Raw genomic sequence first — 51,818 nt, forward strand, 5'->3', positions numbered from 1 at the left:
GCACCGGTGAGAAAAAGCAAGCCGAAAACCGATAGTTTATCGGCGAGCACGACCGGCTCGGACCGATGCTCGATCAGGCGGCAAACGGCGCTGCGCGTCCGCCATTCGTCCACTTTTTTTAAGCTTCGTTCGACTGTATACCGTTTCGCTCCTGCCGCATTTTCCAGCTCAAACGTAAACGAGACAAACAACTCTTGCTCCGCGTGGTTGATGATCGCCTGCGTGCGGTTGGCCGCCCGCTCGACGCTGCCGAACAAGGCGAGCGTCATGGCGTCTAAAATCGTTGATTTGCCGCTTCCAGTCGGCCCGAAAATGCCGAACACACCGCCCTCACACAGTGCGGTGAAATCAATCGTCTGCTTTTCACGAAAGCTATGAAGCCCGGCGATCGTCAGCGAGATCGGCTTCATTCTCCCTCCCCTTCCTTCTCTTCTTCCGCCGCCAGCTCCAAAAAGAGGCGGACAAGCTCTTCATCCGGCGTTTGTCCCCCAGTCTGACGTTCGTAAAAGCGGTGAAACATTTCTTCAAGTGAAAGCGGCTCGCGGCTCATTTCCATCATCTCTTCCACCCGATTGGGAAACACCGGGCGAATGTGGACAAATCCGGGATGAAGCTTACGCAGCCGATCAATTTCTTCCATTGTCAACGACTCGGTCACATGGATCTCCAAATCGATCCAGCTTGATCGGTCTCTTCCTTCCTCACACCAGCGGTATACTTGAGCGAGCCCCTCTGTCGCCTTCCAACGGATGAGCGGTTTGCCAGCAGCGAGCGGTATCTCCGCCACCTTGGCCGCCCCGCCTGGATGCACGTCAACGACCGTGACCGATTTGGCTTGACCGGCTTCGGAAAAGCTGTACGCCAACGGCGAGCCGGAATAGCGCGCGGCCGTCTTTGCCTGCTTGACATCCTGCGGCCGGTGCAGATGGCCAAGCGCCACATATTGCGCGGCTTTCGGCAGGCTCTCAGCCGCCACCGTATAAGCGCCGCCGACTTCAATCGGCCGCTCGGAATCGGACGTACGTCCGCCAGCAACGTAAAGATGGCTCATCGCGATATTGACGGTCTCCGCCGTGAACGAGGCGGCCATCGCCGCTAATAGGGCGCGGATGCGGTCATCGTACCGATCGCGCATCGTCGTCTCCTTACAGTCGGATGACAACAGCTCGGCGAGGCGCGATTCGGACGGATAGGCCAACGGAGCAAGCATCATCGTTTCGCCGCACGATGGAACGTCAATCCGGCAAACAGCCGCTTGCGGGCGGCCGAAAAGAAAAATGTTGTGCGCACACATCAACGTCCGGGCAGCGCTGATCCGGTCGGGGTGGTCGTGGTTGCCGCTGATGACTGCCACCGGGCGGCGTCCTTTGTCGGACAGGCGGGCGAGGCTTTCATAAAACAGTTGTTCCGCAGCCGCCGGCGGATTGACGGAGTCGAATACGTCGCCGGCCACAAGGATGATGTCGATTTGTTCTTTCTTGACAATCTCCACAAGCTCATCAACAAATGCCTCTTGCTCGGCCATCCGACTCCGCCCCTCGAGCGTTCTCCCAAAATGCCAGTCCGCGGTATGCAAAATCCGCATTCTCTCTTTCCCCCCTTGCATCACTCAACAGCCACAACAAACCCGCCGTCAAACGAATACAAATAGCATTCCGCCACCGGCGCACGCCAAATTTGCTCGATGGCCCGCCGGTACAAGCGCATTTGCGTCCCGTAGCGGCCGAGCAGAAAACGAGCCGCTTCTTCCTTTTGCCCAGCAAAACGGTGGACGACTTCATCCGTTTTATAGTCAATCATCACATAGCCGCATTCGTCGACAAACACGCAGTCGATCACCCCTTGCACGAGGACGCGCCGGCCGCTTTCCGTCCCTTCGCCGCCGTACAGTTCAGCCGCTTTAAGCCCCAAGCTGAACGGCACTTCACGGTGCACTTCGCGGGCGGCGCAAAGGCGGCGGCCAAGATCTGCAGTGAAAAAGGCAGCGATGGCCGCTGGATCGACCACCTCTGCTTGTTCTGCCGACAGCAGCTCTTTTTCGACAAGGCGGACGATCTGACTGCGGATCGACGATTCATCAAGCGGCGCCTGCAAATCAAGATGGCGCATGACGATATGGAGCGCCGTCCCTTTTTCGGCCGGCGTCAATGTTTTCTCCTGCATGAAACGCGGTCGAGAAAACACCGGAGCCGTCCCTTGTCGCGGCCGCCATTCGTCCGCTTGCTCGCCAAAGAGCACGCGATGTTCTTTCAGTTCTGACACCGATTGCTTGGCGCGCACGGCCGTTTCTTTCTCATACGAATACCGCCACAACAAGCGGCGTTTGACCTCCTTCCGCCACCCTCCTTCTACGGGAACGGGTCGTCCTTGTTCGAGGGCAAGAAGCACGCCGCCATCCATCTCCTCCCTCGCAGCCTCTGCGCCGCGCAAATCGGCGGCCGGCACGATGGAGACACGCCATACAGACGGGTGGGAGGCGACCTCTTCAGGCGCCTTCATTCCCGCAAGCGCCCCCCCATCACGATGACGGATGAGCGCCCGGCCGATCCAATCCAAGTAGGAGCGGGCCGAAGCCCGCACATCGTCGGGGAGAAGCCAGCCGCGTTCCGAAGCAGCGCTTTTCCATTTTTCAATCTCCTTGGCCGCATCGTTGACCGACGCCAACAAATACAGCTTCTCTTTTGCCCTTGTGAGCGCGACATACAAAATGCGCATCTCCTCAGCGAGCAGTTCAAGCCGCTTTTTCGTTTGGATGGCCAACAGCGGCAGCGTGGGATAACTGATGCGCAGCCGCGGGTGGACAAAGCGGGCGGCAAAACCCAGCTCTTTATCAAGCAAATACGGGTGATGCAAATCGCGCGTATGAAACGAACGCGCAAGCCCGGCGAGAAACACGATCGGAAATTCCAATCCTTTGCTGCTGTGAATCGTCATGATGCGCACGACGTCTTCCTGCTCGCCGAGCGGCCGGGCCGCCCCTAAATCGTCGCCGCGCTCTTGCAGCCGCTCGATGAAGCGAAGAAAGCGAAACAAGCCGCGAAANCGGTACATGATAAAAATCGAGCCGAAAAAAGCGCGCAAGTTCGCCTGCCGTTGCCTGCCGCCCGGCAGTGCGCCGACAAAATCGTAAAATTGCGTATCGCGGTACAGCAGCCAAATGAGATCAGCTAATGAGCGGCGGCGCGCCATCGTACGCCAGCCCTCGAGCCGCTCTAAGAAAGCCGCCGCTTTCCTTTGGGCGTTGGCCTCCTCTTCCGTTTCCGCCGGCTTTTGCCGAAACGAACAGAGCGCTTCATAAAACGTGCCTTTTGGATCGGCGAGGCGAATCATGGCGAGCTCATTCTCGTCAAAACGAAAGAGCGGCGACCGGAGCACCGCGGCGAGCGGAATGTCTTGGTACGGGTTGTCGATCACTTTTAACAGTGAGAGCATGATCGAAATTTCCGTCGCCTGAAAATAGCCGGATGACAAATCCGCGGCCGCCGGGATGCCTTGCGCCTGCAGCTGCTCGATCATCTGCGGCGCATGCGTCATCGAGCGGACAAGGATGACGATGTCACGGTACATGGCGCGCCGCGGCTGCCCGCTCGGACGATCGTATACATAAAACGGAGCGGAAACGATCTCTTTGATTTTTTTCGCCATCAGCCGCGCCTCGAGCTCCGCCGCTTCCCATTCAGCCGCTTCCTCTTCGTCCTCTTCCGCCGCACGCTGCCGGTTGATGATCATAACTTCCGGCGCCGCATCCTCCCCTTCCGGGTAATCAGCGCCGTATTTCAACTGCGCCGCTTCGTCGTAAACCATTTCGCCGACGGTTTCCCCCATGAGTTGCGCAAACAGAAAATTCGTCCCGTCAAGCACTTCGCGGCGGCTGCGGAAGTTGCTCGCAAGATCGATTTTCATCCCCCCTTCTTCTCCGTCTGCGGTGAATCGTTTGTATTTGTCCAGAAACAGCATCGGCTCGGCAAGGCGGAATCGGTAAATCGACTGTTTCACGTCGCCGACCATAAACAAATTGCCTGTTCGTTCGCTCCCTTTTTTCACCAGCTGCAAAATCGCTTCTTGAACGAGGTTCGTATCTTGATACTCGTCAACAAGCACTTCATCAAACTGCGCCTGGTATTCCAAGGCGGCGGGGGAAGGCTGCCATTCGCCCGTTTCCGGATCGCGCCGCCGCAAAATATGCAAACAATAATGTTCCAAGTCAGAAAAATCAACGATTCCTTTTTCCCGTTTCGCCGCTTGGAACATGACGGCAAAACGGCGGACAAGGTTAGCGATCGTTTCAACGATCGGCTTCATTTCCCGCATATGGCGGAGCCAAACGGATGGATCGAGCGAAAACACATTGTCGCGCAGCGCCTCCACTTTCTTTTTCGCCTGATCACGCAACGATTTGGCTTCGTCGATCAGCCGCTCGTCATAGTCCTTGCCGCGGCAGGCCGGCAGCCGCCCAAACGACAGCGCCTTTAGCGCGCGATGCAGCTCGGCCCACGGTCCAGAAAGACGCGTTTCCAAATCAGTGATCATATCTCGATCTTCGCGCAGCCGCTCCGCGTACGGACGCGGTCCGCCCGGCTCTTCAGCAAGCTCAAGCGCCCTTCGGATCAGCCGTCTGGCCGCCGCCAGCTCCATCGCAGCATGTTGCGCGATATAGCGGGCTGCTGGCAGCGTCTTTATATCTGTTCGTTCATCGACATCATACATCGAGGTCAAACCGGCCAACCATTCATCTGGTTCCGGATGGGAGCGGGAAAATTCATAAAGGGCGACAATCATCTCCTGCAGCTCCGCATCGCTCCGGTCGCCCGTATAGGCATCCACGACAGCGAAAAACCGCTCGTTGTCCGGCTTTCCATATTCCTCCTCAAGCAGCTCTTCAAGGACATCCTCTTTCAACAGCTCGATTTCCGTTTCATCCGCGATGCGAAACGACGGATCCAAATCAAGCAAATAGTAATATTTGCGAATGACATCCAAGCAAAAGGAATGGAGCGTCGAGATCGCGGCGCGGGGAAGCAGGCTGAGTTGACGTCGCAAATGGAGCGAATGCGGACGCTTGGCCAATTCCCGCTCGAGCGCCTCGCCGATTCTTGCTTTCATCTCCGCGGCTGCCGCATTGGTAAAGGTAACGACAAGCAGCCGATCGATATCGACCGCTCCTTCTTCCGCCGTCACTTTTTGAATGATCCGCTCGACAAGAACGGCCGTTTTCCCGGATCCGGCCGCCGCGGCGACAAGAATGTCTCGGCCGCCCGCGGCGATCGCCTTCCATTGTTCATCCGTCCATCGGCTCCCAGCCGGCTTCGGGCGAATCGTGGCGTTCATTTATCCTTCCTTCCCTTCCGCTAGTTTTTCGATGACCGCTTCCTTCGTTTGCGGGGCAAGCTTCCGGTATTCGTTGCCGGAGAGTGCCTCATCAAATTGGCAGACCGGTTTGAAAACGCAAAACTCGCACGCTGTTTTATCTTTCAACTTGTACGGGGCGATCGACACGACGCCGTCGGCGATTTGCCCGCCGATGTCGATGAACAAACGGCGGACATGCTGGCGGAGCGCGGCAAAGTCGGATGGACTCGCCACCGACGAACGCGAATGGATCGACCCGCTTTTCGTAAGCTGAGCGGGCACAATCAGCGACCATTGTCCGTCTTCCGTTCGGCCGTCCATCAACCGGATCGCCTCGACGTCAGCGAGCAACAGCCCGCGCATCCGAAACGGTTCAAGCAACTTTTTCGCCATTTCCACCTCATCATCCACCCATTGCTTCGCTTGAACGATCGGATTGTGGATGTGAAAATAAAGCACCCCGGCTGGCAAGGCCGGCTGTCCGACGAGCTGTTCGGCATACGTCAGCACGATGTCCAGGTAGGTGAGCATTTGCAGCGCCAAGCCGTAATATACTTCCGTCAAATCGAGCGTTTTCGCGCTCGATTTGTAATCGATAATGCGAAGAAGCACTCCTTGGCTGCTTTCCGCCTTATCGACGCGGTCGATCCGCCCAACAAGCTCCATCACTGTTCCGTCGGGCAGTCGAAACCGAAGCGGCGGCAGGTCGCCATTGGGGCCGAATGACAGCTCAAGTCCGATCGGAACGAAACCGCTCGCCCGCGCATGCTCACTTAACACATGGGTTGTACGGGCAACGACGTGTTTCAATTTTCGTTTCATATATTCATAGCGATGAGAGCTTGAGAGCACTTGCTGCTGGATGAGCGGGGCGATTCGCTCGACCGCTTCGGCCGACAGCCGTTCACAGTCTGGTCTTGACAGTTCGCGCCAATCAAGATGCTGTTCGCGCAGCCGGTCGGCGATTTGCTTGATGGCGGCATGGAACAATTGCCCAACATCCGGCGCCTCAAGTCGGAAAACGTTGCGCTCTTTCAACCGCAGCCCGTGCGATGCGAAATGGGCGTACGGGCATTTTTGAAACTGCTCCATGCGCGAGACGCTCGCCTGAATTTTTTTGCCGTACAGCCGCTGGCTCCACTGTTTTTTGAGCGGCGTCGCTCCGTTTGTATAAAAGAGCGCGGAGACGGCATGCCGCACCTGCTCCTTCCAGTCCCGATGGCCGATGAACGTGTTATACACATCCCACCAAAGCGGATCGATGCCGTAGTTGCGCTTCCACGCTCGGAGCTGGCTGATCAAATACGTTTGCGTCGCCCGCGGCGCGGTCACGAACGCCTCTGCTTTTTCTGCCGGGGCGTCGAACGGGTCGTTGCCGCACAGATGCACCGGCGCATGCGGAAACAGTTCCGTAAGCTGCTTGATGAGCGGCGACGGCATCAACGCTTTCCCTTCCCCATCAGCAAGCGGATATGTAACATACAGCCGCCGGCTCGGACAAACAAGTGCCAAGTAGACAAAAAACGGGTCATAAAACAGCTGCTCCCGCCCCCCTGGGGCGAGCGCCACTCCCAACTCACGCAGCTGCTCGCGCTCCACTTCCGCCATCAGCCCGTCTTCCTTCACTTTTGCTGGAATAACGCCATCGTTGGCGCCGATGACGAACGCATACTTGATGTCAATTAAACGAGAGCGATCAAGCTGAGCGACGATCACCTGGTCCATCGCCGGCGGCACAAGGGAGAACTCCAACCGATCGAGCCCAGCCTCGATAATCTTGACAAACTCAGCGAGCGGCAGTGATTCTGTCCCGAGCATTTCTACATATTGGTCAAGCAAATCGACGACGGCGTTCCACGCCTGTTCATGCTGGCGCGCTTCAACGAGGCGGCCGTCCGCTTCCGCTTGTGCGCTCATTTTCTCTAGTTTTTTTGGAATCTGCAATTCTTCCAAAAACAGATATAATGCCATACAAAACCCGCGTCCGTCCTCCGCCCGGCGCAGACGGCGCTCCAACCGGCGAAGCGGAGCGGCCAACGCCTCGCGCCATTCATTGAGCATGTCCTCAAACTGCCGCTCCTCGTCCGTTTGTGGTACGTTCAAACCGTCAAGCGCCTGATAGCGCCGATACGCCCAGCGCTCATTGTTTGTCCACTTATCCCCTTTGATTCCGTAAGCAAGCACATAGTTTTCGAGCTTGTCGGCCGCCTCGCGCCACATGTGCAGATCGCCGTCCGTTGGAAAAAGCAAATCCGTTTTCACCGCCCGAAACACCGCTTCATATCGCCAACGCGTCACGACCGTCTCTAAGGCAGCGCGCACGAGTTCAATGAGCGGGTGGTGGTGCATCGGTTCTTTTTCATCCATAAAATACGGGATCCCAAAATCAAAAAACACCGTTTTCACCAGATCGCGGTACGCCTCCGTCTGGCGGATGATCAGCGCAATGTCGCGATAGCGCGCCCCTTCATCGCGGACAAGGCGGATGATTTCGCGTGCGACCGCTTCGATTTCCGCTCGGCGATTGGACGCCTCATAAAGATGGACGGCATCGGTCTTTGCACCATATGGAAGCAACGGGCGTCGGTGAAATTGCGCCTCAAGATGAACGAGCGCCCTGTCTTCATGGCGTCGGTTGGCCGAAAGCACGATCGGCTCTTCGATCGCAATGTCATTGCTTAGCGCCAACTCCCTCAGCTGGCGGTACGTTTGCGCCGGCAAATAAAAGAGATGAAGTTCGTCCGGCATTCCGTCGTCATACGGGCGGTCGATCGTCAAACAAACGGTGACGCGCCGGCAATGGCGAAGAAGCTGTTCGATGATCATATATTCTTGCGGCGCAAAATGATGAAAGCCGTCGATGTAAATATCGGCATCCCGCAAATAACTTGAGCGCGGAATATGCTCAGCGAGCAAGCGCAAATAATCTTCCGAATCAAGATAGTGGCCGATAAGACTCCGCTCAAGTTCCTCATACACAAGCGCGACATCGCTCAACTTGTCAGCGAGCAAGCGGCGGCCCGGCTGGCTTGGCCCATCCTCGAACGCCTTGGCATGTCGGCGGAGTTCGCCCGGCGTCAGGCAATACCGTTTGCATTCGGTGATCATTTCGTTCAGCTGCTCGATAAACCCATGTTTGTCCGCCGCGCGGCCAAACAGTTTCAGCTCTTGTTTGCGTTGCTCAATAATTTTGCGGATCATCATCTGCACACCAACATCATGAATATGGTACCGGGTCATGCCGCCTGTTTCCTGCAACACGCGCCAAGCGAGACGGGTGAAGCTGAACACTTGGGCGCGAATCATCCCGCCCACTCCCTCGGTATGTATCAACGCGTATTCGCATTGAAATGTCATTTGCTCCGGAACGAGATAGACGATCGCCCTTCCTTTTGGATCCTCTTGCAACTGGCGGCGAATTTCTTCGAGGCAGACAGCCGTTTTCCCACTTCCTGACCGTCCGAGCAAAAACCGCAGCGACATTGTATCCACCACCATTCGTTTCCTTTATTTGTTTTATTTTAGCACGTATGTTCGCTTTTGGGAAGAAAAAACGCCCTTCGGCTGCGGGTTATATAGAGGCAATCTGAAACGTTAACGTTTGTTTCTTTTTGTAGAGCCAGCCGACATGTCAGCGACTGTCGGACGACTGAACAACCTCGCTTCACTTCGTTATAGAAGCGGAAGACTCCTTTCGAGATTAAGGTTAAAACTGAAAGGCGAACTGTTTAAACGGCCAGTAGCGAAAGTCCACCTTGCCGACAATTTGGTTGATTTTGACAAATCCAAAATGGCGGCTGTCCCAGCTGCTAAGCCGGTTGTCGCCAAGAACGAAAATGCAGCCGGGAGGCACCCGTGTTTTCCCGGTCACCTCCTCAAGCGTAAAATCCCCGGTCAGCCTGCCGTCAAGCAGCTTTTGTTTATACGGGCGCAAATACGGTTCGTCAACTTTTTTTCCGTTGACATACAAGATGTCATTTTTGTACGCGATCCGATCGCCAGGCAGGCCGATAACCCGCTTGACGTAATCTTCCTTTTTGTTGGCGTGAAAAACGATAATGTCGAACCGGCGAATAGGCCCGATGTCGTAGGAAAGCTTATTGACGATCAACAAATTGCCGCTCTCTAGCGTCGGCATCATCGATTTTCCTTCCACCACGTAATTGCTGAACACGAACAACCGAAGCGTGGCGACAACGCAAACGGCAACAAACCATGGCCATCGGCGGCCTCGTTTTTCTTTTTGCTTCGTCACTCCCCGCCCTCCTCGCCGCCTTGTTCTTCCGTCAACGAAAATCGCGCTTCCACCCGTTTTCCGGCGTACCAAAGCAACAGAACGACTGCGGCGATCATCGCCGTGCGCAGCGGCTGACGGATGAGCGCCTTCAAGTCATAGCCGATAAAACTGATGGTAAACACCATGATCATCTTTCCTAGCAGCACCGCCAATACAAACTGCTGGCGGCTGATGCGCGACAGTCCGGCAACAATATTGACAAGCGCCGATGGGGTGAACGGAAAGCAATACAACAAAAACAGCGGACCAAATCCGTGTCGCTCAATCCAATGCATAAACTGCCGCACTTTCGGGTGGCGGCGGACAAAGTGAAAAAAACGCTTCTGCCCCACTTTCCGCGTCAGCCAAAACACGATGAGCGAGCCAAGTGAAGCGCCTAGCCAAGAGATCAGAAACCCTTTCCATAGTCCAAACGCCGCTGCGTTCGCCATCACGAAGACGAACATGGGCAAAATGGGAAAAAACGACTCAAGCAACGTCGCTGCGATGCCGGGAAGCACGCCGAAAGAGCGGTATTGTTCGAGCAGGGAAAGGATGCTGTCGAGCGTGAACCATTGTTTGATTGTTTCCATATCCATGTCTATTCCCCATTCAAATGCCGTTTATATCTTTATTTTACACGTCCAGGCGCCTAATTTGAACTCATCTTTAGGAAAAACCATTTTTATCAATTTGTTCAGCTAACTCTGTTTTTCTTGCTGCATGCGAAATATGTATTGGAGTTTGCGCTCCCTCGCTTCCATCCGCTCGGATAATTTCGTTCGAAGTTGAGCCGTTCGGTATAACTGGTTGATGAACGATTTGCAGGAAACATCGAGGGATATGCTTTTTCCGTTGCGGAAATAAACGATGGTCCGCTCATATTTGGCAGGCTCATACCGATAGACGTGCATGTGCGAGAGCCAAACGCAGCGGGAGTCACGCGGAGAGGCGGTTGGAAATACGTAAATTTCATTGGACGGTTCAATGGCGATCGGCGCTTTATGAGTGATGCCAATGACGGCTTTCGTTCCTTCTTTCCTTCCTTGAAAGCTGCTTCCGTAGTAATCGCAACTATGTTTAATAATGTCAATCGGCGTTTGTTTGATGATATATTCGCCGTCCTCTTCAATGACTTTCGCATACACATCGCTGTTTAAAAAGTATGGGAGAACCGCCATCGTATAACGGCTTACGATGAATTGTTCCAATACAATGAATTCATTGACTTTCATCCGTTCGTCTCCTCCCTTAATCAACTCGCTCACTACTCCTATCATACCATCAGTAGTTATTTTTTTCTATATTTTGCAAAAAATCTAATAAAAAAACCCATGACAATCGTCATGGGTGTTCTAGGAGTTTTCGAACGTTTGGCCGATTTCTTTGGACGCTAAATATTCATTCGCCTGTTCCAACGCGGTATGCTCGCCGACCGAGTCGCCAGCATACGTCTCTTCATTCATCGACCATTGCTCAACATGAAGATCCGTACTGACGCGAAACTCGGCAGGCATCAGCTCCGGCAGATCGCCTTGATTCTTTTCCATTACATCGCCTCCTTGTACTCCATAGGATGCGTCATTTTTTTCCTTATTATGCGATGGAAGCAAGGAGGCTCTTCGTCTCAAACAAAAAACGCCCGGCCAAGCCGGGCGTCTCTTTGCTGGTGATCGGCATTAGATGGCTGTAAACTGTTCTTCTTCGGTCGATCCTTTCAAAGCGACTGTTGACGATTGGCCGCCGGAGATCACTTGGGCGACTTCGTCGAAATAGCCCGTGCCGACTTCGCGCTGATGGCGCGTCGCCGTGTATCCGTACTTCTCGGCGGCAAATTCCGCTTGCTGCAGCTCGGCGTACGCCGCCATGCCGCGTTCTTTGTAGCCGCGCGCCAGTTCGAACATGCTGTAATTGAGCGCATGGAAGCCAGCCAAAGTGACAAATTGGAACTTGTATCCCATTTTGCCGAGCTCTTGCTGGAATTTGGCGATCGTTTCATCGTCCAATTTTTTCTTCCAGTTGAACGACGGCGAGCAGTTGTACGCCAGCAGCTTGCCGGGGAATTTCTCATGGATCGCTTCGGCAAACCGGCGCGCCTCATCCAAATTCGGCTCGCTCGTCTCACACCAAATGAGGTCGGCATACGGCGCATAGGCAAGCCCGCGGGCGATCGCTTGATCCAAACCGGCTCTTGTGCGATAGAAGCCTTCCGGTGTCCGTTCTCCAGTGATAAACGCTTGATCGCGCGGGTCGATGTCGCTTGTGATCAAGTCAGCAGCGTTCGCGTCGGTGCGTGCGATGAGCACCGTCGGAACCCCCATGACATCGGCGGCCAACCGCGCCGCAATCAAGTTGCGAATCGCCGTTTGCGTCGGCAAAAGCACTTTGCCGCCTAAATGGCCGCATTTTTTCTCCGATGACAGCTGGTCTTCAAAATGGACGCCAGCCGCTCCGGCTTCAATCATTGCCTTCATGAGCTCAAAGACGTTCAGTTGGCCTCCGAACCCCGCCTCAGCGTCAGCGACGATCGGCACAAAGTAGTCCACGTCCCCGCTGCCTTCTAAGTATTGAATTTGATCCGCGCGCTGCAACGCTTGATTGATTCGCTTGACGACATGCGGAACGCTGTTGGACGGATACAGGCTTTGGTCCGGATACATCTGTCCGGCGAGGTTGGCGTCGGCCGCCACTTGCCAGCCGCTTAAATAAATCGCCTTCAAGCCTGCTTTCACTTGCTGCACCGCCTGATTTCCGGTCAGCGCGCCAAGGGCCGCGACGTAATCCTCTGTATGAAGCAGCTTCCATAATTTTTCCGCCCCGCGTCGAGCGAGCGTATACTCGATGTCAAGCGAGCCGCGCAGTTTAATGACATCCTCAGCGCTGTACGGACGAACGATCCCTTTCCAGCGCTCCTCATTTTTCCAACTTTCTTCTAATTGCCGGACACGTTCAGCAAATGACGCCATTTTTCCTTCCCCCATCTCTCTTTGTTATATTACATTGTTTTTATTTACGTTTTTATTATATAACAGAAAAACGAAAGTGCAAGCCTTTTTTTGAAACTTTTTTTAATTAGGAAAATAGTCGCATATTGTTCATAAACATCGCGATTTTTTCGCTAATTTTTTTGATATGATCATATTGAGGAGTGATGAATGGTGAAAAAATGGTATACGTTAGCTGCCTCTCTTGTCATCATCGGCATCAGCGTCGGCATCCTGTACTTTGCTGTCTACCAGCCATCAACGATGCGGCTTCCAAATGACGTGACGATGGAAACAGCATGGGGAAAATCATACGAGTTTGGCGACCTTCCGCCGAAAGTGAGGCTTGTCGAGTTTATTTATACAAACTGTCCGGATGTTTGTCCGAATACGACAGCGCAAATGGCAAAACTGCGCGATCGCCTAAAACAAGCCGGGGTATTTGGAAGCAAGGTGGAATTCATCACGATCACGATCGACCCGGCGCGCGATACGAATGAAAAGCTGCAGACATATGCCAATGCGTTTGGAGTCATGAGCGACGGACAAGGTTGGGTGTTTTTGCGCGGCAGTGAAGCGGACACGAAAAAAGTAGCGGACGCCTTCCACTTTCAATACCGCGACCCGGGCAACGGCATGATCGTACACACGACGCTCGCCTACTTGCTTGGCCGCAACGGTCGTGTCGTCAAACAAATCGGCATGGGGACATCTCGATTTCATGTCGATGAGGTATACGAGGCGATTATGGAGGAATTGTCATAACCATGCAGCAAGTTTGCATACCTGTCGCAAAAGGAAAAGAGGAAGCGATGTCCGCTTCCCTTTTTAAACAAATAACGAATACAGGCTGAGCGCTGCAACCGCCGCAAGCACGACGATCATGACGTTGGCCCCAAGCCAAGCTGTGATGACGGCCGCCGCAAAACCGATGACACCGAACCAAAAATCATCTTGGATGAAAAAAACGTCAGGAATAATGAGCGCCCCGAGCACCGCATACGGCACATTTTTCAGCACTCCTTGCCAAAACGACGGCAGCTCGACGCCGCCGAGCAACACAAACGGCAACAGGCGCGGCAAATACGTCACGACCCCCATGCCGATGATCATCCATACGATTGTGCTATTCACCGCCGTTTCCCCCTTCCTTCGTCAGCCATTGAACGATGATGGCCGACAACAATGTAGCCAAAACGATCGACCAGCCTTTCGACAAGTGAAGAGCAAACGTGCCGATCGAGTTGAATAAAGCCGACAGCCCCGCCAGCCAGACGATTTTCCGCTGCTTTTTCAACGCTGGAACGAGCAGGCCGATAAACATGGCATACAAGGCAATGGACATACTTTCTTGCAAACTTTCCGGCAAACCGGCCCCAGCGGCATAACCAATGCCCGAGTTGACGACCCAACTGCCATACGCCATGGCAATGAGCCCAAACATATACGAGGCGTTGATCGTTCCTTCTTTCATCGCCGCCACCGAAAACGTTTCATCTGTAATGCCAAAGGCGTACAACGCTTTTTTCCAAAGCGCGTCCGGCTCAGCCTTTTCATTAAGGGACGCCGACATTAAAAAATGGCGAATGTTTAATATGAATGTCGTCAACACGATTTCAAACACCCCAGTGCCAGCGGTAAGCAGACTTAACGCGATATATTGCGAGGCGCCGGCGAAGACGACGATGCTCATGAGCACAGTCTCGGCGAACGTCAGTCCGGTTGTTTTGGCGAGCAGCCCAAACGCCAGCGCGATCGGCATATAGCCGATGGCGATCGCTACTCCTGCTTGCAGCCCTTGGCGAAACGGCGCCATCTTGCCGGCTGCCCATGTCGTTTCCATCCATTCATCCCCTCCATTTGACTAGATTGATAACTTTATTATCTAAAAATTCCTTTCGTTTCGCAACCCGAACGTCCATCCATTGTTTCTGCTCACGCCAAACACGAGACAAACGCAGAGAGAGGCCAATCTATGATATAATCAAACTGATTCATGATTGATGGCAACAGAAAAGGAGTGCACGTCCATGTCAGTGAAACCGTATGTATTAACCGACCGCGGCATTTTCCGTTATGAACAAGTCACGTACCCGATGGAAGAGCGCGGCTTGCAATTCGGTGATGGCGTCTACGAAGTCGTCCGCTTATATAACGGGATATACGTTTGGCTTCGCGAGCATCTTGACCGGCTGTACCGTTCAGCGGCCGCCATTCGCCTATCCGTTCCGTTTGGCTGCGAAGAGCTCATCGAACAGCTTGAGGAGCTTCGCCGCCTCAACGATGTGCAGGAAGATGCGATTTTGTATTTGCAAATGACGCGCGGCAGCTTCCCGCGCAACCATGCGTTTCCGGCGGAAAACCGGCCGAACTTGTACGCCTACATCCAGCCGATGGCGCGGAAAACCGAGGAAATGACACATGGGGTGCGCACGATTTTGACGAAAGATGTCCGCTGGGAATACTGTTACATTAAAAGCTTGAACTTATTGCCCAACGTATTGGCTAAACAAGAAGCGGTTGAGCGCGGAGCGTTTGAAGCGATTTTGCATCGCGACGGCGTCGTAACCGAAGGCAGCTCGTCAAACATTTTCCTTGTCAAAAATGAAACGGTGTACACCCATCCGGCCACGGCACGGATTTTAAACGGCATCGTCCGCACGAAAGTGAAGCAGTTTTGCGCTGAGCTTGGCATTCCATTTGTCGAAGAAGCGTTTTCCACCAACGACCTTGCGGAGGCGGACGAACTGTTTTTAACGAGCACGACGTCAGCGATTATCCCGATTATTCAAGTCGACGAAACGGTGATCCGAAGCGGCGCGCCAGGGGCGGTGACGAAGGCGCTGCAAGCCGCCTACCGACAAGCGACGCAGCGAGAAACCCAAAATATCTGACCGGCCGGCCGAACAGAAGAGGTGTCCCCTAGCCAAAGAAGGACACCTCATTTCGTTTATGAGCTGAGCACGGCGCGGTCGCTCGCAAACTGGCTGCCGCGGATGCGTTGGAATGCCTCAAGCAGCCGCTCGACCGTCAGCTCCTCTTTCTCCTTTCCTTCTGCGGCAAAAATGATTTGCCCGCCATCCANAACCAAGTAAAAAAAACAGCCGAAAAACACCTCATTTCGTTTATGAGCTGAGCACGGCGCGGTCGCTCGCAAACTGGCTGCCGCGGATGCGTTGGAATGCCTCAAGCAGCCGCTCGACCGTCAGCTCCTCTTTCTCCTTTCCTTCTGCGGCAAAAATGATTTGCCCGCCATCCATCATGATCAACCGGTTGCCAAGGCGAATCGCCTGCTCCATGTTGTGCGTCACCATGAGCGTCGTCAGGCGGTGCTGCTCAACAATTTGCTTCGTCAACTCCGTGACCAACTCCGCCCGCGCCGGATCAAGGGCGGCGGTATGTTCATCGAGCAACAGCACATCCGGTTTTGTAAACGTCGCCATCAACAAGGAAAGCGCCTGCCGCTCCCCGCCGGAAAGAAGTCCGACTTTGGCGGCGAGCCGGTCTTCAAGCCCTAAATGAAGCGTTCGCAACGTTTCCCGAAACCACTCGCGCTTTTGCTTCGTGACGCCAAGACTTAACGTGCGCCGCTTCGTCCGGTTGTAGGCGAGCGCCAAATTTTCCTCAATCGTCATATGCGGGGCGGTGCCGGCCATCGGGTCTTGAAAGACGCGGCCGATGTAGCGGGCGCGCGCATGCTCCTTGAGCGCGGTTACATCGCAGCCGTTGATCCACACTTCGCCGGTATCAGGAGACAGCCGTCCGGAAATGATGTTCATGAGCGTAGACTTGCCGGCGCCGTTGCTGCCGATGACGGTGACGAAATCGCCGGGGGCAAGCGTCAGATCAATGCCGCGCAAAGCGATTTTCTCGTCAGCCGTTCCTTCGTTAAACACTTTTGTAATTCGTTTCAGCTCCAGCAACGGTTTCCCCCCTCTCCAACTGCCGCACCCTCCGCTTTTTCCGCTGCCGTTCTTTTTGCGCCGCCAACGTGTTGGGCACGACGAGCGCCAGCATGACAATGAGCGCGGTAATCAATTTCACATCGCCCGTCTCCAAAAACTCGACGCGCAAAGCGAGCGCCAAAATAAGACGGTAGACGATGGCGCCGCCGATGACCGCCCACGTCGCGCGTGCGACCGAACGGGCGCCAAACAACGCCTCCCCGATGATGACGGAAGCGAGCCCAATGACGATCATCCCGATTCCCATCCCGACGTCGCTGAATCCGCCATACTGGGCGACGAGCGCTCCGGAAAGCGCCACGAGCGCGTTCGACAGCCCAAGGCCAAACACGATCAACCAATCGGTGTTGGCGGAAAAGCTCGCCACCATCGGCTTGTTGTCTCCAGTTGCCCGCAAGGCGATCCCCACTTCTGTTTTCAGCAGCCAATCCAACAGCCCTTTGACCATTAGCGCGACAATCGCCATTGACACAAGCACCGCCCATGTCCGCGGCGCAAAACCGGTGAAGGAAACGAGTCGGTTGAGCGCCGCATCCAATCCGGCTTGCCGCCAGGCGGCTGTGATTTTTGTGATGACCGTTTCCTGCTGCAACAGCGGAACGTTCGATTTGCCCATAATGCGCAAATTGACCGAATACAAAGCGATCATCATTAAAATGCCGGATAACAGTGGATTGATTTTCCCTTTCGTATGCAAAAGCCCAGTCAACACCCCGGCGGCAAAGCCGGCCAAAAGCGCCGCGGCTGAGGCGGCAAACGGATTGGCTCCATTGACAATCAGCACGGCGGCGACGGACGCGCCGGTGACGAAGCTGCCGTCAACCGTCAGATCGGGAAAATCCAAAATGCGAAACGATAAATAGACGCCGAGCGCCATCACGGCGTAAATCAAGCCGGCTTCGACGGAACTGAACATCGCTGTCCACACAACTTTTCACCTACCTTTTCGGAAACACACCAAAGGCGCATGTGACACGTTGAGTGCCAAAACGCACTTTTCCCTACTTTTTTGGCCCCCCTCCTTCATCGAAGGAGGGACGGCCGCTTATTCAATATATTCCGCAATGGAATCCCATTCCGGATTGAGCTTGATGCCCATTTCTTGCGCTGCTTTTTTGTTGATGACAAGCTTCAATTTTTGTGGATATTGCACCGGCAAATCGGCTGGCTTTTTGCCGTCTTGCAAAATTTGCGCCGCCATTTCCCCCGCTTCGTAGCCGATGTCATAATAGTCGAACCCGTACGCCGCAAAACCGCCGCGCTTGACGGAATCCAGTTCACCAACAAAAAGCGGAATGTCGTGTTCATTCGCCACCTGGATCACCGACTCGAGCGCCGAGACGACCGTGTTGTCGGTGATGATGTACAGACAATCGACTTTGCCGACGAGCGACTCGGTCGCCTGCTTCACCTCTGCTGATGTCGATACTGATGCAGGAACGATTTGCAAGTCCGTTCCTTGCATCGCCTTTTTCACCTGTTCGATTTGAGCGACTGAGTTTTGTTCGCCGGCGTTATATACCATGCCGACACGGTTGCCTTTGATATATTTGTCAATAAACTGCACCGTTTTCGGAATGGCCTCCGGGTGCGTATCGGTCGTTCCCGTCACATTGCCGCCCGGTTTTTCCATTGATTGGACAAGCTGTGCGCCGACTGGGTCAGTCACCGAAGTGAACACGATTGGAATGTCTTTTGTCGCATTGAGCGCCGCCTGCGCGCTTGGCGTTGAGTTGGCAAAAATCAAGTCGACGCCGTCCGAAACAAAATTATTGGCGATCGTTTGGTTGTTGCTTTGGTCGCCTTGGGCGATTTGCACGTCATACTCAACGGACAGCCCTTTGTCTTTTAACGCCTGCTGGAATCCCTTGCGCGCCGCATCGAGCGATGGATGCTCGACAATTTGCGTCACGCCGATTTTGTACGTCTTTTCTTTCCCGCTCTTCCCGCCGCTTCCCTGGCTGCTTCCCGTCTCTTTCGCGCCGCCGCAGCCGCCAAGCAACAAAAAGCTGGCTGCACACACCGCGGCGAACCGCCGAATCGATTGGCCCATGATCCCATCCCCCTATGTAGAGAAGTTTAGTCCTTTTAAACTTTTATGTGTTAAATTATATAAATTTATCTACTTGTTTTCAATATACTATTCAAAAAAAAGAAAAGGTGCTGAAAATTCAGCACCATCAAGCATGGGAAGACGCGAGCCGCTCTTTTAGCGCTCTTCGCAAAATTTTTCCTGTCGCATTTTTCGGCAGCTCGTCCAAAAAGTCAATCGCGCTCGGCACTTTATATTTTGCCAACCGCTCACGGCAGTAAGCAATGAGCTCTGCTTCCGTCAACTCCGGATTTTTCGCGACGACATACGCCCGCACCGCCTCTCCGTAATCCGGGTCCGGCACGCCGATCACCGCGGCTTCAACGACATCCGGATGGCTGTACAGCACTTCTTCGACTTCGCGTGGATACACGTTGTAGCCGCCGACGATAATCATCTCTTTCTTTCGGTCGACGATGTAGAAATAGCCGTCCTCGTCCATGCGCGCCAAATCACCGGTGTGCAGCCAGCCGTCGCGCAAGGCGGCCGAGGTCTCTTCAGGCATTTTGTAGTACCCTTTCATGACGTTCGGCCCGCGAACGACAAGCTCGCCAACTTCGCCGACGGGCACTTCTTCTCCGTATTCGTTGACGACCTTATTTTCAACGTTTTTAATGTTCGTTCCAATCGAACCAGGCTTGCGCGGCCGATCGAGCGGATTAAAGCAGGTGACAGGGGACGCCTCCGAAAGCCCATATCCTTCCGAAATGATGACGTTGAACTTTTTCTCAAAGTTTTCAAGCAAAGCGACCGGCATTGAAGCGCCTCCTGAGATGCAAAGGCGGAGCGTCCGCAAATCGTCCGCGCTTCCACCTTCGTACTGATAAAGGAAATTGTACATCGTCGGCACGCCGGCAAAAATCGTCGCTTTTTCCTCTCGGGCCAGCTGAAACAACTTTGCTGGGCTGAACTTTGGCATGATGAGCACCGTTCCGCCGTTCATCAGCGGGGCATTGAGCGCCACGGTCAAGCAAAAGACATGAAACATCGGCAACGCGGCGATGACGCGATCGTTTTCATTGATGCCTAAATAATCAGCCGTATCTTGCGCATTGCTGTATATGTTTTTATGAGTGAGCATCGCCCCTTTCGGCTTGCCGGTCGTCCCCGATGTGTACAAAATGACGGCGACATCGTCATCACCCAGTTCAGGTCCGGTAAAGTCCGGGCTGCCGTCCGCCAACACTTCTGCAAACGATTTCATCCCTTCCGACAGCGAAACACCTTTCTCCTTCCCTTCCGGCGTTTCACAAACGATCGCATGCTCGAGCAGCGGAAGCCGCTTCTTCGCCTCCACAAACAACGGAGCGAGCAAGTCGAGGCCGATCACCGCCTTGACGTCGCCGTTGTGCAAAATATAAGAAATTTCCTCGGGCGTGTAAATGGGATTGATCGGAATGACGGTCGCCCCAAGCCGCAACGCCCCGTACAAGCCGATGACAAACTGCGGCGAGTTGCCAAGCAACAAGGCGATATGGTCGCCTCGGCGAACGCCAAGCCGCGCCAACCCGTCGGCAAATCGGGAAATGGCTTCGTCCAATTGTTGATACGTGCACCGCTCTTTCATGAACACATACGCTTCCTTGTCCGGCAACTGCTTAGCGATTTGCGCCAACCGCGTCGTTACGTTCATATACGCTCCTCCCCCAAAATGAATGAATGACCATTCATTTTATAAGTAAAAAAATTCGAACTATATTTATTATAAAAAAAAGAACAGCAAAGGGCAAGGGAAAGCGTTTCCTTTGCTGTTCTCTCTTATTTTGGCCTATTGCGCCCATGTTAGGCCGGTGTGGGCGAGGCGGATGACACCGCAAAACGTCCGGCCAGCCTCCTCAACCAGCTGCTCGTGCCGGCCAACGTGTGGCAAATGCGTCAACCATAATTCTCCGACACGTGCTCCCTCCGCGATGGCCGCCGCCTCCTCGCTCGTCATATGCCCAGCCGGCGCCGCGTTTTGCCCAGCGTAAAAGTTGCACTCGCAAATGAGCAAGTCGGCTCCTTTGGCAAACGGAAGAAACTCCGGTATATAGCTTGAATCGGCCGTATAAACAACCATCTTGCCGCCGGCAGTAATGCGCATCGCGTAGCATGGCACCGGATGGACTGTTTTCATAAATGTGATCGAAAACGGCCCGACAGCCAGCGTCCCATTCGGGTCATAGGCAATTCCTTCCGTAATGCCGCTGTGCGTCAAGCGGGAAAACGCCGCCTCGTCTTCCACATGGCCGTAAATCGGCAAGACGGGAAGGTCAGCTCCCAAATTTTTATGAATGAGACGCGCGTATTGGAGCGGGCCGATGTCGGCGATATGGTCGTAATGATAATGGGAGATGATGACCGCATCTAAGTTTTCCACAGCCGTATAGTTTTGCAGCTTGGCAAGCGCCCCGCTGCCGCAATCAACGAGCAGGCAAAATCCATCATGCTCGAACAAATACGCCGATGTCGCTTCATTGGCGGCAGGGAATCCTCCCCAATAGCCGATGACCGTCACTTTCATTTTCGGTTCTCTCCTTCCATTCGTTTTGTCTTCATCATACACAACCGCGCCTATTTTTTCATCTTTGTTGATTTTTGTTTTAAAACACCTATTGACATTTTATTGTGTGTTATAATACAATAAAATTACCAAGACAACGGAGGGGATCGGAATGTTGATGAAAGTGTTGGAATTTTTCAGAAACTTACCGCCAAAAAAATGTCTGCACTGCGGCAAAGAGATTGACGAGCAGCATGAATGCTACGGCAACACGTGCTCTGATTGCCTTGGCGCCGCTTACCGCCAATAGGTGAGCGGACGCTGCCCTTGCGTCACGTTCGCCGGCTGCCCCGCCGGCGTTTGGCTGTTCCCCAATGCAGCCTGCCTTTTCTCTTGACTGCCTCCAGCTAAGAGGCATTTTTTTTGCCAATCTCAGGGGCGCCATCACACACAACGTTCTAATGGCGGCCCATCCGCAAAAAGCAATCCCTCGTCCTAGAAAATGGTTTTAATTCCATCTGTTGTTTGATTCCGATATTGGCCAATGCAAAAAGGCGTCCCAATCTTTTTAGGACGCCTTCGAGACGGCATGGTTCAATCATCACGTTTGAGCCGCTGTTTCCGTCCATACCGCATAACGGCGGCGATACCGAAGGAGAAAATACACGAGCGTCGCCAAGGCAAAGACCGCGGCTGTCGCAAGCAATATCGCAGCTTCCTTCCACATGACCAAGAAATCGCCGCTTGAAATGACTGCTCGCAACCCACGGATCGCATGGGCCATCGGCAGCCACAGATGAAGCGACTGCAACGCACCCGGAACGAGCTCAATCGGATACGTGCCGGCGCTTCCAACTAGCTGGGCAATCAATAGCAAAATGGCAAGAAACCGGCCTGGGTTGTCAAACACGGTGACAAGGAATTGAACAATCATCATAAACGTTATGCTGATGATCCAAGTGAACAAATGCCAAGCAAATTCGGGCGGAGCACGATGGCCCGCATCTCTTTTCGCAGCATATGGCGCTCCCTCCTTTGTACAGATGACCAAATTGTCCGCATGGTCAATTTCCAACAAAAAAAGAGGATCATCTATCTCGACAATCCTTGCAAAAAATAGAGCGTAAACAATTCAGCAATTTGTTCTTTTGTCAACGGTTCATGATCTTTTTCCCAATCGACGATCAAGGCGATGTACGTCTTGAGCATCAAAAATGCCGTAATTTCCGAATTGCACGGACGAATCTCCCCTTTTTCCACCGCCGCATCAATTTTTTGCCGAATGAACTCGACCATTGCCCGGTCCAGTTTGGCAAGCACTTCTTGCACCGCCGCCGTACCGATATTGCGCACTTCTTGAAGCAGCTTCGCCGTCAGCTGATGGCGCTGGCGAAATTCCAAAATGCGGTACAAGGCGCGGTGGACGTTTTCGGAAAACGGCAGCGACGAGTCCATCGCCAGCTCCGCTTCCGCCTTGATTTCCATAATCAATCCGGAGACGATTTCATCAAGCAGTTCCTCTTTGCTTTTAAAAAACGTATAGATCGTCCCCTTGCCGACGTTGGCGAGCTTGGCGATCTGCTCCATCGTCGTCGCCTTGTAGCCAAAGGCAGCAAACGATTGGGCCGCCGCTTCGATGATTTGCCGTTTGCGGTCGCTTGCCATACTCCTCATCCTTCAAATTGACTAAATGAACAATTTGGTCAACCCGTACCCATTATACTATCAAACAACATGGATGTAAAGGGCCGTCGCATTGGGGACGGAATTTCTTCCTGCTCCCTCATCCTTTCCAAGCAAATGGGTAGAAGCGCCGTTGAAGCTTCTCCCACGTTCTTTTCACATCCCTTTTGCAGCGGAAACCACTTCCACGAGCCAACAGAGACAAACAGCCATCCGCTTCTTTTCGCTTCAACCGGCTGGCGGCCGCACCGACGTCCAAATGTGAGCGGCGAACGGACCAGGGCGTTGGAAAACCGTCGATTAACGGACGCTGCTGTACAGATCGGACGTCTGTTGAACTGGCGCTTGCTGCAAATACAGAAGCACGTCACGCACCGCTTTTTCGCCTTGGTCAATGCAATCCGGCAATCCGAGCCCTTCGTATGAGCTGCCGGCCAAAAACACCCCCGGCAGCGCATCGCCCATCTGCCGTTTAATGTGCGCCAGCCGCTCGCGGTGCCCGACCGTGTATTGCGGCATGGCCCGCTTCCAGCGCGAGATGACGGCGAACTCCGGTTGGCCGGCAATATTCATCACTTTATTTAAATCATCCAATACAACGCGGACGATCTCATCATCAGGTTGGTCGACGATCTCCTCATCGCCCGGGCGCCCGACGTAGCAGCGCAAGAGCGCCTTGCCAGGCGGCGCGGTGTGCGGCCATTTTTTATGCGTCCATGTGCACGCTGTCATCGTGTAATCGCTGCGGCGCGAAACGACAAACCCGGTGCCGTCAATGTCTTGGCGGATCGCCTCCTCCGGAAATGCGAGCGCCACCGTCGCCACCGACGTCAGCGGCACTGAACGGAACGGGGCGAAAAACGGATAGTCAGCGAACATGTCGGGCACAACATGATGCGGCGTTGTCACGATGATGCCGTCTGCCCCCCACACCTCTCCTGTGCTCAGTTGCAGCCGATACGCCGAATCGGTGCGAACGATCCGCTCGACACGCACCCCTTTGATAACGCTGCCCGGCTCAAGCCGTTTTTCCACTTCATCAACGAGCGACTGCAAGCCCGTTTTTAACGTCTGGAACGCCCCTTTCCGCTCTTTTTGCTCTTTCGGCGTCGTTCGTCTCGCTCCACGGACAAGGCTTCCGTATTTTTGCTCAAGCTGAAAAAACTGTGGAAACGTCGCCATTAGGCTCATCTCATCAATGTCGCCGGCGTAAATGCCGGAAAGCAGCGGTTCAATGAGATTGTCCACCACCTCATCGCCGAGGCGGCGGCGGAAGAAGCGGCCAAGCGGCATATCACCATCGACTTTCACCGGCGGCAGCACAAAGTCAAGCGCCGCCCGCAGCTTGCCGGCCGGGGAAAACAGTCCGGTCGTTAAAAACGGGGCGATGCGCGTCGGAATGCCCATCACCGCTCCGCCCGGAATTGGATAGAGTTTGCCGTTGACCAAAATGTACGATGTTCCGGTCGCGTTATGAACGATCTCATGTTCAAGGCCGACTTCCTTCACAAGGCGAAACGCGCTCGTTTTCCGCGCCAAAAACGAGTCTGGACCGCGTTCAATGACAAAACCGTCGCGGACGACCGTCTGCACTTTTCCGCCGAGCCGGTGCGTCGCCTCGACAAGTTTGCATGCAAGTGGGATTTTCGGCGCGCTTTTCATCACAACGANAGGCGAAACGCGCTCGTTTTCCGCGCCAAAAACGAGTCTGGACCGCGTTCAATGACAAAACCGTCGCGGACGACCGTCTGCACTTTTCCGCCGAGCCGGTGCGTCGCCTCGACAAGTTTGCATGCAAGTGGGAGGCGTTGCTCTCGAATCGCTTTTTGCAAGTAGTAAGCAGCCGTCAAGCCGGTAATGCCGCCGCCAATGATGACGACCGTCCGTTGCCCTTCATTCATGTCGATCGCCTTCTTCCGCCCACCGCTTTAACACAACCGACGCCAATGCATCAATAAACAATGGATTCGTGTTGGGCATCTCCGGTCGGTAATAGCGGGCGCCGATCTCTTCCGTCACCTGTTTGCACTCAATGTCGTTGTCATACAACACTTCCAAATGGTCGGCGACAAAACCGACCGGCGCGTAAACGAACGACGTATAGCCGCGCTCTTCGTAAAGCTGGCGCGTCAAGTCTTGCACGTCCGGCCCAAGCCATGGTTCCGGCGTCTGACCGGCGCTTTGCCAGCCGACGGCATAGTGGGCGACGCCGGCTTGATCAGCAATTCGTTTCGCTGTATCTTCGAGCTGCGTTGGATACGGGTCACCGGCTTGAATAATTTTTTCCGGCAAACTATGTGCGGATACGATCAGCACAGCTCGCTCCCGCTCACGTTCCGGCATGGCGGCAAAAATCGCCCGCACTTGTTCTGCCCAATATTGCAAAAACTTCGGCTCGTCATACCATTGATCAATCGTGTAAATGGTCGGTCCGCCGAGCTTTTTTGCTGCCGCTTTCGCCCGCTCATTGTACGAGCGAATGCTGAATGTGGAATAATGAGGGGCTAGGACGATCCCAACCGCTTCTTTGATGCCGTCATCATGCATGCGCTCGACGGCATCCTCAATGAACGGCTCAATATGTTTGAGCCCTAAATACATGCGAAACTCGACTTCATCTTGCACTTCGTTCAGCCGCTCCTCGAGCCGTTTCGCCTGCTCTTCCGTAATTTTCGCAAGCGGCGACAACCCGCCGATCGCCCGGTAGCGCGCTTTTAAATCCTCGATTTGTTCTTGCGGCGGCTTGCGCCCATGGCGAATGTGCGTATAATACCGTTCAATATCATCTTCCCGGTACGGCGTTCCGTACGCCATCACGAGCAGCCCCGCTGTTTTTTTCACCATTGTGCCACCCCCTCGTTTAGTTCGTTGACGTATATTCGTGGATAAAAGCGGTCAGACGCTTCAGTGTCGCCGGCTGAACATCCGGAAAAATGCCGTGGCCTAAGTTGAAGATGTAGCCCGGCCGTTCCATCCCTTCGTCCAAAATGCGCTTCACCCGTTCTTCGATCACGTCCCACGGCGCAAGAAGCACCGCCGGATCCAAGTTGCCTTGAATCGCTTTCGCAATGCCTTGGCGGCGCGCTTCGCGAATCGACAGCCGCCAGTCAAGGCCGATGACATCAAGCGGCAAATCGTTCCACTCATGCACTAAGTGGCTGGCGCCGACGCCAAACATAATGAGCGGAGCCCCTTCTTCCCGCAAAGCGGCAAAAATGCGCGCCATCGCCGGCTTGATAAACGTCCGGTAATCGTCAGCACTAACGGCGCCAACCCAAGAATCAAAAATTTGCACAGCGCTTGCCCCTGCCCGAATTTGCGCCCGCACATAACGGATCGTCATCTCAGCGAGCTTGTCCATTAAGGCGAACCACGCTTTCGGTTCAGCATACATGAACGCTTTCGTCTTATGATAATTTTTTGACGGACCGCCTTCAATCATGTAGCTCGCCAACGTAAACGGCGCCCCGGCAAACCCGATGAGCGGCACATCCAACTGTTCGTTGACAAGGAGCCGAATCGTTTCAAACACATACGGCACATCATGTTCTGGATCAATCTCCCCAAGCCGCTCGACGTCTTGAAGCGAGCGAATCGGATTTGCGATCACCGGCCCGATGCCGCCCTGAATCTCGACGTTCACGCCAATGGCCGGCAGCGGTGTCATAATGTCTTTATATAAAATGGCGGCATCGACGCCATATTGCTCAACGGGAAGTCTGGTGACGTACGCGCAAAGCTCCGGTTGATGCGTAATTTCAAACAGCGAATATTTTTCTTTCAGCGCCCGATACTCCGGCTGCGACCGTCCGGCTTGCCGCATATACCAAACCGGCACGTACGATGTTTGTTCGCCGCGGCAGGCGCGCAAAAATGTATCATTGATCTGTCTAGCCATCTCCATCCGCCTTTCTTTCCTCACAATCCCGTCAATGGTTTCGCCTTTTCTTGCCTTCAAACATTGCCTATCTCCTTTTCACTATACAGCTTTCCGTACCCAATGTATAGAGAAGAAGGCGAACTGTCAAAAAATCGACCGATTTTTAAGTCCATGCCCATTATAGCAAAAAAGCTGCCCCGGCCGCACGGGACAGCTTTCTGTTCAGATGAGAAACATGGCGACAACGGTCGTAACCACCAAGCCGACAGCAACAGGAATGAGGTTGCGGCGCGCCAGCTCAAACGGGTCAACCCCGCAGATCGCTGCGGCTGGAATGAGCGCCCACGGAACGAGCGTGCCGCCGCCGACCCAAATGGCGGCGATTTGGCCGAGCGCCGTCAACGTTGCCGTTCCGCCGCCGATCGCTACAGAAAACAAATGAGCGATCGAACCGGCGAGCGAGATGCCGGAAAACCCGGAGCCGTCAAGACCAGTAATCGCCCCGACGATCGTGAGCGTAACCGCCCCCACCTCATTGTTCAGCGGCACCGCATGAGCCAAGGCAACCCCTAAATCGTTGACGATGCCTTGCGATGCCTGTGGCAAATAGTCGCCGATGATTTTCACAAACCCCGCATCGCCAAGATAGAAAAACGCGGCGATCGGAATAACAGGGCCGAACACTTTAAACCCGAACTGAACCCCTTCAATAAAGTAATTTGTCACTTCCGCAAAACTTTCTTGCCGATGGGCGAGAACGGAGATGAGAATCAAAATGAAAATCGCTGTCCCACCAACCAAGGCGGTCGCTTCCCCGCCTTGCAACCGCAAATAAAACATCGCGATGACATCAAGGGCGAACAAAATCGGAATCAACAGCGCAAGCCATTTTTTCGTTTGTCCCGTCAGTAAATGACTTGTTTTCTCCAGCGTCGAATCGACCGTTGCAGCCATTTCCTCCTCCCCGCTTGCCAGTCGCCCTCGCTTCATGTCACGGCGCAGCAAGTAAAACGCCGTGACCGTTGTGACGGCCCCCATTACAAAAACAAGCGGCACACTGGCAGCGATGACATCGCCGACCGGCAGCCCGGCGGCATCGGCCGTTAATTTCGGCGCCCCTTGGATGATAAAATCGCCGGAAAGCGCGATGCCATGCCCGAACAAGTTCATCGCCATCGCCACTCCCAACGCCGGCAAGCCCACTCGGACCGCTGCCGGCAACAGAACTGCCCCCATGAGAGCAACAGCCGGAGACGGCCAGAAAAACCAAGAAATGATCATCATCAAAATTCCGATCGTCCAATACGCCCAAGCCGGCGTACGGATGAAACGGACAAACGGCGAAACCATGACATCATTGATGCCGGTGGCCGACAACACTTTGCTCATCGCCACAATAATAGAGATGACTAAAATCGTCGGCAATAGCTCCGTAATCGCGTAAATAAAGCTGTTAAACACTCCGCTGACCGCCGCGCTCAACGAATGGGTAGCGACCGCCGCCAATAAAAAGATGCCGGCAATGCAAATGAGCGATGTATCTTTGCGGGCGACCATAAACCCAATAATGAGCACGATGAACAGCAAGTAAATCCAGTGCAGCGCTACAAGCTCTACACCCATGAATCATTCCCCTTTCTTCCCAACTTCCAGCCCGACCCGCTGGACATGCGCCCAGGCCGGTGTACTACAGCATATGAAGCGGGAAAAAAGGTGTGAAAGCTTCGGCCATCCATTGAAAATGAAAAACGCCGGCGCCAGCACAAACAGCACTAGCGTCCGGCTTTCTGCCCACGTTGCAGGCGCACGTACCGCCCTGCCATCCAAAGCCCCCATATGTTTCCGCCAAGCCAAGTGGCGAGCCAAAGAAGGCGCGGGGAAACAGCCAACAGTACGAGATGGAATACCGTATTTTGCCCAATCAGCAGAATGGAAAGCAACCGAACCGCCGCAGCATCCGGTTGCGCCTGCGGCAACGGGTACAGCCGCGGCCATAGCGAATAGCGATGATGGGAAGGCAGCGCGGCCAATTGAACAGCGGTCGCGTAAAGAAACAAAAATGCGATGGCCGCCCGCCCGTATTGGTGATCGATCACAGCCAACATGAAGCCTCCAATCGCAGTGAGACGGACATACAGACCAGCATACCCGCCGGCGCGCAAAAACGTGCGGGCATACAAATGAAAAAACACATGCCGCTTGTCGTACGGAATCAAAGCGAGCAGCGAATCAAGCCAGCGCCGCCGCTTTGCCGCCTCCCTCCATTCCGGAACGTCGGTAAACAAGTTGGCCAGCCGGTAAAACGCCGTGGCCGCTCGCTGTTCTTCCACGATGATCCGTTCCCATTTCCATGTTTTCCCTCTCGTCAACCGTGACAAACAGATGGACAGAACGGCCATCAAACCGACCAAAACGACAAAAAATGGCCATGGGGCCGCAACCAGCACCAAATAAACGAACACCGCCGCTAGGATGAAACGCGTAAATGCGCCAAAGCGATGAAAAGACGGATCGGCGATGTAGCTTCCTTGCCAACTGGCCCATAAGCTCCATCCTTTGAAGCAGAAAAGACCGAACAAAAAAAGCGGCCATGACACCGGGGAAAAGCGAGCATGCAGTGGACCCGCCAACAGCAAAAGCAAAGAAAGGCCGTACGCCTGCCATAACCATGAGACGAAAAACGCCCGCTGAATATACGGACCGAGCCGTTCTTCCGCCGGCAATAAAAACACCGTATCCGCCTCGCGGAACAAGGTGCGCACCGATCCAGCGGCCGCCGCCCAGCCGAACACGACCGCCGCAATAGCCGGATACGGAAACGAGTCAGGAAGCGCCGCCGCCCAGCGCTCGTACATCACCGCTATGCCGCCAAGCACAATGATCAAACCGACGAGCAAATGGTCGTTGAACATATAGCGCAAGTAGCGGATCCGTTTTCGCCATTCCAATTGGAAACGCTGCTTCCAAAGACGGCGGGCGTCAATCATGGCGCATCGTCCTTTGTCAATTCGACGTACAGTTCATCAAGCGACGCCCCCCGCAGCCCGAACTGGCGGCGAATGTCATCGAGCGTCCCTTTGGCCTTGACGCGGCCGTTGTGCAAAATAACGAATGAGTCGCAATACCGCTCTGCCGTCGCTAAAATGTGCGTCGACAGCAAAATGCCCGCCCCCTTCGCTTTCTGTTCATTCATTCGCTCAAGCAGGGCGTGAATGGCAAGCGGATCGAGGCCGAGAAACGGCTCATCGATGATATAAAGCGGCGGTTCAAGCAAAAAGGCGCATACAATCATGACTTTTTGCTTCATTCCTTTCGAAAAATGAGCCGGAAACGAGGAAAGCCGCCGCTCCAATCGAAACTCGCGAAGCAGCGGCGGAAGGCGGCGTTCATACTCTGCTTCGCTCAACCCGTACGCCATCGCTGCTAGACGCAAATGTTCCTCAAGCGTCAATTCTTCATACAACACCGGCGTTTCCGGGATATAAGCAAACTGCCTTCGATACGTTTCCGGCCCGTCCGCAAGCCGATAGCCGTTAATGGAAATCGCGCCGCGGCGCGGTTCCATCAAGCCGATAATATGTTTGATCGTCGTGCTTTTGCCGGCTCCATTTAGGCCGATCAAGGCGACCATTTCGCCGCGGTCGACCACAAACGTCACGTCTTCAAGCACGTTTTGCGCCGTGTAGCCTCCGGATAGATCCTTCACTTCTAAAAGCGTCATCGTCCGCTCCCTTTCCGTTCTGGCCTTTGTCCCCATTGTACCAAACTATAGCCTCGCTTACCAAAAAAGATCACACCGTTCTTTTGCATAAACTCACTCAAGCCGGGCATGATAAATAGCGAAGAGGGGATGAGGAATCAAAAAGTTGATGAACGATCCATCCGAAATGGGGTGTTCGTCAAAGACACCGTTGTGAGCCGCAAAACGTTGTAAACGTTCCTAGGAAGCGACCATCGCATTCGTTGCTGGGAAGCAACGAGCCTGTCCAAAGGGGATGGTCACGTTGAACAAAGGAAGCGCTCACGCCGAACCAATTTTTGCTGCAAATGGGGTGTTCATCAAACGCACATTTGCTTGAATCATCCTCTCCCCTTTTCACCAACCGGGATGTAACCTGCGTTGCGGGATTACATCCCGGTTTTTTTATGGTAAAATGAAGAAAATAGGAAGGAAAGGGTGACCACAGTGAGCGATTGCATTTTTTGCAAAATCATTAACGGCGAATTGCCCGCGGCGAAAGTGTACGAAGACGACCATGTGCTCGCGTTTTTGGACATCAGCCAAGTGACAAAAGGGCATACGCTTGTCATCCCGAAAGTACATACGGAAAACATTTTCACCCTCACGTCGGAGGCGGCCGGCCAACTGTTTCGCGCAGTGCCGACGATTGCCAATGCACTCAGGCGAGCATTTTCCCCGGTCGGGCTCAACTTATTGAACAACAATGGCGAGCAAGCGGGGCAGACGGTGTTCCATTACCATCTTCACCTCATTCCACGCTACGGCAAAGGGGATGGGTTTGGCGCGGTCTGGAAGTCGCATGCAAGCGACTATACGCCCGCTGACCTGCAGGCGATCGCGGCCGCCATTCGCGAGCAGCTCGGCTGATCTCCCGTTGTTGAACAGCAGAAAGGTCAAGCCCACAAATAAAAAAACGGAAGCAGGGATGTTCTGCTTCCGTTTTTTTACTGTTTTCCTTGCTGCTCGATCACATCTTGCAAATCTTTGTCTTTGATCTCAACACCGGCATCTTTCACCAATTTGTCCACTTTTGACTGCATCGTCGCAGGATCAAGCTTGTTCCGTTTGACTTCAAACGCAATTTCGTCTTTCATTTCGTTGAACGACCTTTTCTTTTCTTTGTCCGTCACTTTAATGATATGGTAGCCGTAATCCGTTTTCACCGGATCGCTCACTTCGCCGACTTTCAGCTTATAGGCGGCTTCTTCAAACTCCTTGACCATTTTCCCTGGGCCAAACCAGCCTAAATCGCCGCCGTTGGACGCCGAGCCTGGATCTTGGGAGTATTCTTTGGCCAACTTGGCGAAATCCTCGCCTTTATCAAGCTTCGCCTTTACTTCTTTTGCTGTTTTTTCATCTTTGACCAAAATATGGCTGGCGCGAATTTTCGGCTTGTAGTTGTCATAATACTCCTTCAGCTCTTTCTCCGTCACTTTTATGTCTTCAACGGCCGCTTTCGTCCGCAGCAAATCGAGCTTGACCATTTCGCGGATCACTTTTTCTCCGTTCTGCTGCACGGCCAAATCATATTGCGTTCCATACGCTTCCTTGATTCGTTCGATTTCGCGGTCGATCTCTTCATCGGTTACCTTGTATTTTTTGCTCAACACTTTTTCGTCAATCAAATCACGAAGGACGGATTTGCCGACGCGCTCTTTCATCTCATTATAAAATTCGTCTTTCGTAATATTGCCGTTTTTCGTTTCCACAATCGCTTCCGAACCGTCGTTGCTGCAGGCCGACAAAGCCATGAGCGAAACGACGGCAGCGGCCATCATCCATTTTTTCATTCGCTTCACAACTCCTACATCTTTTTTCGATTGAATGTTCCCACGCTTTCAAGCGGCGCAGATCGAATGGCGCCCAAGCGCGCCCAAGAAACAACATGCTCGCCTCTTCAGCCACGACAATAACTATACCATATTTCCAATGAAAAAAAAACCTCTTTCCGCTTTAGTCATCCGCCCATAACATGCACGCTTGCCATACATATGATGAGGATGAAGCGCTCGACAGGCTTCTTCTTGCCGAAAGGGGGTGTTACGATGAGCGCACCTTATTCCGGAGGCTTTGCGTTGATTGTTGTGCTGTTTATTTTGCTAATCATTGTCGGCTGCGCCTGCGTCATCTACTAAACGAAAGAGGGTGCTCCCGCAAAAGGAGCACCCTTTTTTGCCGCCTTCCTTGAAACGAAGGGAGAGGCAACGACAATGGAACTCGCTCCATCAAAAGAAAAACATAACAATCCCCGCATCAACCGTCAGAGCAGGGAAAAGTCATGTAAACAACACTTCAAAGTAAGAAGAGATTAATAAAATCGTAATAAGGACATTAATCGTGCGAAAAACCGCCGGCTGCTGCTCCTCCGGGATGTCACGCTGCGCGCAAAGCGAGTGTGTGAGCTGGTTGATAAAAAATAAGACCGTAACCGCCAGGAGGATGAAATAAAGCACCAAAACTGTTCCCCTCCTCTTTGATCTTCACCAAACGCCGCCCATGGCTTTAACTTTACATCGTTCATGGCTGGAAATCAATCATTTTTCTTTTTCCGGACACAAACCGATTTTTCTATTGGTGAATGCGCACAAATTCGGTAAAATATACGTAAAAACGGTCACATTTTCGTCACCAAAAGGAGCACGATATATGGAATCGTTGGAAAAGCGAGTGGCCAAGCTGGAATTTCACCAGTCTCTGCTGATGGAAATGATCGACGAAACGAAAAAACCATTTTATTCCCTCATCATCCGCGCGGATTTGACCAAAGAAGAAGTCGACGCCTTCTTGGCGTTTTGCCAAGAGCTTGCCGACCAATACGAACAGCAAAAAGCGGAAGGGTTGACGATTTTCACTCCCCTGCTCGTGCAGTTTGCTGGGATGCTTCATCCGAACCTTCCGCTGGAACAGACAGTTGACGCTCTTTTGGCCCAACAAATGTTTGTCCCGCTGATGACCGAGCTGAAAACGCTCATTCGCACCATCAGTTAGCCTGGCTGGCCAATTCTTTCTCGTGCTCTTCCGTTTTCGGCTTTCGCTTGACAAGTTTGCCGTCCTGCTCGATAAAATCTTCTTTAATGTTTTCAAACGCCCGCTCAAAAATTTCCATGAAATCATCGCCATAAATGTTGCGGACGATGCACATCATTTCTAAAATTTCTGGAAACTTTCCGTACAACTCGCGCAACGGCAACGCCCCATTGAAAACGGCATTTTTCGTCGGGTCATACGTCTCCATCAGCTTCATCAACACTTCTTCTCCTTTTTCCGTCAACTCAATGTACGTATTGCGCTTGTCATCCTGTTTTTTGGAAAACGAAAGCAATCCTTTTTCTTCTAATTTCTTTGAGAAGTTGAACGCCGTCGACACATGCATCACACCGAACTTGGCGATTTCCGAAATCGAGGCTCCTTTGAAGTGGTAGGCGATCCATAAAATGTGATGTTCGTTAATGTTCAAGTCAAACGGCTTGATCCACCGCTGCCAATCTTTTTCAATCGATTTCCATAGCGCTTTGCTCAGCTGGGCAATTCGTTGGCTGAATAACATCGCCTCTTTGATGGAATAATGCTGTTCTGTCGCTTTCATCGTTCCACCCACTCTTCCCTCACCGTATTTTTTACTCTCCATTATATCAATAAAACAAAAAGGAATAAAGACAAAAGTATTTATTTTTATGATTTTTTTTGCATATTCATAGTAGTAAGCATAAGGCGCTTGGCGCATACAGGAGGAGAATGCCATGGTGTATATACAATGGCTGCTTATCGCTGTCGGATTCTTATTTTTCTGTCTTTTTATAAACGCATTTTTCGCCTTATGGAAAGCGCGGGCGTACCCGCCGAAAGCATTGCTGAAAGAACGGACTTTGCGCTATATTGGAATAGCGTTCATTTGCTTGCTCACCGCTTGGCTTCTCAGCTATGTCTAATACGCGTTAAAAACAAATGGAGCATAAGTATTTTTTTCCTACTCTCTCTTTGATAGCAAAAAACCCGACCAGCAATGATCGGGTTTTTCGCCGTCTACACGTGCGCTGTAACGTTCATCCGTCGGAAAATCGACGATGCGATCGGATAGATGATGGCCATCGCCACTGCGTTCAACGCCGCTGTCGGCAGCACGATGGTGACAAACAGCGCCGAAAACGTCGCTCCGCCCGGCAACCCGACAAGCAAGAGCGCCGCAGCCAAAAACACCCCGCCGGAAATGACCGTGCCGACTGCCGCCAGCACTGAAGCCCCAATGACCGTTTGGCTGTATGCTTTCATCAAAGTCGCTAGGGCAAACACGACAAAGGCGGTGATGATCTTATCGATCATATTCGGCAGCTGTCCGCCCGGGAACGTCGTCGTCATGGCTGAGATCAAGCCAGTGACGACGCCGACAAGGCCGACCGCTTTGACGTTTGGAAAAAGCAAAATCGCCAAAAACATCATCGCCAGCATCATATCCGGCTTCATTCCGAAAAACAACCCCGGAATGACCGCGTGCAACACGGCTCCGATTCCGACTAACAGCGCCATCGATACTAATGCTCTCACATTCATGCTCATCTCTCCTCATCTCTCCTCGTCTATATCTTTTGCTCGAGAATTTTTCTATCATTATATCACTTTGCAGTGTAAAAGTGAAGAAGAAATTTTCAGGCAAAACGGCGGCGGAACTCGTTCATAAACGACGCGAGCGCTTCGCACGCCTCAAGCGGCACCGCGTTGTAAATCGACGCCCGGCAGCCGCCAACCGATCGGTGCCCGCCGAGCCCGACAAACCCGCGTTCTTTCGCCTCGGCGAGGAACGTTTTCGTCAGCTCCTCATTTGGAAGCGTAAAGGTGACGTTCATGAGCGAACGGCTCCCCTTTTCGGCGTGCGGTTTGTAAAAGCCGCCGCTTTCATCAATCGCCTCATACAGCACGGCCGCCTTTTGCTGGTTGCGCTCTTCCATCGCCGCCACACCGCCTTGCTCTTCGACCCATTCGAGCACGAGCGACAGCATGTAAATCGCAAACGTCGGCGGCGTGTTGTACAGCGAATTGCTCTTCTGGTGCGTCCGGTAATCAAGCATCGTCGGCAGCCCGTCCGGAATGCGCTCAAGCAAATCGTTGCGGAGAATGACAACCGTGACTCCTGACGGGCCGAGATTTTTCTGCGCCCCGGCGTAAATGAGGGCAAATTGACTGACATCGAACGGACGGCTTAAAATATCGCTCGACATATCCGCGACCAAGTCAACCGGCGTGTTTGGAAATTCCTTCCATTGAGTGCCGAAGATCGTGTTGTTTGACGTAATATGGACATAGGCGGCGTTTTTCGGCCATTGGACGTCATCAAGCGGCGGAATGTATGTGTAGTTCGCTTCTTTGCTCGAAGCGACGACCGTTGTCAAACCGATTTTTTGCGCTTCTTTCAGCGCTTTCTCCGACCATGCCCCGGTCAGCACATAACAGCCGATTTTCCCTTCCGTGAGGAGGTTCATCGGCACCATTGAAAACTGCAGGCTCGCCCCGCCTTGCAAAAATAAAATGTCATATCCGTCCGGCACATTTAGAAGCCGCTTGAGCCGCTCTTTCGCCGCATGATGGACAGCCTCGTATTCCTTGCTTCGGTGGCTTAATTCCATAACCGACATGCCGGTGTTTTGAAAATTAAGCAGCTCTTTTTGCGCCCGTTCAAGCACCGGAAGCGGCAGCGCTGACGGGCCGGCGTTGAAGTTGTACGCGCGTTTCATTGTCATCCCTCACTTTGCCTCCTGGTAGTCCATTGATATTATTATCCTAGCACGATTCGCAAAAAAAGAAAGAGAATTTTTCGAAAAAAACGCTTTCAAACGAAATCTTCCAAAAAAAGAAAGCCCCTGCTATTGCAAGGACTTCGCTTGTTTCCGCCGCTCGCGCTCCTTTCGGATGCGCTCCATGTAAATCTCCCCTTCTTTTTCAATGAATGCTTCGTCGATTTCCCGCTCACGCGCCGCCGTTTTTACGGTCATATAGCCGCTGAAAATAATGCCGGCAACAACCAAATACACCCACCAAGGCAAACTGAGCATCGCCATTCCCCCTTGTATGCTTGTCTTGTACTTAGTACACTATACGCGCAACAAGGGGGCAGTATGCATGGAGAAAGAGGCGGGAAAGCCGCCTCTTTCTTAGGGACAACGCTTATGCTTCGTTTCGCTTCTTCTTTGTTTTCTTCTTCGCTTTCTTCCACTGTCGGCGCAGCTCGTTCAACTCTTCTTTCGCCTGTTCATACTGAGTCGTCGGGACGATTTCAATGATCGGTTCGATCATGATCATCCCCCCTTTTTCCGCCCCTACTCTTTACTACCCGGATTTTTTGGCTTTGAAACAGACAAAAACGCTGGTTTGTAAAACGAGCGGTTGTCAAGGGCAAAAACGCGTTCCGTAAACTCGCCCGGCTTCACCTTCTCGAGCGCGCGGTCGATCATCGTAATTTTCGCATCCAAATTGTCAATGTAATGAAGCACCTCAGCTTCTTTGACGAGCGGCGGCTTCGGGCTGCCCCACTCCGCCTTGCCATGATGCGCGAGCACAAGATGTTGCAAAATGACAACTTCTTCACCTTGAATGCCGAGCTGTTCCGCCGCCTTGCTGATCTCGCTCACCATGATCGAAATGTGTCCGAGCAAATTTCCTTCAAGCGTATACGCCGCCGATACCGGACCGGATAGTTCAATCACTTTGCCAAGGTCATGCAAAATGACGCCGGCATAAAGCAAATCTTTATTGAGCGACGGATAGAGATGGATGAGCGCCTTGGCGAGCTCGAGCATCGACACGACGTGGTACGCCAGTCCGGAGATAAATTCATGATGGTTTTTCGTCGCCGCTGGATACTCAAAAAACGCCTTTTCGTATTTTTTCAACAAATAGCGGGTAATGCGCTGGATGTTTGGATTTTCCATCGCAAATATGTATTCCATGACTTTCGCCTTCATTTCCTCGCGGCCGAGCGGAGCCTTCTCCAAAAAGTCATCGATGCGCACGGCATCGCCCGGATGAGCAGGACGGATCGAACGGATGCGCAGCTGCAATTTGCCACGGTAGTTATGGATGTCTCCCGCCACTTTGACGATGCACTCCGGCACATACCGCTCTTCGTCATCCGGCGAGACATCCCACAGTTTGGCTTCAATGTCGCCGCTTTTATCTTGCAAAATCAAAGTTAAGAACGGCTTGCCGTTGCTGGCGATGCCTTTCGTTGCTGATTTGATGAGTAAAAAGAGATCAACTTGTTCCCCAACCTCATAATGGATGATGCCTTTCGCCACTTCGTTCTCCTCCGTTTCTCTGTACGTACTTTCTAGTATATCATAACGGTTAGAGGGCAAAAAGAAAGCCTTGCCGAAACGGCAAGGAAACATTGGCCCAAACGCCCCGTCACGCTGTTTATTTTTTTGTTAGCTGAATGGCCCGTTTTATATCCTTGAAAATGTTCATTCGTCCATACATCAGCACACCGCCTCGATACACTTTGGCGCCAAAATAGATCAGCAAGGCAATCGTCGCCGCTAAAAGCACAAGGCAAAGCGCCACTTCCCACCCCGGCACGGAAACGAGGCCGATGCGCAAAAACATGAGCATCGGAGCGAAAAAGGGAACAAACGAGGCGCCGGTCACGAACGCCGACTCTGGCGCATTCAAGCCAAACATCGCGATCATAAATGCAGCGACAACCAACATCATGACCGGCGTAATCGCCGGCTGCACATCTTCGACCCGGCTGACGAGCGAACCGAGCACGGCAAATAGCACCGCATACAAGAGGTAACCGAGCAAGAAAAAAACGAGTGCATACACAAATATCGATGCCGGCAGGTGGTCAAATCCGAGGAAACGCCACACTTCCTGCCCGCTCGTTTTTAACGCGGCGAAAGCGACGGCGAAAAAAACGAAAAATTGCGTCAAGCTCACAAGAGCAACGCCGATGATTTTGCCAAACAGCTGTTGGACCGGCGGGACGCTTGACACTAAAATTTCCATCACGCGCGACGATTTTTCCGTCGCCACCTCCGTCGCAATCATTCCTCCATACATCAAAACAAACATATACATCGCGAAAAGAAGGACATAAACAAGAGCGCGCGCTTGGTTCAACTCCTCTTCCGTCTTCGCGTTTTTTTCCAATGCCACCTTTTGGAACGGAACCGGTTTGTAAAGCTCTGCCATTTGTTCATCCGTCAGGCCGAGCTTAGCGGCTGAAAGCGCTGTTTTCAGCTGGCTTAGCGCTCGTTTGAGTTCGTCAGGCGTCTGATTGTCCACAATCGTATTGGCATAATACACCGCTTCCGGCAATCCTTCCGCATCCATGGACAATACGAGCAATCCGTCCCATTTGCCTTCTTTGACTGCTTCTTTCGCTTCGTTTTCCATATCCGTAATTTTCGTCAACGCGATTTGGTCATGGCTTACCTGCTTCTCAAGCGGACCGTACAAAGATCCCGTGCGGTCAATGACCGCGACATGAGTCTTTTCATCACCGGTGAAAAACTCGATGATCGGCTGAATGTTGGCCACCCCGATGATCAACAGGCAAGTGATGGCGGTTGTCACAAGAAATGCTTTCGCCCTCAGCTTCGTTCCATACGTATGCCCCGCCACAAGGAAAAACTTATTCATACGCCGCACCTACTTTTTCAATAAAGATATCATTCAGAGACGGTTCTTCCAAGGCAAACAGACGAACCGCGACTTTTCCTGCTATATGGCCGAGTATCGCTTGTGCCGTCTCCTCATTGGCGATTTGCAGCCGCACCCCTTCCGCCGTCCTCTTCCACTGCAAAACGCCAGGAAACCGCGCCAATTCTTCAAACGGCCCGTCCCCTTGAATAACAAGGATTTGTTTGCCAAACGAACGTTTCAGTTCACGCAGCGCTCCAGCCACCACCGCGCGGCCGCGGCGCAAAATGCAGACATGTTCGCACAGCTCTTCCACATGTTCCATCCGATGACTCGAGAAGACAATGGTCGTGCCGTTCCGTTTTAAATCAAGCACCGCTTCTTTCAACAGTTCAACGTTCACCGGATCAAGACCGCTGAATGGCTCATCCAAGATTAATAGCTTCGGTCGATGAAGCACAGCAGCGATAAACTGGATTTTTTGTTGGTTGCCTTTCGACAGCTCCTCCACCCGCTTGTTGGCATAATCGCGGATATGGAAGCGCTCAAGCCAGCGGTCGATTTCTGGAAGAATATCCGTCTTCTTCATTCCACGCAACCGCCCTAAATACAAAAGCTGCTCTTGCACGTTCAGCTTCGGGTACAACCCGCGCTCTTCCGGCAAATAGCCGATCAGATGGCCTTTCGAGTAATCAATCGGTTCGCCTTGCCAACGGATCACCCCTTCCGTCGGGAGCAGAAGGCCTAAAATCATGCGAAAGGTCGTCGTTTTTCCCGCTCCGTTCGCCCCAAGCAATCCGAACATCTCCCCTTCTGGAACCGTCAACGTCAAATGGTCGACGGCCGTCGCCTGACCAAACCGTTTCGTCACCTCAATGATCTCTAAACTCATCCACATTCCCCCAACGTAAAACAAATTTTCCATCCACATTATTAAAACGTGCAGTCTCAAAAAAAGTTTCAGACAGAAGCAGGAATTTGCCTATCAAACCTCTAAATGAAAGAGAAATGAATGATGATTCAGCGAAAGGAGATGGTGACATGCCGATGTATACGTTGACCGCTTTTGAGCGCGACGGAGAAAAATTGCTCGATGAAACGTTTGAAGCAGCCAATGATGAAGAAGCGAAAAAAATCGGTGAACAAAAGCTGCGCGAGCGCGGCTGTTGGGACAAAACACACCGTTGCGTCAATGCCAGCGGCAAGCTCATTTTATTTCACCGCTAATCAAAACACCCCGGGGTTGTTCCCGGGGTGTTGTTATTTATCCAAATATTTCCTTTAATATATTGATTTTCTCTTCCGTATATTCGGCGAAATGCTCGTTGTACACTTTCGGCTCTTTGGGGTTCGCCTGGCGGGTGATTTTCCGCGTTTTCGGATCGACAAACTTGCTTGATGCCCCGCAGCCAAGGCCGATGATCGACTGCTGCTCTTCCATGATCATAATGTTGTATATGCTCTCTTGACCTGGCAGCGCGTAGCCGACGTTTTCAAGGTTGCCGAGAATGTTTTTTTGTCGATACAAATAGTAAGGGACATAACCGTGTTCCTTTGTCCATTCTTGGGCAGCCTTCATCATCGCCTGCACTTCCTCGCGGCTGGCGACTTTGTACTTTTGTTTGTTCTTTGTCATTTCCGACGCCCGTTTAAATGACAGCGTGTGGATGGTGAGCGATTCCGGCATGAGCCGCTCCGTCTCGGCGAGCGTATGCGTAAATTCCGCCAGACCCTCGCCGGGCAGTCCGATGATTAAATCCATATTAATGTTGTTCATACCCATTTGCCTTGCTAAATGAAACTTGTGGATCGTCTCTTCGACCGTATGATGGCGCCCGATCGCTTTTAACGTCTCCTGAATGTAGGATTGCGGGTTAATGCTGATGCGGTCGATCCGCCACTTTTTCAACACTTCGAGCTTCTCCGGCGTAATCGTATCCGGACGCCCGGCTTCGACCGTGATTTCGCGGACGCGGTCGACGTCTGGAAATACGTCATACATATGAGCGTACAGCCGGTCCATCTCGTCGGCCGTAATGCTCGTCGGCGTCCCGCCGCCATAGTAAATCGTTGTGATGCGGATGCCGCGCTCGCGCAAAAAGCGGCCGACCGCCTCCATTTCGTAATGAAGGCCGGCCAAAAAGGCGTCGACCGACCCTTGGCGGCCGTTGATGGCGTACGCCGGAAATGTGCAATAGGCGCATTTCGTTGGGCAAAATGGAATGCCGATATAGATGCTCACTTCGTGGGCCAAATCGTATAAATCCGGAACGACCGTGAGCTGACGATCCACGATCGCTTGCATTAATTCGATTTTTTCGTTTGTCACTAAATACTCTTCAGCCAGCTTCCGGTGCGCCTCTTCTTTCGAAAGGCCTGAGCGCAAAAGCTGATGAAGCAGCTTGACCGGACGAACGCCGGTCAGCACGCCCCACGGCTGAATGAGGCCGGTAGAACGCTCAAGCAACGTCAAATAGACATGCAAAACGGCGTTTTTCAGCTGTTTTTCGTACGTTTTCCCGTCAGCATCCGCCGGCGTGCTGCATTCATGACTCGCTTCCTCAACGCGCCCGGACGTCTTGTCGAGAAGCGTCCCAGAAACAGCGATGCACCCGTCTTTCTTGACGGAAAACATAACGGCCATATCGGCCTCGGGAAGCGGCGCGAGCGACAGCTCCGGCGCTTCGAAGAACAGCTCGGTCATCACTTCGAGCGGGCGCTGAAACCGTTCCGGATGCGGCAGTCCTTGAATTTCGATCCGCACGTTCATCACCTTTTCTTTCAAACTTCTTTCAGTGTACTGAACGGCTGTTTCCTTCGTCAAGCGGAAGAATGCACCTTTGCCGCCGACTTTATGGAAATGACTCTCGCCCGGCCAACTAGATTAAAAAAGCCGGGCATTCGCTCCGGCCTCATTTTTATGATTTTCGTGAAAACGGCAAGCGCCAGTTGTCCGCTCACGGTTCGCTCCCCGTTCAAGCTGCTTACTGTTTCGTTTTGAGTTTTTGCAAAAACTCGATCCGTTGCTGTTTGCGGAAATGTTCTTTCACCATGTAGGCGACGCCGAGCTGTTCGTTCGAACGCGTCACCCAGTCGGCCGCCCGCTTCACCTCAAGCGGTGCGTTCCCCATGGCGACGCCGAGCCCAGCCGCTTCAATCGCCGGCAAATCGTCAAGGCCGTCACCGATCATCACCGTTTCTTTCAACGATACGCCGATATGTTGAGCCAGCCGGCGCAACCCCGCGAGTTTAGACACTCCTTGCGGGACAATTTCCATTTTTCCGTTTGGCTGCATAATCATATCAATGGACGGAATCGATTTCGTCAATAAAGCGGCCGCTGCATCCCTCTCTTCGTCTGTAGCAAAATATACATCAATTTTCGGCACAGCGATCGGTTCGTCGATCAGCACATCGCCAAGTGAATCGACAAATTGGGTCGGATAGAAAAACGGGTCGCTTGAGGAGAGAACCGTTTGCACGACAAGGTTTTTCTTCACTTTCTTCCGATTGCCGAGCGAATACCGCTCATGCATGAGGCGGATGTTGCAGTTGAAGTTTTCCAAAATTTGCACGATATTAAACGTCCGCTCCTCAGGGATCACGGCGTCAAACAGCCTATCATCAAGCGTTCTGGCAATCATCGCTCCTTGGAATGCAATGAGCATCCCATCAAGCCGCAGCGCTTTCGCCACTTTGCGGGCGGAAAGCAAATTGCGGCTCGTGATTAACGTAACATAAACTCCTTTTTTCTTCACATAGTCGACCGCCTCTTTTGTTTCGCGCGGCAGGCGGCCGTTGTTTTTTAAAATCGTTCCGTCAATGTTGAGCGCCAACAGCTTATACACGGCTGTCTCCCCCTTTTGTCCGTCTCAACCTCTCTTGCCGCCGCCAGCAAGCTGGCGGCGGCTTTGCATTCCTTATCATTTTCATGACTATGACGAAACGGACAAAAAAAGAACACCCGACCGGGTGTTTTTCCTATCTTCCTTCCATGAATGAACGGTGCAACTCCTCAAGCGGCTTCATGGCGATTTGCTGAACCTCGGCAATGGTCATGCTCATTTGCTGCTCGAGCGCCATCAGGCGGGCGAGTTTCTCGTTTTGCTGGGCGAGCGCCATCGCCTTTTGCGCCTGTTCGATTTCATCAGGCAAAATGGCCGCCCCGCGCATCTGTTTTTCATGGAGCTGAAGCTGGATGTCGCGGACATTCGCGAACATTCGATAGGCGGTTTCATCTCGGCGGACATCTTCGTATGCCCGTTTCAGCTGCTGAAACGGCTCGCTCGCCCGAATCGCCTGCTCAAGCTGTCTAGCGAGCGCATGAAGGGGTTCAGACATAAAAAGAGCCTCCTATACGAATATCGTTCACGTTCTAACGTATGCGCCATCTGGCGGCGATATGCCACAGCCTACAGCCATAAGCCAATGACACCTTGAACGGCGCCGATCAGCCCGCCAAGCAAAGCGCCCAAATACGTAATCATCTTTAGTTCACGGCGGGCGATCGATAAAATGATCGCTTCCAATCGTCGTAATGAAAACGACTCCACTTGGTCGCGGACAATATCCGCCAACCCAAGCTGTGCAACAATCGCCTCGATTTTGTCGCTTAACAGGCAACTGACCGTTGCCGCCGCCTGCGGGATGAGGCGGTCAAACAATGGTTGCCCGTACGGAGCGATCAGCTCATCAAGCGGGCGATGCAGCCAGCCGCCGCTTTGCACCAAGCGGCGGGCAGCCGACCGCACTGCTTCATCGATGCGCCGGCGGCCGATCATCTCTTCCACGGTTGCGAGCGGATAGTCCAACCATTTGTTCCACTCCGTCCAAAGAAGGCGGGAGAGCACCTCTCTTGTGCCAGCATGGCGCAAAAATTTACCGAGCTCCGCCTGCACCTTATCGACGAAATTGACATTGCCAAGCAACATCTGCAGCATATTTCCAACCATCCCGCGCTCTTGGAAAAAACGCTCGATCATGCTGGAAATCTGCTGCTTTCCCTCCTCGCTGCGAAAGTAGTCAAGCGTCCTGTCGGCCAAATAACCCGCTAGACTTTCGACGCGCGCTTCCATCGTCTGCTTCAACTCCGCTGGCAATACATCGCGTATCGGCCGCAGACGCCACGTTTCGCTCCACCGTTCATACGCTCGCTCAGCTTGCTCGGCCGCCATCGCTTCGAGCCGCTCGGCGGGAGAGCGAATACCGAGGCGTTCAAGCAACTCAGCCGGCGTTTCTTTGCGCGCAAGCCACTTTCGAAGCCATTCCCGCCCCCACTCGGCCATCTCGGCCGTAAAGGACGGATCCATGAGTTTGCGCCGCAATCCTTCCGGCGTCACCAAATGCTCCACGACCGTTTTCCCGAGCTGTTCGGCCAGCTCCCGCCGCCGCTTTGGAATCAATCCCGGCGTAAACGGCAGCCGTTTTCCAAACACGTACATCGGCTCATATGGGCGAAACAGCATCACGATGGCGATAAAATTCGTCACCCCGCCAATGAGCGCCCCGACCGCCACCATAAACAGCAAATAAACGAACGTTTCCATCCTCTTCTCCTTCCGTCCCCGCCGCTGTCACCAAACGGCGTCCGTCATCATACGATGGCGATATAAACGTTTGCCTAATTGTTCATTATAGAGCTTGCCTGACGAATGCGCAAATGAGGGACTGCGATGAGCAAACAACGAACGATGGCTGTGCTGACGGAAATCAATGAAACAAGTGAACGGGCTGCCTTTGGATCCATCCATCATTTTTGCGAGGAATTGGCGGCATATGCTAGAAAGCGTGGTCTCTTTTTTTACGTGTCCTCGCCGGCGCTTTACTTAGAGGGAGTCGGCTATCAGTGGACCGAAAGCGGATGGGGCAAGCGGGACGTGCCTCCAGCCGATGTCGTTTACAATCGCCTTCACTCGCGCAAGCTCGAACGCTCCCCTTTGTTTGCCGAGCTGCTCGCTCGGCTTGCCGAAGAAAACGGGATGATGTTCAACCATCGCTTTTTGCATAAATGGGAAGTGCACTGCCATTTTGAGCGGCACGAGTACTTGCACCCGCACTTGCCGAAAACGGCGCTCTGGAGCGGTCAACATACGCTTGAGGCGTTCCTTGACGCTTTCCCATCCGTCTTTCTCAAGCCGATCTATGGCAGCCAAGGGCGAGGGATTTTCTGCCTCCAACATTCGGACGACGGAATTTGTCTTCGCCATTCCACTTCCGCTTCAACGGCCGTATATCGTTCGATGGACGCTTTAGCTTCCGCTTTGCGGCAACAAATCCGAACGCCGATGATCATCCAACAAGGGCTTGAGCTTCGCACCCTCGACGGCCGCCCGGTCGATTTTCGCCTGCTTTGTCATCGCGCCCGCCACAATGATTGGCGCGTCACTTCCGCCGTCGCCCGCGTAGCGCCGCCCGATCAGTTTGTCGCTAACCTTGCCCGCGGCGGAGAACTGATGGCGGTCAATGATGTCTTGCGGAAGTGGTATACGAGAGCTGACGCGTTCCAGCAAAAACAGCTTCTGAAAGAAATCGCACTGGAATCCGCCGCCGTTCTCGCCTCGGAAGCGGAGGGACTGTATGGAGAGTTTGGCGTTGATCTTGCCATTGACATCCATGGCCAGCCGTGGATCATCGAGGTGAATACGAAGCCGTCGAAACAGACGGATATGGCCGCTTCCTACCAATCGGTCCGCCCGTCGGCGAAGGCGATCATCGACTATAGTTTGACATTGATGGAGGAAAAGGAGTGAACCGTTTTGCTTTCACTCGGTTTTGTCACCCTTGACGAACAGCAAGACCACACGTATTGCACTGAGGTGGCGAAATGCGCCAGACGCTACGGCATTTCCGTCTGCCGCTTTTCGCCGCTTGGCATCGATCCGCAGACGGAAAACGTCCGCGGCTTTCTCTTTCAAGAGGAAACGAACGAATGGACAAACGCCGTCTTTGCCATTCCGCCATTTTTATATGACCGCTGCTTTTACGGCAATGATGAGCGGTCCAAAAAAGCAAAACCGATTATGAACTGGTTGAAGCAGCGGCCTGACCTCACGTTTTTAGGCTATGGCCTGCCGGGCAAATGGGACGTATATGAAGCGCTCTCCTCTCACCCGCTCTTGTCCGCATACGTGCCTCCGACTGTCCGGCTTGAGCGCGCCGATGATGTGCTTGCGCTTCTCCGCCGCGAACAAGCCGCCATCGCCAAGCCGGTGCACGGCTCCGGAGGACGCGGTATTTGCATCTTTCAAAAGAAAGGGAAGGCGCTGTCCGTCCAAGACAGTCACGGTCAAGAACAGGCCGTCATTGCCCGCCGAAGCGAGCTGGAACAGCTCCTCGCCTCTTGGAGCCGCCGCGGCGAGTATGTCCTGCAGCCATTGCTTCAGCTATCGACCCCGGAGGGTGAACCGTTTGACCTCCGCATTCTTTTGCAAAAGGATGAAAACGGACGCTGGGTGGAGCGGGTGCGGGCCGTGCGAGTCGGCCGACCGGGGGCATGGGTGGCCAACGTCCGCGCCGGCGCGGACATTCGTCCGTTTTCCGAGTGGCTCGACCGCCTTTCCTCTTCAAAACGTCTCTTCGTGCTCGATGGCGTTGAGACGATCATCCGCACGCTGCCAGTTTATATGGATCACACGTTCGGTCCTTTGTTTGAAATCGGCTTGGATCTTGGTGCAACCGACAACGGGGCGGTGTGGATTTTGGATGTCAATTCCAAGCCGGGGAGAAAAGTGGCGCATCTTCTGCCCCCGGAGCAACAAAACGAACTGTACGAAGCGCCGCTTCGGTATTGCTTGTTTTTGGCCAGAGGAGGAAAAGCCAATGACCTACACGTTGATCATTGACGAACAACAAACAAATACGGTGATTCTTCCCGCCACGCTCCAAGCATCTAGGCAAACATCAGCCGCGTTCGGCAGCCTTGTCACCCCATGCCGGGTCATTTCTTCCCCCCGTCTTGTCGACCGTGTGATTGTGGCGCATGACGTTGCCCGATGCTTGTCGATCCCATTTGCCGCTGACGTTCATGTCTTTTTGACCGATGAAGCTGTTCACTTCGGGCCGCTTGTCGGCATTTTGACCGCCGGATTCACAAAGTCGCTCCACCGCCCGGTCGGCAGCCGGAGCTTCTTTTTTGCCAAGTTGCTGGCGCAAGAAAAGCAAGTCGGCGGATTTGCCTTTTTGTTTGGCGCGCCCCATATTGACTGGGAAAACGGCATGACGAACGGCTATTTTTACACAGAGCGCGGCTGGGAACGCCATACGGTGCCGTTGCCGAATGTCGTTTACAACCGGCTGCCAAACCGGCGCGTCGAAAAGGAGGAAACGTTTCAAACGATGACGAAGACGCTGCAAACCACCTACGGCATCCCGATCTTTAACGGGTGTTTTTTCAACAAATGGGACATTTACCGCCGGCTCGCTGCCCATCCGAAGGCGCAGCCGTATTTGCCGGCGACGTCCGCCCACGTGACGCAGCACACCATTGAGCAGTTTCTTGCCCGCTACCGTGAAGCGTACATCAAGCCGGCCGACGGCAGCCTCGGCCGCGGCATTTATCATTTAGCGAAAAAAAACGCCTATGAATGCCGGTTCCGCGATGAAAGCGGAGAAATACAAACAGTGCTGTTTCCCACCGCCATGGCGGTGTGGCATCATTTGCTCGCCCATGCGCCGCTTCACCGCTATGTCATCCAACAAGCGGTTCCGCTTCTTGCCGTCAACGGCCGACCGGCTGATTTCCGCGTTCACGTTAACAAAAACGAACACGGCATATGGCAAGTGAGCGCCATCGCCGCCAAAATCGCTGGAAAACAAAGCATCACGACCCATATGAACAGCGGAGGCATCGTCAAAACGCTGGAAGAAATTTTCCCGGATGCCGCCGAGCGCGAAATCATGCTCGCCCGTCTTTCTGACGCCGCCCTTACGCTCAGCCGTTGCCTTGATGAAGCATCAGAAACGTTGATCGGCGAAATCGGTTTTGACCTTGGTGTTGACCAACAAGGAAGGATTTGGATGTTTGAAGCCAATTCCAAACCCGGACGGTCGATTTTTAAGCATCCAAAATTAAAGGACGCAGACGAACGAACAGCGCGGTTGCCGCTCGCTTACGCCGTCCACCTCAGCAAAACAGCCATCACCGAACCCGAGGCGCTTTGGCCATGCTGACGATCGGCTACCGTCCTGACACCGGCGAGTGGGTGTGCAACAGTCCGGGCGGCCCTTATCGATTCGGCAGCGGCTGGGTTGCTCCCGCCGCTGTCCTTCCCGATCTCGTCTTTCCCGTCCGCGAGCAAGATGGACGGGTGGGACCGCTCGTCGGCGTGCTGATCAGCGCCTCGTCCCTTTCCGCTTTGCTGGCTGGGAAAAAGCCGTGGCTTGAAACCGTCATCCGCTCCATCCACAAAGCCGGCGGCATCTCCGTCGTCAGTGCGGCCGCCGGCATCGGAGAGAAAACGGTCTCCGGATATCTATTCGTTCCGACGCTTCATCGTTTCATCGAAGCGGCCGCTCCACTGCCCGATGTCGTCTACAATCGAGTAAAAAGCCGCGAAGAAGAAGAAAGCGAGCCGTTTCAAACGGCGGCTGCCCAGTTGAGCGCCCATGGCGTTCCACTTGTCAACCGCTCTTTTTTCCGCAAATCGGACGTTTATGACGCGCTGCGGTCCGACCGCCGGCTCTGGCCGCATCTATTGCCGACGGCGCCTGTCCAAACAGCGACCGATCTTCGCGCTTGGCTCCGCCAATACAGCTGCATTTACTTGAAGCGGGATGACGGCGCCAGAGGAATGGGGCTGTTTCGTCTCACCGCCTTGTCAGAGACGGAAGCCATTTGCGAATATCCGGGCGGCCAAAAACGGTTCTGCTCGCTCGATGCGCTCGCATCACTCATTCAGTCCGGCCGCTACATCGCCCAAGCATTGGCTGAAACGGACGAGTGGAATGGACGCCGCTACGATTTGCGCGTGCTCGCCCATTGGCACAACGGCCGCCATACGATCACCGGCATCGGTGTTCGTTCGGCCGACGTCGAGTCAGTGACGACCCATGTGTTTCATGGCGGAACCATCCTCCCGTACAAAGAAGTCAAGGAACGCATCGATGAAGCGGCGCTCGAGCGGCTTATTGCCTTGAGCGGCGCACGCCTTGGCGAACGGTTTGGCTTTGTCGGCGAGTTTTCCGCCGACATCGGCGTCGGAAGCGAACAGCAGCTTTACATTTATGAAATCAACGCCAAGCCGATGGTGTTTGATGAGCCGGAGATTGAGGCACGGCGGCTTGAGAGGCTCAATCAGCTGTTTGCCGAGCTCGCTCATCGTACGCCATAGCTAGAAACTGGCCGCTGTAGCGAAGCGCCTGGCGGAACACAGCATCAACCGCTTGTTTGGCGGCTCCATTTAAGCTTTGGCAGACGTTCTGGCATAACATCGCTTTTTCCCACTCAGCCGCCGCCATGGCTTGCAAGAGATCACAACGAGGTGCGCCTGCTTTGCTTTGCTCTCTTTCCGCTCGACCGTCGGCGTTAGCCCCAGCAACTAAATAATGCACGTATTGCCAAAGTTTACGCTGCCGCTCGGCTTCAGCCAAATAGACCGCCCATGCCTCATCCGTTTCCATCTCAGCGAGCTGCCGGGCTTTTTCTTCCGCCGCGGCGGTTGTTTCGAGCAATTTTTTGATCAGCATGATCATCGCGTGCCGCCCCTTTCTTCCCGCTTGTCCTCTTTCATCCATATGAATGGCATGGATAGCGTATGCCTCTTTTGGACAAACTTTAGGAAAAACGATGAGAGGAAGGAGCGAGATGATGGAACGAAATGAAGCCGAGCGCCGGGATTCATTGTACGAAGGACGCGATGAATACTATATGGACATCGACCGCATGATCAACGAAGGGATGGCCGGAGGTGCTGTGTACGGCCACGGCGATGACGTCAACATTGAGGAAGCGCGCGATCTTGTCAAAGAAGAGCCGCCGTACGAAGCCGGCCAGTAAACGGAGCCGATTTTCCCGCCTCGGGAAAGTCGGCCTTTTGTTTTATGAAGCCTCTCCGCTAATGCGTTAGGCAGGGATCGTTCGAAACGACCGCTGTTGGCCAAGCCGCCCGTTCATCCTGCGGCTTTCCCGCTTTCATCCATTGTCTTTCTTTCCATTCGCGGAGATTTGGTATAATGAAAACAACGCCGATTCCTCTTCGGCGTGACATCATCCTTGACGGAAAGTGGTGCGCCGCGATGCTAAAAGAGCTCGAATCGCTTTATGAAGGGGACATCGTCATCAACGGTCAGCCGGAACACCCCGAAGATTACGAATGGTTTTATACCGCCGATGGCGATGAGATCGGCATCGCCAAGCATCGATTGACAGAGCAGGAGCGGCGATTGCTGGCGCTTTTTTTCACCCCCGCCGAGCGCCGACGCGAACCGGAAAGCGAAGAGGAGCGGGCATGGAAACGATGGATGGCAACCGGCGACCCAGCCGCGCTCGCTCGGCTCGCTGCTCCGTATTGCCGGTTCATTCATTTTACAGCCAGCCGGCCGATCGCCAACAAAGAGGAGTTTGCTGACGCTGTTCGCGGCTTATTTTCCTCCCCGGTTGCCATCGTCTGGGAACAAGATCGGCGCGGGCTGATCGTCGAAGCGAAACAAAAGCGGACGACGGAGCCGCCTTCGTTAGCGGACATGGCTGAGGCGCTCGCCGCTGATTTTTATACTGCCATTCATTTATTGATCGGCCCAATCCGCTCCGTCGATGAACGGCTATATGAATCGTTTCTCCTTGAAAAAGAGTGTTTTTCCGCCGCTCGGCGCTTTTGGCCGAAACGAACGGTGTACGAATGGGAAGACGTCATTCCGCTTCCGCTCTTTGAAGAAGGAGCAGTCAGTGAGAAAGCCCGCCGGACCCTCTCGTTTCTTGACGGATTCGACGAGGAGGAAGTGCGGGCGATGGAGACGTTTTTGCAATGCAACTTAAACGTCTCGATGGCAGCGAAAAAGCTGTATATGCACCGCAATAGTTTGCAATATCGAATCGATAAATGGACGGAGCAAACTGGTGTTGACATCAAACGGTTCAAAGGGGCGGCAGCCGTCTATTTGGCTATCTTGCACCGGCGCCGTTCGTAATCCCCCGCTTTTTTGTCATGTCGCCGAAAATCGGCGGCATTTTTTGTGCACCTCGTCCATTTACGAATGTTCCTATTTTTCTATACACTAATGGCAAGAAAACGATTTCGGCGATGAGGAGGATGGTTATGGCAGAACTCATTCTTGATCATATTTACAAAATTTACGACAACAATGTGGTCGCCGTCAAAGACTTCAATTTACATATTCAAGACAAAGAGTTTATCGTATTTGTCGGCCCGTCCGGCTGCGGCAAATCCACCACGTTGCGGATGATCGCCGGCCTTGAGGAAATTTCCAAAGGCGATCTTTACATCGACGGCAAACGAATGAACGATGTGCCGCCGAAAGACCGCGACATCGCCATGGTGTTCCAAAACTACGCTCTGTATCCACATATGAGCGTCTATGACAACATGGCGTTCGGTTTAAAACTGCGCAAATTCCCGAAAGCGGAAATTGACAAACGCGTCCGCGAGGCGGCGCGCATTCTTGGGCTCGAGCAATATTTGGACCGCAAACCGAAAGCGCTCTCCGGCGGGCAGCGGCAGCGCGTGGCATTGGGACGGGCCATCGTCCGCTTTTCGGCCTACTTTTGGAATCGCGGT

The 51,818-nt window shown here is 53.4% G+C and carries 53 protein-coding genes and 2 pseudogenes; 15 read left to right on the forward strand and 40 right to left on the reverse strand.

Features of this window, described 5'->3' with window-relative positions; translation table 11 throughout:
- The 9 genes from T260_RS01000000137920 to aceA all read right to left on the reverse strand — a co-directional run.
- Positions 1–410 (reverse strand): AAA family ATPase (locus tag T260_RS01000000137920; RefSeq protein ID WP_033027279.1); only part of this gene is annotated, 410 nt, incomplete at its 3' end.
- Complete coding sequence (locus tag T260_RS130990; RefSeq protein ID WP_021322517.1) at positions 407–1,585, reverse strand: exonuclease SbcCD subunit D; 1,179 nt, start codon at positions 1,583–1,585, stop codon at positions 407–409. The genes T260_RS130990 and T260_RS01000000137920, both read right to left, overlap by 4 nt.
- A 20-nt stretch (positions 1,586–1,605) precedes the next feature.
- On the reverse strand, positions 1,606–5,328 hold the full coding sequence (addA, locus tag T260_RS130985; protein WP_023633876.1) for a helicase-exonuclease AddAB subunit AddA: 3,723 nt from the start codon (positions 5,326–5,328) through the stop codon (positions 1,606–1,608).
- The gene (gene addB / locus T260_RS130980) at positions 5,329–8,832 is read right to left on the reverse strand and encodes a helicase-exonuclease AddAB subunit AddB (protein ID WP_286365221.1); all 3,504 of its coding nucleotides are present in this window, start codon (positions 8,830–8,832) and stop codon (positions 5,329–5,331) included.
- Positions 8,833–9,055: 223 nt separating this feature from the next.
- Positions 9,056–9,604, reverse strand: coding sequence for a signal peptidase I (gene lepB / locus T260_RS130975; RefSeq protein WP_011230183.1), 549 nt, complete (start codon positions 9,602–9,604; stop codon positions 9,056–9,058).
- Positions 9,601–10,224 (reverse strand): TVP38/TMEM64 family protein, encoded by a 624-nt coding sequence (locus tag T260_RS130970; RefSeq protein WP_013146210.1) that lies wholly within the window; start codon positions 10,222–10,224, stop codon positions 9,601–9,603. Before T260_RS130970 ends, lepB begins: the two co-directional genes overlap by 4 nt.
- 102 nt (positions 10,225–10,326) lie before the next feature.
- The gene (locus T260_RS130965) at positions 10,327–10,860 is read right to left on the reverse strand and encodes a competence protein ComK (RefSeq protein ID WP_014195018.1); all 534 of its coding nucleotides are present in this window, start codon (positions 10,858–10,860) and stop codon (positions 10,327–10,329) included.
- Between the two features lie 120 nt (positions 10,861–10,980).
- A complete protein-coding gene (locus tag T260_RS130960) occupies positions 10,981–11,175 on the reverse strand; it encodes a hypothetical protein (RefSeq protein ID WP_011230180.1) in 195 nt (64 codons plus the stop codon).
- 129 nt (positions 11,176–11,304) lie between these two features.
- The gene (gene aceA, locus T260_RS130955; RefSeq protein ID WP_011230179.1) at positions 11,305–12,591 is read right to left on the reverse strand and encodes an isocitrate lyase; all 1,287 of its coding nucleotides are present in this window, start codon (positions 12,589–12,591) and stop codon (positions 11,305–11,307) included.
- Between the two features lie 192 nt (positions 12,592–12,783).
- Here aceA and T260_RS130950 point away from each other — a divergent pair, with 192 nt between their 5' ends.
- Complete coding sequence (locus T260_RS130950; RefSeq protein WP_011230178.1) at positions 12,784–13,374, forward strand: SCO family protein; 591 nt, start codon at positions 12,784–12,786, stop codon at positions 13,372–13,374.
- A 63-nt stretch (positions 13,375–13,437) separates the two neighbouring features.
- Here the strand turns inward: T260_RS130950 and T260_RS130945 are convergent, their stop codons facing one another.
- Both T260_RS130945 and T260_RS130940 read right to left on the reverse strand, forming a co-directional pair.
- Complete coding sequence (locus T260_RS130945; RefSeq protein WP_011230177.1) at positions 13,438–13,743, reverse strand: AzlD domain-containing protein; 306 nt, start codon at positions 13,741–13,743, stop codon at positions 13,438–13,440.
- Positions 13,736–14,452: an AzlC family ABC transporter permease gene (locus T260_RS130940; protein ID WP_023633877.1), complete on the reverse strand. Its 717-nt coding sequence runs from the start codon at positions 14,450–14,452 to the stop codon at positions 13,736–13,738. Before T260_RS130940 ends, T260_RS130945 begins: the two co-directional genes overlap by 8 nt.
- A 187-nt stretch (positions 14,453–14,639) precedes the next feature.
- On the opposite strand from T260_RS130940, the gene dat reads away from it, so the two are divergent.
- Positions 14,640–15,503 (forward strand): D-amino-acid transaminase, encoded by an 864-nt coding sequence (gene dat, locus T260_RS130935; RefSeq protein WP_011230175.1) that lies wholly within the window; start codon positions 14,640–14,642, stop codon positions 15,501–15,503.
- A gap of 56 nt (positions 15,504–15,559) precedes the next feature.
- Here the strand turns inward: dat and T260_RS1000000139495 are convergent.
- The 6 genes and pseudogenes from T260_RS1000000139495 to T260_RS130910 all read right to left on the reverse strand — a co-directional run.
- Positions 15,560–15,700 (reverse strand): annotated as a pseudogene (locus T260_RS1000000139495) (ABC transporter ATP-binding protein); the annotation flags it as partial.
- Positions 15,701–15,734: 34 nt separating this feature from the next.
- Positions 15,735–16,532 (reverse strand): ABC transporter ATP-binding protein, encoded by a 798-nt coding sequence (locus tag T260_RS130930; RefSeq protein ID WP_011230174.1) that lies wholly within the window; start codon positions 16,530–16,532, stop codon positions 15,735–15,737.
- Entirely contained in the window at positions 16,498–17,490 is a 993-nt protein-coding gene (locus tag T260_RS130925; protein ID WP_011230173.1) for an ABC transporter permease, read from the reverse strand. The genes T260_RS130930 and T260_RS130925 overlap by 35 nt, the downstream gene beginning before the upstream one ends.
- Positions 17,491–17,619: 129 nt before the next feature.
- Positions 17,620–18,627 (reverse strand): ABC transporter substrate-binding protein, encoded by a 1,008-nt coding sequence (locus T260_RS130920; protein ID WP_023633879.1) that lies wholly within the window; start codon positions 18,625–18,627, stop codon positions 17,620–17,622.
- Between the two features lie 127 nt (positions 18,628–18,754).
- Entirely contained in the window at positions 18,755–20,299 is a 1,545-nt protein-coding gene (locus tag T260_RS130915) for a fatty acid--CoA ligase family protein (RefSeq protein ID WP_014195010.1), read from the reverse strand.
- A 135-nt stretch (positions 20,300–20,434) separates the two neighbouring features.
- Positions 20,435–21,169, reverse strand: a complete 735-nt coding sequence (locus T260_RS130910; protein WP_023633880.1) for an MBL fold metallo-hydrolase — start codon at positions 21,167–21,169, stop codon at positions 20,435–20,437.
- 151 nt (positions 21,170–21,320) lie between these two features.
- On the opposite strand from T260_RS130910, the gene yhfH reads away from it, so the two are divergent.
- Positions 21,321–21,458, forward strand: a complete 138-nt coding sequence (gene yhfH, locus T260_RS1000000138730) for a protein YhfH (protein ID WP_011230169.1) — start codon at positions 21,321–21,323, stop codon at positions 21,456–21,458.
- Positions 21,459–21,749: 291 nt separating this feature from the next.
- On the opposite strand, the gene T260_RS130905 is transcribed toward yhfH, so the two are convergent.
- The 8 genes and pseudogenes from T260_RS130905 to T260_RS130875 form a co-directional block, all read right to left on the reverse strand.
- Complete coding sequence (locus T260_RS130905) at positions 21,750–22,085, reverse strand: ABC-2 transporter permease (RefSeq protein ID WP_236620425.1); 336 nt, start codon at positions 22,083–22,085, stop codon at positions 21,750–21,752.
- Positions 22,086–22,240: 155 nt separating this feature from the next.
- Positions 22,241–22,813, reverse strand: a complete 573-nt coding sequence (locus T260_RS130900; protein WP_011230167.1) for a TetR/AcrR family transcriptional regulator — start codon at positions 22,811–22,813, stop codon at positions 22,241–22,243.
- A gap of 318 nt (positions 22,814–23,131) precedes the next feature.
- Positions 23,132–24,732: pseudogene (gene hemY, locus T260_RS0120095) on the reverse strand (protoporphyrinogen oxidase).
- The gene (gene hemH, locus T260_RS130895) at positions 24,725–25,675 is read right to left on the reverse strand and encodes a ferrochelatase (RefSeq protein ID WP_011230165.1); all 951 of its coding nucleotides are present in this window, start codon (positions 25,673–25,675) and stop codon (positions 24,725–24,727) included. Before hemH ends, hemY begins: the two are co-directional and overlap by 8 nt.
- 16 nt (positions 25,676–25,691) lie before the next feature.
- Positions 25,692–26,729, reverse strand: a complete 1,038-nt coding sequence (gene hemE, locus T260_RS130890) for a uroporphyrinogen decarboxylase (protein WP_025038854.1) — start codon at positions 26,727–26,729, stop codon at positions 25,692–25,694.
- A 204-nt stretch (positions 26,730–26,933) separates the two neighbouring features.
- Complete coding sequence (locus T260_RS130885; RefSeq protein ID WP_023633882.1) at positions 26,934–28,334, reverse strand: hypothetical protein; 1,401 nt, start codon at positions 28,332–28,334, stop codon at positions 26,934–26,936.
- A 149-nt stretch (positions 28,335–28,483) separates the two neighbouring features.
- On the reverse strand, positions 28,484–29,698 hold the full coding sequence (locus T260_RS130880; protein ID WP_023633883.1) for an ABC transporter permease: 1,215 nt from the start codon (positions 29,696–29,698) through the stop codon (positions 28,484–28,486).
- On the reverse strand, positions 29,695–30,432 hold the full coding sequence (locus T260_RS130875) for an ABC transporter ATP-binding protein (protein ID WP_011230161.1): 738 nt from the start codon (positions 30,430–30,432) through the stop codon (positions 29,695–29,697). The genes T260_RS130880 and T260_RS130875 overlap by 4 nt, the downstream gene beginning before the upstream one ends.
- Before the next feature lie 465 nt (positions 30,433–30,897).
- Between T260_RS130875 and T260_RS130870 the strand changes: the two genes are divergently transcribed.
- Positions 30,898–31,320: an HIT family protein gene (locus T260_RS130870; protein ID WP_014194996.1), complete on the forward strand. Its 423-nt coding sequence runs from the start codon at positions 30,898–30,900 to the stop codon at positions 31,318–31,320.
- A 77-nt stretch (positions 31,321–31,397) separates the two neighbouring features.
- On the opposite strand, the gene T260_RS130865 is transcribed toward T260_RS130870, so the two are convergent.
- Complete coding sequence (locus tag T260_RS130865; protein ID WP_023633884.1) at positions 31,398–32,243, reverse strand: peptidylprolyl isomerase; 846 nt, start codon at positions 32,241–32,243, stop codon at positions 31,398–31,400.
- A gap of 255 nt (positions 32,244–32,498) precedes the next feature.
- Between T260_RS130865 and T260_RS1000000138740 the strand changes: the two genes are divergently transcribed.
- The gene (locus tag T260_RS1000000138740) at positions 32,499–32,588 is read left to right on the forward strand and encodes a YjcZ family sporulation protein (protein WP_021322511.1); all 90 of its coding nucleotides are present in this window, start codon (positions 32,499–32,501) and stop codon (positions 32,586–32,588) included.
- A 141-nt stretch (positions 32,589–32,729) separates the two neighbouring features.
- Here T260_RS1000000138740 and T260_RS130860 read toward each other — a convergent pair whose 3' ends face one another.
- Complete coding sequence (locus tag T260_RS130860) at positions 32,730–32,909, reverse strand: hypothetical protein (RefSeq protein ID WP_011230158.1); 180 nt, start codon at positions 32,907–32,909, stop codon at positions 32,730–32,732.
- Between the two features lie 190 nt (positions 32,910–33,099).
- Here T260_RS130860 and T260_RS130855 point away from each other — a divergent pair, with 190 nt between their 5' ends.
- Positions 33,100–33,441, forward strand: a complete 342-nt coding sequence (locus T260_RS130855) for a YhaI family protein (protein ID WP_011230157.1) — start codon at positions 33,100–33,102, stop codon at positions 33,439–33,441.
- Here the strand turns inward: T260_RS130855 and T260_RS130850 are convergent.
- Entirely contained in the window at positions 33,434–34,039 is a 606-nt protein-coding gene (locus T260_RS130850; protein WP_011230156.1) for an HTH-type transcriptional regulator Hpr, read from the reverse strand. The two genes, T260_RS130855 and T260_RS130850, sit on opposite strands and share 8 nt — an antisense overlap.
- 154 nt (positions 34,040–34,193) lie before the next feature.
- Between T260_RS130850 and yhzF the strand changes: the two genes are divergently transcribed.
- Positions 34,194–34,382 (forward strand): membrane protein YhzF, encoded by a 189-nt coding sequence (gene yhzF, locus T260_RS130845; RefSeq protein WP_013146234.1) that lies wholly within the window; start codon positions 34,194–34,196, stop codon positions 34,380–34,382.
- 94 nt (positions 34,383–34,476) lie between these two features.
- Here the strand turns inward: yhzF and T260_RS130840 are convergent, their stop codons facing one another.
- The 7 genes from T260_RS130840 to T260_RS130810 form a co-directional block, all read right to left on the reverse strand.
- Positions 34,477–35,001: a tryptophan transporter gene (locus T260_RS130840; protein ID WP_011230154.1), complete on the reverse strand. Its 525-nt coding sequence runs from the start codon at positions 34,999–35,001 to the stop codon at positions 34,477–34,479.
- A gap of 95 nt (positions 35,002–35,096) precedes the next feature.
- Positions 35,097–36,179 (reverse strand): 3-phosphoserine/phosphohydroxythreonine transaminase, encoded by a 1,083-nt coding sequence (gene serC, locus T260_RS130835; RefSeq protein ID WP_011230153.1) that lies wholly within the window; start codon positions 36,177–36,179, stop codon positions 35,097–35,099.
- Positions 36,180–36,308: 129 nt separating this feature from the next.
- Positions 36,309–36,497, reverse strand: coding sequence for a sporulation YhaL family protein (locus T260_RS130830; protein ID WP_011230152.1), 189 nt, complete (start codon positions 36,495–36,497; stop codon positions 36,309–36,311).
- A 112-nt stretch (positions 36,498–36,609) separates the two neighbouring features.
- The gene (locus T260_RS130825; protein WP_014194989.1) at positions 36,610–36,738 is read right to left on the reverse strand and encodes a hypothetical protein; all 129 of its coding nucleotides are present in this window, start codon (positions 36,736–36,738) and stop codon (positions 36,610–36,612) included.
- A gap of 23 nt (positions 36,739–36,761) precedes the next feature.
- Positions 36,762–37,739, reverse strand: a complete 978-nt coding sequence (yhaM, locus tag T260_RS130820; protein ID WP_011230150.1) for a 3'-5' exoribonuclease YhaM — start codon at positions 37,737–37,739, stop codon at positions 36,762–36,764.
- A 118-nt stretch (positions 37,740–37,857) separates the two neighbouring features.
- On the reverse strand, positions 37,858–39,087 hold the full coding sequence (locus T260_RS130815) for an ABC transporter permease (protein WP_023633886.1): 1,230 nt from the start codon (positions 39,085–39,087) through the stop codon (positions 37,858–37,860).
- A complete protein-coding gene (locus tag T260_RS130810; protein WP_023633887.1) occupies positions 39,080–39,979 on the reverse strand; it encodes an ABC transporter ATP-binding protein in 900 nt (299 codons plus the stop codon). The genes T260_RS130815 and T260_RS130810 overlap by 8 nt, the downstream gene beginning before the upstream one ends.
- 149 nt (positions 39,980–40,128) lie before the next feature.
- On the opposite strand from T260_RS130810, the gene T260_RS130805 reads away from it, so the two are divergent.
- On the forward strand, positions 40,129–40,314 hold the full coding sequence (locus tag T260_RS130805; RefSeq protein ID WP_014194986.1) for a YhzD family protein: 186 nt from the start codon (positions 40,129–40,131) through the stop codon (positions 40,312–40,314).
- A 37-nt stretch (positions 40,315–40,351) separates the two neighbouring features.
- Here the strand turns inward: T260_RS130805 and T260_RS130800 are convergent, their stop codons facing one another.
- The 4 genes from T260_RS130800 to T260_RS130785 form a co-directional block, all read right to left on the reverse strand.
- Positions 40,352–41,857, reverse strand: a complete 1,506-nt coding sequence (locus tag T260_RS130800; RefSeq protein ID WP_020278971.1) for a coproporphyrinogen III oxidase — start codon at positions 41,855–41,857, stop codon at positions 40,352–40,354.
- Between the two features lie 214 nt (positions 41,858–42,071).
- Positions 42,072–42,935: a Cof-type HAD-IIB family hydrolase gene (locus T260_RS130795; RefSeq protein ID WP_011230145.1), complete on the reverse strand. Its 864-nt coding sequence runs from the start codon at positions 42,933–42,935 to the stop codon at positions 42,072–42,074.
- Between the two features lie 133 nt (positions 42,936–43,068).
- Complete coding sequence (locus T260_RS130790) at positions 43,069–43,428, reverse strand: YlbF/YmcA family competence regulator (RefSeq protein ID WP_021322507.1); 360 nt, start codon at positions 43,426–43,428, stop codon at positions 43,069–43,071.
- Positions 43,429–43,499: 71 nt separating this feature from the next.
- Positions 43,500–44,633 (reverse strand): DUF445 domain-containing protein, encoded by a 1,134-nt coding sequence (locus T260_RS130785; RefSeq protein ID WP_023633889.1) that lies wholly within the window; start codon positions 44,631–44,633, stop codon positions 43,500–43,502.
- 126 nt (positions 44,634–44,759) lie between these two features.
- On the opposite strand from T260_RS130785, the gene T260_RS130780 reads away from it, so the two are divergent.
- From T260_RS130780 to T260_RS130765, 4 genes are read left to right on the forward strand one after another with little or no spacing between them, the layout of a single operon-like run.
- Complete coding sequence (locus T260_RS130780; protein WP_011230142.1) at positions 44,760–45,836, forward strand: YheC/YheD family endospore coat-associated protein; 1,077 nt, start codon at positions 44,760–44,762, stop codon at positions 45,834–45,836.
- A 6-nt stretch (positions 45,837–45,842) separates the two neighbouring features.
- Positions 45,843–46,928: a YheC/YheD family endospore coat-associated protein gene (locus tag T260_RS130775; protein ID WP_020278974.1), complete on the forward strand. Its 1,086-nt coding sequence runs from the start codon at positions 45,843–45,845 to the stop codon at positions 46,926–46,928.
- Positions 46,906–48,255 (forward strand): YheC/YheD family endospore coat-associated protein, encoded by a 1,350-nt coding sequence (locus T260_RS130770; protein ID WP_011230140.1) that lies wholly within the window; start codon positions 46,906–46,908, stop codon positions 48,253–48,255. Before T260_RS130775 ends, T260_RS130770 begins: the two co-directional genes overlap by 23 nt.
- On the forward strand, positions 48,249–49,415 hold the full coding sequence (locus T260_RS130765; protein ID WP_011230139.1) for a YheC/YheD family endospore coat-associated protein: 1,167 nt from the start codon (positions 48,249–48,251) through the stop codon (positions 49,413–49,415). Before T260_RS130770 ends, T260_RS130765 begins: the two co-directional genes overlap by 7 nt.
- Here T260_RS130765 and T260_RS130760 read toward each other — a convergent pair.
- Entirely contained in the window at positions 49,375–49,776 is a 402-nt protein-coding gene (locus T260_RS130760) for a hypothetical protein (RefSeq protein ID WP_011230138.1), read from the reverse strand. The two genes, T260_RS130765 and T260_RS130760, sit on opposite strands and share 41 nt — an antisense overlap.
- 115 nt (positions 49,777–49,891) lie before the next feature.
- On the opposite strand from T260_RS130760, the gene T260_RS130755 reads away from it, so the two are divergent.
- The 3 genes from T260_RS130755 to T260_RS130745 form a co-directional block, all read left to right on the forward strand.
- Complete coding sequence (locus tag T260_RS130755) at positions 49,892–50,080, forward strand: hypothetical protein (RefSeq protein ID WP_011230137.1); 189 nt, start codon at positions 49,892–49,894, stop codon at positions 50,078–50,080.
- A gap of 239 nt (positions 50,081–50,319) precedes the next feature.
- The gene (locus T260_RS130750; protein WP_011230136.1) at positions 50,320–51,210 is read left to right on the forward strand and encodes a PucR family transcriptional regulator; all 891 of its coding nucleotides are present in this window, start codon (positions 50,320–50,322) and stop codon (positions 51,208–51,210) included.
- 128 nt (positions 51,211–51,338) lie between these two features.
- The coding region (locus tag T260_RS130745) for an ABC transporter ATP-binding protein (protein ID WP_023633890.1) at positions 51,339–51,818 on the forward strand (480 nt) is incomplete at its 3' end.

It is taken from the genome of Geobacillus thermopakistaniensis, assembly GCF_000498995.1.
GTDB classification, from domain to species: domain Bacteria; phylum Bacillota; class Bacilli; order Bacillales; family Anoxybacillaceae; genus Geobacillus; species Geobacillus thermoleovorans.

Excerpts from the sequence above, each read along its gene's own strand:
- T260_RS130990 (WP_021322517.1), bottom strand. The coding sequence starts at position 1,585 with ATGCGGATTTTGCATACCGCGGACTGGCATTTTGGGAGAACGCTCGAG.
- addB (WP_286365221.1), bottom strand. The coding sequence starts at position 8,832 with ATGTCGCTGCGGTTTTTGCTCGGACGGTCAGGAAGTGGGAAAACGGCT.
- T260_RS130970 (WP_013146210.1), bottom strand. The coding sequence starts at position 10,224 with ATGGATATGGAAACAATCAAACAATGGTTCACGCTCGACAGCATCCTT.
- T260_RS130965 (WP_014195018.1), bottom strand. The coding sequence starts at position 10,860 with ATGAAAGTCAATGAATTCATTGTATTGGAACAATTCATCGTAAGCCGT.
- T260_RS130960 (WP_011230180.1), bottom strand. The coding sequence starts at position 11,175 with ATGGAAAAGAATCAAGGCGATCTGCCGGAGCTGATGCCTGCCGAGTTT.
- aceA (WP_011230179.1), bottom strand. The coding sequence starts at position 12,591 with ATGGCGTCATTTGCTGAACGTGTCCGGCAATTAGAAGAAAGTTGGAAA.
- T260_RS130940 (WP_023633877.1), bottom strand. The coding sequence starts at position 14,452 with ATGGAAACGACATGGGCAGCCGGCAAGATGGCGCCGTTTCGCCAAGGG.
- dat (WP_011230175.1), top strand. The coding sequence starts at position 14,640 with ATGTCAGTGAAACCGTATGTATTAACCGACCGCGGCATTTTCCGTTAT.
- T260_RS130925 (WP_011230173.1), bottom strand. The coding sequence starts at position 17,490 with ATGTTCAGTTCCGTCGAAGCCGGCTTGATTTACGCCGTGATGGCGCTC.
- T260_RS130920 (WP_023633879.1), bottom strand. The coding sequence starts at position 18,627 with ATGGGCCAATCGATTCGGCGGTTCGCCGCGGTGTGTGCAGCCAGCTTT.
- T260_RS130915 (WP_014195010.1), bottom strand. The coding sequence starts at position 20,299 with ATGAACGTAACGACGCGGTTGGCGCAAATCGCTAAGCAGTTGCCGGAC.
- T260_RS130910 (WP_023633880.1), bottom strand. The coding sequence starts at position 21,169 with ATGAAAGTGACGGTCATCGGCTATTGGGGAGGATTCCCTGCCGCCAAT.
- yhfH (WP_011230169.1), top strand. The coding sequence starts at position 21,321 with ATGTTGATGAAAGTGTTGGAATTTTTCAGAAACTTACCGCCAAAAAAA.
- T260_RS130905 (WP_236620425.1), bottom strand. The coding sequence starts at position 22,085 with ATGATGATTGTTCAATTCCTTGTCACCGTGTTTGACAACCCAGGCCGG.
- T260_RS130900 (WP_011230167.1), bottom strand. The coding sequence starts at position 22,813 with ATGGCAAGCGACCGCAAACGGCAAATCATCGAAGCGGCGGCCCAATCG.
- hemH (WP_011230165.1), bottom strand. The coding sequence starts at position 25,675 with ATGGTGAAAAAAACAGCGGGGCTGCTCGTGATGGCGTACGGAACGCCG.
- hemE (WP_025038854.1), bottom strand. The coding sequence starts at position 26,729 with ATGGCTAGACAGATCAATGATACATTTTTGCGCGCCTGCCGCGGCGAA.
- T260_RS130885 (WP_023633882.1), bottom strand. The coding sequence starts at position 28,334 with ATGGGTGTAGAGCTTGTAGCGCTGCACTGGATTTACTTGCTGTTCATC.
- T260_RS130880 (WP_023633883.1), bottom strand. The coding sequence starts at position 29,698 with ATGATTGACGCCCGCCGTCTTTGGAAGCAGCGTTTCCAATTGGAATGG.
- T260_RS130875 (WP_011230161.1), bottom strand. The coding sequence starts at position 30,432 with ATGACGCTTTTAGAAGTGAAGGATCTATCCGGAGGCTACACGGCGCAA.
- T260_RS130865 (WP_023633884.1), bottom strand. The coding sequence starts at position 32,243 with ATGAAAAAATGGATGATGGCCGCTGCCGTCGTTTCGCTCATGGCTTTG.
- T260_RS1000000138740 (WP_021322511.1), top strand. The coding sequence starts at position 32,499 with ATGAGCGCACCTTATTCCGGAGGCTTTGCGTTGATTGTTGTGCTGTTT.
- T260_RS130855 (WP_011230157.1), top strand. The coding sequence starts at position 33,100 with ATGGAATCGTTGGAAAAGCGAGTGGCCAAGCTGGAATTTCACCAGTCT.
- T260_RS130850 (WP_011230156.1), bottom strand. The coding sequence starts at position 34,039 with ATGAAAGCGACAGAACAGCATTATTCCATCAAAGAGGCGATGTTATTC.
- yhzF (WP_013146234.1), top strand. The coding sequence starts at position 34,194 with ATGGTGTATATACAATGGCTGCTTATCGCTGTCGGATTCTTATTTTTC.
- T260_RS130840 (WP_011230154.1), bottom strand. The coding sequence starts at position 35,001 with ATGAATGTGAGAGCATTAGTATCGATGGCGCTGTTAGTCGGAATCGGA.
- serC (WP_011230153.1), bottom strand. The coding sequence starts at position 36,179 with ATGAAACGCGCGTACAACTTCAACGCCGGCCCGTCAGCGCTGCCGCTT.
- T260_RS130830 (WP_011230152.1), bottom strand. The coding sequence starts at position 36,497 with ATGCTCAGTTTGCCTTGGTGGGTGTATTTGGTTGTTGCCGGCATTATT.
- T260_RS130825 (WP_014194989.1), bottom strand. The coding sequence starts at position 36,738 with ATGATCGAACCGATCATTGAAATCGTCCCGACGACTCAGTATGAACAG.
- T260_RS130815 (WP_023633886.1), bottom strand. The coding sequence starts at position 39,087 with ATGAATAAGTTTTTCCTTGTGGCGGGGCATACGTATGGAACGAAGCTG.
- T260_RS130810 (WP_023633887.1), bottom strand. The coding sequence starts at position 39,979 with ATGAGTTTAGAGATCATTGAGGTGACGAAACGGTTTGGTCAGGCGACG.
- T260_RS130805 (WP_014194986.1), top strand. The coding sequence starts at position 40,129 with ATGCCGATGTATACGTTGACCGCTTTTGAGCGCGACGGAGAAAAATTG.
- T260_RS130800 (WP_020278971.1), bottom strand. The coding sequence starts at position 41,857 with ATGAACGTGCGGATCGAAATTCAAGGACTGCCGCATCCGGAACGGTTT.
- T260_RS130790 (WP_021322507.1), bottom strand. The coding sequence starts at position 43,428 with ATGTCTGAACCCCTTCATGCGCTCGCTAGACAGCTTGAGCAGGCGATT.
- T260_RS130785 (WP_023633889.1), bottom strand. The coding sequence starts at position 44,633 with ATGGAAACGTTCGTTTATTTGCTGTTTATGGTGGCGGTCGGGGCGCTC.
- T260_RS130780 (WP_011230142.1), top strand. The coding sequence starts at position 44,760 with ATGAGCAAACAACGAACGATGGCTGTGCTGACGGAAATCAATGAAACA.
- T260_RS130770 (WP_011230140.1), top strand. The coding sequence starts at position 46,906 with ATGACCTACACGTTGATCATTGACGAACAACAAACAAATACGGTGATT.
- T260_RS130765 (WP_011230139.1), top strand. The coding sequence starts at position 48,249 with ATGCTGACGATCGGCTACCGTCCTGACACCGGCGAGTGGGTGTGCAAC.
- T260_RS130760 (WP_011230138.1), bottom strand. The coding sequence starts at position 49,776 with ATGATCATGCTGATCAAAAAATTGCTCGAAACAACCGCCGCGGCGGAA.
- T260_RS130755 (WP_011230137.1), top strand. The coding sequence starts at position 49,892 with ATGGAACGAAATGAAGCCGAGCGCCGGGATTCATTGTACGAAGGACGC.
- T260_RS130750 (WP_011230136.1), top strand. The coding sequence starts at position 50,320 with ATGCTAAAAGAGCTCGAATCGCTTTATGAAGGGGACATCGTCATCAAC.